Consider the following 55,839-nt stretch of genomic DNA (forward strand, 5'->3'; position numbering starts at 1 on the left):
ACAGGGATTTGTCGGTCATGATCAGGCTCAGCGAAATGGACACCGGCAGCTTGCGGTGGCTGCCGGCAATGAGGTTGCCGACCAGCAGCTCTGCTTCGATCTGACTGCGCGAGCGCTTGTCCCCCTTGCGCTTGGCTTGGAACGATCCCTGGCGCAGGTGTTCGCGCAGCGGGACGCCCAAGGGTGTTGGCAGGGCGCCGCTGAAGCGGATCATGTCCCCGTCGCGGTAGAAGCGCAAGTGCTGCTTGTCAGCGGCTTTCTGGAGTTTGGTGCATTCCTTGTCGGCAATGTGCTGGAGGGTGAATTCCCTGACGGCTTCACGCGCCTTACGCGGGCCCTTGCCTTCAAACAAATCCGGATGCTGTGCAAAGCGCTGGTCGAACTCGCTGCGGTGTTTGGCACTGACGGTCCCTAGTTCGCTGAGCACCGCGTCCATCTGCTCCTCGGTGACCGCGCCCATGGAATAGGCGCCGGCCAGATGCGGAGTATCTTCGAAGAGGATCCGGTACCCGTTCAGTTTTGCGCTGAAGCCGCGCGGGGACTGTTTGCGGGCCAGGGCGATGGTGCTTGCCGCTCCCTTGGTGGGGTTGAACATGTACACGCCGCGTTCTTCATGGTCGCGGTAGACCTCTTTCTCCAGCTGGTAGGAGAGCGCCGCCTGCAGGTAGTGGTAGGCGGCGATGGCACCTTCAAGTTCTTCAATGGCCTGCGCGCAATCGGATTGGCCGCCCTGGTCGATGGTCCCGGTCAGCTCCTGCACGACCTCATCGACCAGGTGCGCCAGCTTCTGGTGCACAGTGGTCTGATTCTCGCGATGCCGCCACGCCATTGTTTCGGACATATTTATATTATACACCCATTTATCGAAAATGTATTCGAATATTTAGGAAAAGAACAACCCGGCAGATGCTGCCGGGTTGCTCTCAGGAGTCTAGGCGTTCCACAGGCCGTAGGAGTCCGCCAGGTCGGCGATCTTCTGGGCGCGGGCCAGACGCGGCAGGTAGGAGCCGTCGCCCACCGATGCGCCGGCGGCGTGTGCCTCCAGCAGTTCCATGGCCCAGGACAGCTCGTCCTCGCTCGGGGCCAGGCCTGCATTGATGCCGTCAACATGGTCGCGGGAAAGCACAAGCTTGCCGGTCATGCCCATGGAGGCGGTGATGCGGGTTTCCTCGGTGACCGCGGCGGCGTCGGAGCCAGCAGGCGGCGGGCCGTCGATGGCGCCAGGCAGCTTGCCCACGCGGGAGGCGACGACGAGCTTGCCGCGGGCGTAGGCCAGGGCCAGGGGGTCGTCGGACACGCCGGTGTCCTTGCGGAAGTCGTTCACGCCGAAGGCCAGACGGAAGGTGCCGGGTGCCGAGGCGATCGCGGTAGCGTTCTCAATACCGGCGGCGGACTCGATCAGCGCGAGCACCGGGGTGCCGGCGCGCAGTCGCATCGCGGTGTAGGTGACCTGCTCGGGCTTCTCGGTCATGGCGAGCATGACGCCGCGAAGTCCGGGGGCAGCGGAGAGCGCAGCCAGATCGTCGGCCCAGTACTCGGTGTCGATGCCGTTCACGCGCACCCAAGCGGTCATGCCATTGGACAGGGCGTTGACGACGGCGTCGCGAGCTTGGGCTTTCTTCTCATCCGGAACGGAGGCTTCCATGTCAAATATGACGGAGTCTGCCTCGCAAGCTAGGGCCGGCGCGAAATCTTCTTCTTTTGCCGCATTGACCAGGAGCCAGGAACGAGACAACTTTGCTGGGAGAGCCGCAGCGCGACGATTTCGAAATGCCATGCCTCTAGACTACTCATCTTGTGCCCCCTGCCCCTAATACGGCGGTGCTTTGTGAATGAAAGCGCGCGGCGGCAAAAAATGCCTAGCCCATTGTGATGCCAATTACAAGATAGGCAGGCTATTGCTGTAATGTGTCTCACTGGGTTCGGCAGAGCCCAGCACTGGAACGACGACCTCATCGCGCAAGCGAGTACGAAAGGGGCACCACGTGGCATCACAGACCACGGAGAATCCCAACGCCAACGAGCCTGAGCTCGAACGCGCACTATCCAACCGCCATATCCAGCTGATCGCCATCGGCGGCGCCATCGGCACCGGCCTGTTCATGGGCTCCGGCAAGACCATTTCGGTGGCCGGCCCCTCGGTGATCCTGGTCTACATGGTCATCGGCTTCATGCTGTACTTCGTCATGCGCGCCATGGGCGAGCTGCTGCTCAGCCGCACCAACTACCGCAACTTCTCCGACTTCGCCGGAGACATCCTGGGCCCCTGGGCCGCGTTCTTCACCGGCTGGACCTACTGGTTCTGCTGGATTGTGACCGGCGTGGCCGACGTGATCGTGATCGCCTCGGTCTATGTGGCCTACTGGACCCCAACGTCCTGGCCGCTGTGGATTACCGCCATTGCGGTGATCGTCATCTTGATTCTGCTGAACCTGCCATCGGTGAAGGGCTTCGGCGAGACCGAGTTCTGGTTCGCCATGGTCAAAATCGTCGCCATCATCGCGCTGATCATCGTCGGCATCGTGCTGATCGTCACCGGCTTCACCCACGACTACGAGCACGGCACCGGCACCGCATCGCTGATGAACCTGTTCAACCAGAACGGCGGCTTCTTCGGCGGCGGCTTCATGGGCTTCATCATGGGCTTCCAGATCGCAGTGTTCGCCTTCGTCGGCATCGAGCTGGTGGGCACCGCCGCGGCCGAAACCAAGAACCCGGAGCACAACCTGCCCAAGGCGGTCAACGCCATTCCAGTTCGCATCCTGCTCTTCTACGTCGGCTCGCTGGTCGTGCTGATGTCAGTGGTTCCTTGGCAGAACTTCAGCAAGGACGAGTCCCCGTTCGTCATGCTCTTCCAGCTCGCAGGCCTGGGCGCAGCCGCCCACCTGGTGAACCTGGTGGTGCTGACCTCCGCGATGTCCTCGGCGAACTCGGGCATCTACTCGACCTCCCGCATGGTCTACGGCCTGGCCACCGAGGGCGACGCGCCGCGCATCTTCGCCAAGCTGTCGCTGCGCAAGGTGCCGAAGAACGCGCTGTACCTCTCCGGCGTCTGCCTGCTCTCCTCGATCGTGCTGCTGGTCTTCGGCCTGGACAAGTCCACCGGCTTCTCCATCGTGACCACGATTTCCTCGCTGTGCTTCATGTTCGTGTGGACCATCATCCTGGTCTCCTACCTGGTGTACCGCAAGCTGCGCCCGCAGGCCCACGACGAGTCGAAGTTCAAGATGCCGCTGGGCAGCTTCATGCCGTATGTGGTGATGGCGTTCTTCGTCTTCCTGCTCTGGGCCTTCACCAAGGATCCGGATACCCTGGCAGGTCTGATCGCCACCCCGATCTGGTTTGCGCTGCTGGCCATCGGCTACCTGTCGCTGCGCCGCAACCCGGCCCATGCCAAGGCCCGCGCTGACCACGAGGCGCGCATCGCCGAGGAAAAGCGCGAAGCCGCCGAGTACCTGGCCGGCAAGGCCCGCGTCTAGCGCTGTAAACGCCAAGAAAGTCCGCTGCATCCGCAGCGGACTTTCTTGGTTTAATTCAGCTTGAAGTTCGTGACGCGCAGCCACTGCTTGAAGCTGGACAGGCCCGGAATCAGCCGGGCCGATTCCAGCAGGTCCGCCCGGTAGGACGGGGCGGTTGAGAAGTAGCGGAACATCTGCTGCATGTCATAGGCGCCGTCGAAGACCTCCAGCGGCAGCGGCTCATAGCGGGCAGGCAGGCCGAAGTGCTCTCCCACTGCCTGGGCCATCTGCTCCCCGGTCAGCTCGTCGCCGGCAAATTCCATGAAGTGCTCCGGCAGGCGTTCGGGATGCACGATGGCCAGCGCGGTCATCGCGCCGATGTCCTTCACGCCGATCATCTGCAGCGGCACTCCGGCAGGGATGGCCAGGCGGACGACCAGCTCGCCGCCCTCGCGGTCGATGCCGAAGTTCTGGAAGTTGTCCATGAAGTACACCGGGTGGATGAAGTAGGAGTCCAGGCCCAGGGACCTGATGTAGCGTTCCACCTCGCCCTTGGACTCGAAGTGCGGCACTGCGGTGGGGCGCTCGGAGGCGGCTCCGGCGTTGTAGATGTAGCGCTTGACTCCGGCGACGCGGGCGGCGTCCACCAGCGCCTTGCCTTGTTCGGCCTCGCTGCCCACCCCGGCGCCGTCCATGCTGGTCATGAACACGAAGGTGTGGATGCCCTCAAGCGCGGCGGTGACGCTGGCTGGATCGGTGATGTCTGCGGCGACGACCTGCGCGCCGAGCTCGCGCAGCTGCTGCGCACGGGCGCTGTGCGGGTCGCGGGCCAGTGCGCGCACCGGCAGTCCGCGCTCGCGCAGGGCTTGAACTACCGAGCCGCCCTGCTGGCCGGTGGCGCCGAAAACTGCAATGGATTCGCTCAAGAGGTGTTCCTTCGTTCGAAAAAGTGAGAGTCACTGTCAGTTTGATTGTAGCTATCATTATTCTTGAGGGAAATATCCAATTGATCACAGGCGGGGCAATGACACAGACCATGGGCTTGCGCGAGCGGCGGAAAATCGAACTGGTCTCCCGGGTCCACCAGGTCGCGGCGGATCTGGTCGCCGAACACGGTTATGACGGAACTACCGCCGCGCTGATCGCCAGCCACGCAGGAATCTCCCAGAGCACCTTTTTCCGCCATTTCGAGACCAAAGCGGATGCAGTGTTCTGGCCCTTGGACGGTTTCGTCGACGCGGTCGAAACCTTTGAGCCGCCCGCGACGCCGGCCGAACTGCGCCCAGCGCTCAACGCGTTATATTCAGCCCACTTCGCTTCCCAAGACGATGCGAATACCAGGTTTCTCATCTGGGTACACGCGCTGACCACCAGCGACGTGCCGCTGCGCAATGCCCTGGCTGCCCGAGAACGCTGCATCCAGGACGTGCTGCACAGCCGGTTGAAGGCGGCGGGGCTTCCGGCCACGCTGGAGACGATCTTAAGCATCGAATACTGCGCGGCGCTCAGCGCCACAGCGATCAGGCACCTGGCCTGCAACGTACCGCTGGACCAAGCCACCACCAAGCAGCTGGTGCAGGTCCACCACCAGGTGGCGGCCCTGCCGTTGCCCTAGGAACGCTCCAGGTTCACCGAAAACTCAATCATGCCCTGCGGCTGACCGTCGACCGCGACTGGCCCTTTGCCTCTGAACTTCTGCCTGCAGAAAGCAACACGGCGGCCTGCCGGAACGAATGCTCCGACTGGCCGCCGCGCTGACATCGACAGGTGCTGCCTACTTGCCTGCAGGCTCAGCGTGGTCGGTCGGGGTGTGGATGATGTCCACGTACTCGCCCTTGTTGTCCTCGGAAGGCACGCGGTAGGTGAACTCGTCGCGGGTCAGCTTGGTGATTTCCGAGTCGCGCTCGAACAAGGTCTTGCCGGCCTCGTCCTTGGCGACGATGTGGCGGGTCTTGCCGTCTTCGGACACGGTCCAGTCGCCCTGCATCTTCGGTGCGTCGTCCAGGGTGTACATCTGGAAGTCGCCGCCGTCGTTGAAGTAGGCGAAGCCGACGTAGTTCTTGGCTGCATCGTCGGTCAGCGCGACGTCCTTGCCATCCTGGTCCACGGCGCCGGTAGTCTCCCACGCGGTGGAAGACAGCACCTGCGACGGGGTCAGCTTGGCTGGCTCGGCGTGGTCGGTCGGGGTGTGGATGATGTCCACATAGACGTCCTTGTTGCCCTCTTCAGGGTAGGTGCGGTAGGTGAACTTCTCGCCGGTCAGCTCGGTGATTTCAGAGTCGCGCTCGAACAGGGTCTTGCCGGCATCGTCCTTGGCGACGATGTGGCGGGTCTTGCCGTCCTCGGACACGGTCCAGTCGCCCTGCATCTTTGGGGCGTCGTCCAGGGTGAACATGGTGAAGCTGCCGCCGTCCTTGAAGTAGGCGAAGCCCACGTAGTTCTTGGCGGCGTCGTCGGTCAGCTCGACGTCCTTGCCGTCCTGGTCCACGGCGCCGGTGGTCTCCCACGCGGTGGAGGACAGCACCTGTGAGCCGGTCTGCGCTGCGGACTCGGCGGCAGGGCTGCTGGAGGCAGGAGCCTCGGCGCCGGTGGTGGAGCACGCGGCCAGCAGGCTCATGGCGAGGACTGCCGAACCCAGGGCGGTGATGGTCTTGGCTGGCTTGGAGGTGAAGTTCACGGTGGTTCCTTCGCTCGGTGGTTTTCCTGTTATCTCCATCCTGCTGTGTTTAAAAGTGCACGACATCCGGCGCACAGCCAGGAAGAAATAGCCGAACGGACGATAGCCGGGGCTGGCGGCCGCCGTAGAATACTTGGCTATGGACATAGTCGAGGAGATGGGCGAGCCCGCGAGGCGCCGCGGCATTCTGGGCCAGATGCAGCGCCTGGACCGCTGGCTGGATGTCATCTTTGTCATCCTGCTGATCTCCAGTGCGCTGCGCTACCACGAACGCCACGACCTGTTTGCCGACGGGCTGCCGGTGCTGCTGGGCAGCACCGGGCTGGTCATCGGCTACGCGCTGCGGCCGCTGGCCAACCGGCGCGGCTGGGGCATCGCCTGGTCGCTGGCGGCGGTGGTGCTGTGGGGCCTGCTCACGCTCCTGGCCCCGAGCTTTGCCTGGTGTTCGGTGCCGCTGGCCTTCGCGGTGCTGCAGATGCTGCCGTTTCGGTGGGCCGCTGTGGTGGTCGCGGCGATGATGCTCACGATCACGATCGGCTGGCTACGGGTGGGCACCGCCATCGACCCGACGCTGATTGCCGGCCCGATCGGCATCGGGCTGGTGACGGTCTTCGCCTACCGCGCGCTGGAGCGCGAATCCACCGCGCGGGCCAAGGCGGTCGAAGAGCTGCTGCAGGCCCAGGAGGACCTTGCCAGCCAACAGCGGCGCACCGGCGCGATCGCCGAAAGGGCTCGGCTCTCGCGCGACATCCACGATTCGATCGGCCAGGACCTGTCGAGCATCAACCTGTTTCTGCAGGCGGCCGAACAGTCTTGGGGCTCGGAAGCCGCCCGCGACCGGGTGCATACCGCCGCGCAGACCTCGCGCAGCGCCCTTGACACGGTGCGCCGGGTGGTGCGGGATCTTGCTGAGGAGTCGCTGAGCGCGGTGTCCCCCGGCGCCCTGCGCAGCCAGCTGGAGGCCATCATCGCCCAGCCCTGCGCCGGCACCGAGCTGGGGCTGCGCTTCGAGGGCGAGGCTCGGGCGCTGCCCGCCGATTTGGCCGAGGCGGTGATCTTCACGGTGCGCGGTGCGCTGGCCAATGTGCGCGACCATGCGCAGGCGCAGCGGGCCATGGTCACCCTGACCTTCGAGCAGGAGGCGCTACTGGTGGATATCCGCGACGACGGCCGCGGCTTCAACACCGGCGCCAAGTCCGTGCCCTCGCTGCGCGGGCACGGACTGCCCGGGCTGCGCCGGAGGGTGCGCGGACTGGGTGGTAGTTTTGCCGTTGAGAGTTCACCCGGCGAGGGCACCTCGCTGTCAGTTGTTTTTCCCTGGGAGGAATCATGATCCGCATTGCCCTGATCGACGACCATCCGGTGGTGCGCGCCGGGATTGTCGCGCTGCTGGACACCGCGGCGGACATCGAAGTGGTGGGCCAGGGGCACGACGCCGATTCGGCGCTGGAACTGGTCAGGCGCGAGGCGCCCGATGTGGTGCTGATGGACCTGCATCTGGGCGCAGGGCCCGGCGGCATCGAGGCGACCCGCGCGCTGCGCGCCCTGCCCAACCCGCCACAGGTGCTCGTGCTGACCACCTATGACACCGAAAGCGACATCCTCAAGTCGCTGGATGCCGGGGCGCTGGGCTACCTGCTCAAGGACACTCCCCCGGCGCAGCTGTTCGAGGCGGTGCGCTCGGTGGCGCGCGGCGAAACGGTGCTCGCCCCGGTGGTGGCGGCGACGCTTGTCAAGCGCAGCTCGAACCCGATGCCGCAGATCACCGCCCGCGAGGTGGATGTCCTGGAGCTGCTCGCCCAGGGCAAGAGCAACAAGGAGATCGCCAAGGCCCTGTTCGTCTCCGAGGGCACCGTGAAATCCCACCTGGCGCACATCTACACGAAGCTGAATACTGACACCCGCGCCGGAGCAGTGGCGGAGGCCATCGCCCGACGCATTATCCGCCGCGCCTAGAGCGCCGCCGTCACGGCGCAGTGAGGTTCCGGTGATATTCGTTGCCTGCACGCTGCCCAAGAATGCTGCGACGGCCGCGAAATCCTCCGGCTTCCCGTAGTCGCCGCTGGGAATCATTGCCGCTGTCGCGGCATGGGCGTCCTGCACAGATAGGCCGCGCTTGGCCGCAGTGACCTGGTCGATCTGTGCAGCGCGAAAAGTGGCCACGCGCCCTGAAAGCAGCGAGTTGGCGGAGATGACCGCGGCTGCGACCTCAGCGGCCAGCGTTCTGAGGTAGCCGGCCAATGAGATGCGACCCAGATTGGACAACGCGAGGTTTTCGATCGGCGTCTGCTGGTGCAACCGCGGTCGTGTCCTTGGCGAAACCGGGTTCCGGGCGGGGGCCGTTAAGTACTAGGATGTCGGCTGCGTTGACCGCTGCCACTGCTTGCTCGCAGAGTTCTGCACCGGGCATCTCGGCGGCAATTTACTGCGCCGCGGCCTTGCCCAGGCCCGAAGTTGATCCGGAGACTTACGCAGTTTTCCAAAGATGCCAAGATCCACCGTTGCGCTAAGTTGCTGACTTCTGAGCATGGCAGTTCTCGGTATTTTCGTAACTTTGAGAACTTGCTCTGGGTGTATCCGGTAAATCTTCCCTAACTGTGATCTGCCGTGAAATCAGCCGATAAGTGATGCCGTTCACCGTTCAAAGCACTCCGCTCACCGATAAGTCTGCCTTGTTTTTCCGCGTAATGAAATTTCTTTTTCACTGTGCGATTCGTCATGCTCATAATGTAACTCGGAAACACACCAGCAAATCACTTCGACGGCTGCCGCTGTGTACCCAACGGTTGCGTACATGCCCACACGAATTATCACGACAGATCCCACTGCAGGGACCTGTCGTTCAGTTTTTCGTTCAACCGAAGGAAGAGATATGGAAGCTTCTAGCATTCAAAGCGTTGCACGTAACCTGCGCCTGGCCACCCGCAGCGGTGCTCCGGTGTCCACCGTTGGAACCGAAACCATTGACATGGATCTAGCCTCGATCATTGCCGCGCACGGCCGCGAAATCGCCGAATCCGAGGGCGAACGAGTCATCGGCTACAAGATCGGCCTGACCGCAGAGGCAGTACGCGCTTCCTTCAACGCCGACGCACCGGTTCAGGGCTACCTGCTGGAAAGCACGCTGATTGAAGCAGGAGGCTCCATCGCCACCGAGAACATGAGCAACCCTGCCGTAGAAGCTGAAATCGCGTTCATCATCGGCACCGCCCTGAACAACCCGGAGGCAACCATCGACGATGTCATCGCCGCGACCAAGGCAGTGGCTCCCGCCATTGAAATCGTTGACAGCCGCTGGACCGGCGGACCGGCAAACCTGCCGATGCTGGTCGCCGACAACACCAATGCCGCCGCAGCCGTCGTCGGCGAAGCGGTCGAGCTGCCAGCCGATATCGCGGCAGCCACCAGCCTGCTGACTGTCGGCGACACCGAGCACCCGGGGTCCACCGAAACGGTCATGGGCAATCCACTGGAATCCGTTGCCTGGCTGGCACGATACCTGGCACAAACTGCCGACGGACTCAAGCCTGGAGATATCATTCTCAGCGGCTCGATGAACGTGCCCGCTCCGCTGGCGGGTGCCAAGAGCGCCACCGCCGCAATCGCAGGCATCGGAAGCGTCAGCGCGAATTTCCACTAATACGTCGCGTCAGATGCGCAGCAAGCCCTGTCCATTCGGACAGGGCTTGCTAGGTTTTGATGCGCTACTTCAGGTTCAATCGGCCTGACTTCATAATCCAGTACTCGTTTGAGTGCAAATCACTGCATCACGCAGTTATTAACAATCAGAGTCTCTCAGCCGTCAATACGTTGGATAAGCTTCTACCTTTTGCATATGGAAACTGTTTTCAACCTGCTCACCAAGCTTCGCGAGCCCACAGCCGTTGCAGAGTTTTCCAGCCAGTGGCTAGCCGGTCCTCAATGTTGCAATCGACAAGCTGTCTTGCTTACACACGAGCCATGGCAATGGATGACTTCCGGATTTGAACTGGTGTTGTCAGCAACGCCGCTCTTTGGGCCAATCATTGCCCTCCTGGCCGCAATCTACGCCGTGAGAACATTCAAGCTGAAGGTTCGGGTAGATCACGGGGATCAATGGCTCAAGCGTTTTCAAGAAGGCATGGCAAAAAGCTTGAGTGAAAACGAAGTTGAACAGGAATTCGGCGCAAAGCTGCTGGCCACACTCAACCAACCGGTTCGCCCCTGGTTATTTTTCGATCCTGACAAAAATAGAAGTCAAGGGCAGCGACGAGGCAACCGAGAAATCACTAGCCGTCAGTCCGTACCACCAAGAAAAGACCAATATCGCTTGCAGTCCAAGCCGATTAATAACAGTCAGATCTATGTTCGACATCCAGGCCTCAGACCTCACTGCCAACCAAGCACTTCCATGACAGTCCACCCAATCGAAAGCCCCGATGACTCAGTTCAATTTCCGCTGACTGTTTCAGGCGAGTTCAATCGTGCCGGCAAGCCCATTTTTATCGCACGGCTAAAAGCCTATGCGGCATATCTCAAGTCAAAAATGGTTAGGTGGAATGTCTCCAGTGAGGAAGCTGAAATGCATCGTGCGATCTCAGAGAAACTACAACGAAGAATGCTGTTCGAGTTCGGTGAAGGAGAATGAATACTACTCGGGGAACCAGCAGACAGCTACGATTGCTATTGAAAAGAGGTGAGCGGAATGAATGCTAATCGAATCAATCCCTACACGGGTCTCCCTCCGAAGAGAAACGCGAAATTTACTGTCATTCAGCTCAAGGGGCAGGATGATCGCTACGTAATTATCGATGCCAGTGGAGCACACCAGTCTCGAATTCTTACTAAGCCTCAACTTGATATCGCCACTCAGCACACCATCAATGCAGCTTCCTCTCCAACTAGCGGCGCACTCGATGACCTTGGGCAAGCACTGGTAAATTTCCGGTACGAGCACGGAGCAGCAGGATAAAGTCCCCAACATGAACTAGATGCGCAGCAAGCCCTGTCCTTTGGGGTAGGGCTTGCTGCGTTTTCATGCGCTATTTCAGGTTCAAGCGGCCTGATTTCATCATCCAGTACTCGAATGGCCAGGTAAGGAACGGCAGGCCCGACCCGACGCAGCCGGTGAGCCATACCCAGATCTTCCAGCGGAAGGTGAATGCCGTCAGCGTGGTGATGACGAGGTAGGCAAGCCAGGTCAGACCATGCGCCCAGCCGAAGATCGTCACGCCCATGGCGTTGCCGTTGATGAAGTACTTGAAGACCATGGCGGTCAGCATGCCGATCCACGTGACCACTTCTACGAAGGAAACAATGCGGAACAGCCGCCGGATGCCCTGCTGCCATCTAGCTGAACCCCGCAGTTCAGCTGCCGGCGTCAGCGCAGGGGCGGCCTGATCGGTCATCGTCACGAATTTGCTCCTTCAACGCCAAAAGACAATCCCGCCTAGGCTACCTCACGGGGAAGGTGGAAGGGAAAAGCTCAGCTGTTTCTCGTTTCTTGAAATCGCTGCTGCTGAAAGACGCCACATACTTGTCCATGAAATTCTGCGCCTTGAGCACATAGCTGCTGGTATCGACGGTGACGATTTCCTTGTCTTCGACGATGGTCTTGCCCGCCACGACAACGCGGTTGATATCGCGCCCGTCGCCGTTCATGATCAGCGTGCGGATGGGGTCTACGTGCGGACCCATGTGGGTCGAGGCCAGGTCCACGACGAAGTAGTCGGCCTGGGCTCCGACGCTCAGCCGGCCGATGTCATCACGGCCCAGTGCACGGGCCGGCTCGACGGTGGCGGCGCGGTACAGGTCTTCGGCAAGTGCAGTCGAGCGGTCGGCAGTAATGGTCTTGGTCATCGCCATGGCCAGGTCCAGGCCGTGGATCATGTTCGGCGGGGCCGAATCGGTGCCCATGACAACACGCGTGCCCTTGGCAAGATATTCGTCGAAATTGTCGATGCAGCCGCCGTAGTGGGCGGTGGGGATTGGACAGAAGATCACCGAGGTGCCGTTCTCTCCCAGCAGCTTCACGTCGTCACCCTGCCCGTACTTCTCAGGCATATGCTGGTGACCCGGGACGGTCCAGACGTGCGGGATGAACGTCTTTTCCTTGAGGAACCCGATGTCATGCAGGTACGGGATGGAGCGCTTGCCGGTGCGCTGGAAAATCATCTCGATCTCCCCCAGCCCCTGGGCGGCATGCAGCCTGACAGGGATGTCCAGCTCGTCGGCTGCGGTTCGAGTCATCTTCAAGGTGCGCTCGGTCTGCGTTTCGATGCGGGCTGGCAGCAGCGCGGCGCGGATCCGGCCGTCGGCGCTGCCGTCGTAGTCGTCGGCGAAGCGCAGAGCCTGCTGCAGGCCGTCGATGCCCTTGGCTTCGTCCTCGTGCAGCATGACGCTGCTCCCGTCGGTATACGGAACCAAGGCCCGGTAGCTGGGGCCAAGATAGCCGCGGATGCCCAGGTCCTTCACCGCTCCGGCCAACAGGGCCATATCGTCATAGTCCTCGCACCACGGGAAATAGGTTTCCGCGGCAATGGGCATGATCGTGGTGATGCCGTTGCGCACCAGCTGGCTGATGGCGAATTGGCGGCGGAAGAGCATTTCTTCCTGAGTGAAGACCGCACCGTGGTTGTGCAGGTACTCCTGCGACCACATCAGCCCGAAGCGCCGATCCCCTGACGGCCAGGAATCAAACAGCGCGTGGTCGATGTCCGCCAGCGCATTGGTATCCACAAATCCAGGGGACAAGATGGCGTGCCCTGCGTCGATTTCCTTGTCCACGCGGCCGGTGTATCCGCGACCGACGAAGATGATCTTGTCGTCCTCGTGGACCAGTTCACCCTGCGGCCAGATGCAGTGGTCGTCGTTTTCAAAACCAATCACAAAGGCCGCTTTAACACGGGTGATCTGTCCCATTCAATACTCCTAGTCAATCGGTGCTGTGACTCAGCTTACCCAAAATTCAGGAAACTTGGTATACCGAAAATGCTCAGTTTTCAGGGTGAACTTCAGACTCCACGATGTTGAGATCGTGCTCATGGCGGTCAAGGATCGAACTGACAGAGGCCACAGCACGCTGCGGATCTTCTTCCAAGATGGCACGATAAATCTCATCGTGATCATCACTCTCTGATATGGCCGCCCGCACGACGCCAACCGGCGTTACCCAATCTGCATCAATCGACTCAGTCAAGGTTCGATGAAGCATGATCAGCAATTCATTATGCGTGGCAGCAAAGACTGCCCGGTGAAAGTCATGATCCGCCGAACGGAAATCTTCCAGGTCACCGGCGGCGGCTGCGTTTCGACGCCGCGCAAGCGCCGCTTCCATTGCCTTCAAGTCATCGTCGGTACGGCGTTGCGCAGCCAGTGCAGCCGCGGGGATATCCAGGGCCTGCCTAGTCTCGATCACCTCCCGCTCCGAAGTGTTGGCAATACCTCGCCGCAAAGCAATGGCCCGCTCGTCAATAGCGGTGACAAACGTCCCGTCACCTCGCTTAATGCCCAGTAATCCAGCATGAACCAACGCGCGGACCGCCTCCCTTAATGCGGCACGAGAGAGCCCCAGTTCCGTAGATAGCTCAAGTTCCGACGGTAGCCGCATACCCAAGCTCCACTGTCCAGAGCTGATGCGTTCACGCATCAGATCAATAGCTTCATCCACGACACTGCGTCGAGTGATTACACCCATAGCGCCCCCTCGGTCATCCAATAGTCCGCACGGTTCATTTAACCCTGCACTAATTATTGGGTACTTACTTTTGCGATATTGCCACAAAAACTTTTCGGTTACTAGTCTTACATCAGACATCCGATGTCTGATACAACTGTTCCATGACGCAGATCACACACGGTGGGATCGATTCATCCCCGGTCCCAGAACCAACATCCAAGGCGCAGAATTTTCGCATCGGCGCACAATTTACCCGTTTTCCAACGTTGGCCAACGAAGGCCTGCTGGAGAGCCTCCAGGCAGCCTTACACGCAGGATTCTCAGCTATCACGCTGAACTCGCTGCCTTTGGAAACGCAGAACTCCTCCGAGCAGCAACTTCGCGAAGCCATCGATCAGCTGCTCGAAGCTGATGTCGAGCTAACGCTAGGCCTCGGCTCCGCGGGCCCAGCAGACGCTCCACTTGCGCTGCGCACCGAAACCGCCAAAATGCTGGAGCTCGGGATCGATCTTGGCTGCAGGGATTTCTTCCTCTACACCCGCAGCGTCAGAGATGCCAGCCACCAGCAGCAGCTGCGCCAAATCCTGCACAGCTTGCAGTCCTTGGCATCCATCGCAGCGCAATCCGGAGCCCGCATCAACTTGAAAACCCACGAAGACCTAGCTTCCAACGAAGTGGCTGCTCTAGTCGAGCAGCTTGACCCGGCGGTCTTTTCCATTGGACTCGACGTCGCGAACCTCGTAGTGCGCGGTGAAGATCCACTGGCAGTAGCGGAAAAGCTGAGTAACCGAATCGGCAGCACTCATCTTGAAGATCTGGTGCTTTTCCCCATCAGCAGCGGCTATCGCCGCAGACTTCGCCCCATTGGAGAAGGCGTGCTGGACTACCACCGGCTCATTACCGTGCTCTGGGAAGCCGGTGTTCGAACTTTCACGTTGGAACAGCATCAGGGACGGTTTGATACCGAGGTCAGCAACCCCTCGTGGTTCGCGTCCGAACCGCACATCGACCCGGTACAGCTGGGCGCATTGGCTGGCTATTCCTGGAAAACCTCGCAGCTTGTCCGGTCTGGATCCATCGCAGATCTGGCGCACTGGGATGAGAATCCCAGCGCAGAAACCAAGCTGTCACAGCTGCAATCCTCAGCTGCGCAGCTGGCGAAGATCCTGGACGACGTATCAACCCGCAACGGATCTTTGGAGGAATCATGACCTTAAGCGTTGCTTCCGTCCGAGCCACCCAACAGCGCAGCAACCCCATCGCGGTCTTCCTGAAACGCGATATCCCGCTGAGCATTTTCCTTGGACTTTTTATCCTTCTGGTGGTCGGTCTCTTGATCGGTCCATGGCTTTGGCCACTGAGCTCAGATGCCATCAATCTTTCCAATGTCCTTCAGGCCCCCAGTGCCGCCCATCCAATGGGAACTGATGACACAGGGCGCGACCTATTGGCCCGGTTCCTCGACGGTGGACGGACTTCGGTCTTTGCCGGGCTACTGATTGCAGTGATCGGCGCGGTCCTGGGATGTGCGCTGGCCTTGATGGCGGGTTCCATGCGAGGCTGGGTTGACTCGGTGTTCACTTGGTTGACCAACTCAATCCTGTGTTTTCCCGCCATTCTGCTGGCCATGGCCATCGCGATGGCCATCCGCCCCGGCGTCACTGCGGTGGTCATCGGCCTGTCGCTGCACTCGTTCCCCTGGTATATGCGCACCTTGCGCAGCGAGGTCATGCGCCTCTACGGCCAGGATTTCATCCGCTCCACCGATGCGATTGGAGCACACCCCGTGCGGATCTTGCTCCGCCATGTGCTTCCGCATTTGATACCCACCATGATCCTTCAGATGGCCGCAGTCTTCGGCGCATCGATCCTCTCGCTGGCGGCCTTGGGCTTCCTCGGCTTGGGCGCCCAACCGCCCACCGCTGAATGGGGCGCCATGATCACCGACGGTCAGCAGTTCTTCCTGACCGGACAGTGGTGGATCGCAGGCTTCCCTGGCCTTGGACTACTCGTTGCAGTAACCCTGACCACGCTGATTGCTGACCGCGCCCGCGAGGTGCTTGACCCCCGCTCGGACGCGGTCTAGGAAAGGAAACAGCTGATGCTCTCCACAATTCTGCGCCGCGTCGGTATTTCACTGGCAACTATCTTCGGCGCATCTGTCTTCGCATTCATCCTGCTGCGAGTGGTCCCCGGAGATCCTGCCCGCGCGATCGCCGGGGACATGGCCACCGAAGACGCCGTTGCAGCCCTGCGCGCCGATATGGGATTGGACCAGAACCTCTTCGTCCAGTACTGGCGCTACATGCGTGCTGTCTTTACTGGCGATCTCGGGTTTTCCTACTCCACCGGCGGAACGGTGAACTCTCTGCTCGGCGACCGCCTGCCAGCCACCATTGAATTGGGCGTTCTTGCGGTGATCTTCGCCATCGGTACAGCGGTGCTCTTTGCCTCCCTCGCTGTCTACTCGAATTCGCGCTGGGCCGACAGGTTGCTGCGCACTGCATCATCGCTGGCTATGGGATCTCCTCCATTCTGGATTGCGTTGCTGGCGCTGATGGTCTTCGCAGTGCAGTTCGGAGTCTTCCCCGGCCCGGAAGGACGGCTTAGCCCAGGGCTCGTGCCGCCAGCTGACATCACCGGTCTGTATTCAGTGGATGCGCTGCTGGCTGGAAACATCCCTTTGATGTTCAACGCCCTATGGCATCTGGTCTTGCCGGCGGCAATCATCAGTATCGGTCCCTTTGCATTCCTGTCCCGCCTCTACCGCTCTCAGCTTCGGAGCACCCGCCGCGAAACATTCGTGATGGTAGCCCGCAGCCACGGGCTGACTAAGTTCCCTGTCTTCAACCGACATATCGCACCGCATGGACTGCTATCCATCCTGCCTGCAGGTTCGCTGCTCTTCGCCGACCTGCTCACTGGCAGCCTGCTGGTGGAAAAGGTCTTCGGCTGGCCAGGCATTGGCTCGATGACAGCTGATGCCATTATCCAGAAAGACTTCGCAGTGGTGCAGGCAGTGCTGTTGCTGGCGGCAGTGCTCTACGTTGTTGTCAGCCTGCTGGCCGACGTGATTCTTACAACCGTTGACCCCCGCACTCGAGTAGGAGCCCGCTAATGCCTGTGAACACCGAGGTGCAGCGCGCCGGACAGGAACAATCCACGGCAACGCCTGTACTTGAAATCAACAACTTGTGTACCAACTTCGAGCTGCCGGGGTCTACCGTGCAAGCAGTGCGGGATGTCAGCTTCACCTTGTGCCCCGGCCAGCGTCTGGCCGTTGTCGGCGAATCTGGATCCGGCAAGTCCGCCATGGCTATGTCTCTCGTTGGCTTGATTCCTCCACCTGGAAAAGTAGCTTCGGGCTCGGTGAAGCTCCGCGGCAAGGAGCTGGTGGGCCTGGGCGACAAGGAAATCTCAGCGATCCGCGGCAAGGATATCGGGCTTGTCTTCCAGGACCCGATGGCAGGTCTAGACCCGCTGAAGACCATCGGCAGTCAGTTCGTCGAAACAATTCGAGTTCACCAAAACCTGTCAGTGCGTCAGGCCAAGGAACTTGCCTGTGAGCTGCTGGCCGAAGTCGGCGTCAACGATCCACGTCGACGTATTGAGGACTACCCACATCAGTACTCCGGAGGCATGCGCCAGCGTGTTCTCATCGCTATGGCCATTGCCAACGACCCCGCCGTGGTCATCGCCGATGAGCCAACCACCGCCTTGGACGTCACAACACAAGCCCAGGTGCTGGAGCTGCTGGAACGCATTTGCGATGAACGAGGCAACGCACTGATGATGATCACCCATAATTTGGGAATCGTGCGGCAGCTCTGCGACAGCGTCAACGTCATGTATGCCGGCCGTGTTGTAGAGCAAACCAGCGTCAATGCCTTGTTCAACGAGCCGACGCACCCATATACCAAGGCGCTGCTGGACTGCATGATAGATCCCTACACCACCGTCCGTGGCCAGCTGCCTGCGATCCCCGGCTCCCCTCCAGATCTGGCAGCAGCTCAGCCGGGGTGTGCATTCGCTGAACGCTGCCCGCTGGGTTCTGCAGAAAAAATCTGCCACGAGCAGCGTCCTGAAGCCGTCGTACTAGCTAGCGGTGCCGTCTCGCGTTGTCACTTCGCCCATGAGCTTGAAGGAGCACAGTCATGAGCACAGAAGATTTGCTGGTGATCGAAAACCTCAATAAGTCCTACTCCACAGGATTTGGCGGTCGCAACAAAACCCAAATTCTGCATGATGTCAGCCTGTCGGTCGGGCGCGGTCAGACTTTAGGACTGGTCGGAGAATCCGGATCAGGCAAGTCCACCACCGCTTCCTGCGTCATGGGGCTTACAGCAGTGGACTCCGGTTCCATCAGATTCGATGGGCGAGAGATCACTGGCTTGTCCAAATCCGAACGACGTGCATTGCGCAGCAGTATGCAAATGGTCTTCCAAGACCCCAACGGTTCCTTGGACCCCCGCTTCACTGTGCGTGAACTAGTGGAAGAACCTTTGATCATTCATGGGCACAAGGACCGGTCTGAGCGTGCGCTCAAAGTCGCCAAGACGCTAGATCTGGTGGGCCTGACGGAAAAGCAAGCTGAACGCTATCCCCATGCTTTTTCCGGTGGCCAGCGCCAGCGCATCGCCATCGCCCGAGCCCTAGTGCTCAATCCACAGCTGGTCGTGCTCGATGAACCTGTTTCAGCTTTGGATGTCTCCATCCAAGCCCAAGTGCTGAATCTTCTGGCTCAGCTCCAGGATGAGCTGTCGCTGACCTATCTGTTCATCGTCCACGATCTAGCCGTTGCCAAGTTGATGAGCCATCAGATTGCTGTGATGCATCGGGGCAAAGTCGTCGAGTATGGCACGTCTCAAGAAGTCTTTGAACAGACATCCCACCCCTACACCAAGGCATTGCTTGATGCCGTTCCCGGAACTAAGCAAGGAGTAGGCCATGCGTAAATTATTGATCCGCGCTGCCGCGCTATTCACCGCAGGTGCAATGATGCTCACCGGCTGCGGAACCATTCCCGGGTCCGAGGATTCTCAGCGCCCCTTCACTGTCAACTGGGCAACTTCGCTGACAAATATCGATCCCGCCTTTGTTTGCGGAGGCGATGACAATTCTTTTGCTTCCAATTTCTATGCACGGTTGGTGCAGCTGGATACCGATACTCAAGAGGACGGTACGGTGGTGGCTAGTACCGAGCTCGACCGGGTCAAGCCGGACCTTGCCACAGGTTGGACGGTATCCGAGGACGGCAAGAACTACACCTTCAAGCTGCGCGAAGGTGCAAAATTCGCCAACGGCAACCCGCTGGATGCAGAAGCAGTCCGCTATTCAATCATGCGCAATCTGACTATCGGCGCTTGTGGTGCGTTGGCCCTGCAGATTGGCATCACCGATCCGCCGTTGATCAAGGATGTTGTGGTTGTCGATCCCACCACAGTGCGACTGGAACTGTCCCGCGCCTATCCATCGATCCTGGTCACCATGGCTCAGTCCCGCGGCTCGATCTACGATCCTCAGGAAATCAAGAAGCATGGTGAAGACAAACAAGGTGTGCCAAACCAGTGGCTTGCTTCGCATACCGCCAGCAGTTCGGGCCCCTACGTGCTGGACACCTACGTCCCGAATAACCACGCAATCCTCAAACGCAACCCGAACTACTATGGTCCGGCGCCCCTGGAAGAAACGGTGAGAATCAACTTCATCACTTCGGTGCCGACCCTGATGCTGCAGGCCCGGCGCGGCCAAGCCGATGTCACGCTAGGACTCCCACCCTATGTGGTTGCCCAGCTGGCTGGAGAGGAATGCTGCAAAGTCGCCACTGCTCCGGCCTTGTCGCCGGTCACGGTTTCTATGAACAATGCGGAGGGTGACAGCTCTAATGCGAAGCTGCGTGAAGCACTGACTCGTTCGGTGCCCTACGACCAAATCATCAAAGAAGTTGCCCACGGATATGCCGATAGCTACTATGGTCCCTTCCCTCCAGGAGTCTCTGGCTACAACGAAAAGCTCAGCGCGCCACGACCGATGGACTTGGACAAGGCTCGCAATCTGGTCAAAGAGTCAGGCATCAAGAATCCAACGCTGGATCTAATGATCAATCCGGCCGCACCCAGCGTATCCACGCTGGCTACCATCTTGAAGGCCGCCTGGGAAGAAATCGGAGTAACCGTCAACATTGACTCGCAAACTCCGACGTCTTTCGCGACCCGGTTCAATACCGGCAAATACGAATCAGCCTTGCTTTTTGAAGGTGCCGGCTCTGTTGCCGCCTACGAGTTCCGCAAAAAGATGACTTGCGACTCCAGCTTCAACAATCAGCACATTTGTATCGACGGCACTATGCCACTGCTGGAAAAACTGGGTCAGATTCCTAATCCTAAAGACCAGCAGCCGCTCATCGATGAACTGACCCAAAAATGGGTGGACAACTCATCAACCGTCGTCTTGTATCGGGCACGCTTTACTGCGGTATTGAACAAGGACGTCAATCATTTCAAATACTCATCTTCGCTCCGTGTTTCGGAGTGGGGAAGTTAAGAATTACTCACCACAAAACCCTAAGGAGAAAAGACCATGCGCGTTGGAGTAGACGGAAGCAAGATTCCGCACGAGGCCACCGACACCCCATTCCAGATTCTGGATCGAGCGAAGAACTATGGGTTGGAAGGCGTGTACTTCCGCACAGTTCTCGATGTCTCCCCAACTCTTGACCGAGGTCTTCTAGCCGAAGTCCGCCAACATGCCGACGATTTGGGGCTCTACTTGCAAATGGGCCTGGCCAAGGTAAACCCCTATGCTGCGGCAGAAGCTCCGGCAGTGCGCCGTCTTGGCGACGGCGACTACACCCACGGCATGATCAAGATGATGGAAGCCTCCAGCCAGGCCGCCGGAGTCACCGACCTCTGGGTGGCCTGCGCCAACTACCAAAAGGGGCTGCCCGGCTACTACGTCTTCGACCGGTTCCGCACCGACGCGCCCTGGACCGACCAGCTGGCTGCCATTGAGAAGTTCCTCAAACTGCTGGCACCGGCAGCCCGCGAACACGGCGTCCACATGAACATTGAAACCCATGAGGAAATCACCAGCTACGAAGTGGTGCGCCTGGTCGAAGCCGTGGGTCCTGACGTCACCGGCGTCACCTTCGATACCGCCAATGTGGTGGTACGTGGCGAAGACCCTGTAGCTGCTGCAAAACGAGTGGCGCCCTACACCCGAGCAACCCATTTGCGGGACTTTGTGCTGGGTGAACAGGACGGCGTCTTTGGCCGTGTATTTGCCACTATCGGTCAGGGTGTCATTGACTGGGACGCAGTACTCAAGATCTTGCACGATGCCAATCCCGACTTGCCACTATCCATCGAAAATGCCGGGCCAACCCTGCATCTGCCCATCGGACTGGACGATCCCACATGGACTGCATTGCATCCAGATCTGAACAGCGCTGAGGTCGCGGAAATCCGACGACTGGCAGCTGACTACGCACAAAAAGTCGACCGTGGGGAACTTCCCAGCCTTCAAGAAATGCGAGAAGCCGGTTACGACGGGGAGAAAATGGTTCTTGAATCAGCAGTGCACCTGCGTGGCGCACTGGAACGATTGGGAATAGCCTCGGTTGGGTCCGCTCTCTAGCGGGCGGACATCTGGTCACCGACGTGGCCATCTTGCAGGTGCCTTGACAATCCAAGCCCGGCGAAGACTCACGTTATCCAGATAGTGAAGGGTATGGCTTTGAGGCCATACCCTTCACTATCTTGTCCAAAGATCTACCGGCACATCATTCACCATTGCTTGTGACGCTCATAGTTCGCGGAGCAGCTGGACGAACCGAACCAATTCAGTCGTTCTTCGTACTGATTTCTACCAGCTTCGTCGCATCATAGGCCCAGAACGAGGGCTGCCAGCGCATCAGCCAGGCTGCGATCAATACGCAGAGCAGGCCCCCGGCGATCAGCGTCCACGATTCCCCGATAAATGCAGAACCGGCGCCGGCCAGCAGCCCGCCGATATGCGGGCCTCCGGCTACGACGACAATGAACACTCCCTGCAGGCGCCCGCGCATGTGATCCGGCGCCGCGGACTGCAAAATGGTGGTGCGGAAAATCGAGGAAACGGTATCCGCGACGCCGCCGATGAGCATGGCAAGCAGTGCCAATCCCAGCCACAGCCAGGATTCCTGCTGTGCTCCTCCGTGGCGCAGCGCGGCATAGGACGCCAGGCCAAGCCCGGCCATGGACAGTCCCCAGAAGCATACGCCGATAAACACCGCCCGGCCCTGGTGCCGGATGCCGTTGAGCATTCCGGAGAAGAGCCCCACCACCGTGGCGCCGACAGCCACTGCGGCCATCAGCAGCCCGACGGTCGTCTCGCCGCCGCCCAAGGCCACCGCCGCCAGCGCGGGCAGCAGCACGCGCGGGGCGGCAGAAATCATCGCCACCAGGTCGATGATGAAGGTCATCCGGATATCGGGCTGGGTGCCCAGGTAGGCGAAGCCCTCCTTCACAGATTTCAGTCCGCGCACCGCTGATTCAAGCTGCGAGGGCATGGAGGGCAGCCGGTACACCGACCAGACGCTGGCGGCAAAGGTCACCGCGTCGATCGTGTAGGTCCAGCGGTAGCCGTAGTTGGCCACCAGCAGGCCGCCGAGTACCGGGCCGAGCATCATCGCAATGCTGAAGGTCAGCATGTTCAGCGAATTGGCCGAGGGCAGCAGCTTGAGCCCAACAAGGTTCGGGATGATCGCGCCGCGGGTGGGCTGGTTGATGCCCGAGGCCCCCGAATGCACCGCCATGAGGATGTACAGCCACCACACGTTGCTGATTCCCGCCCAGGCTCCGATGGCAAGCATCAAGGACACGGCCCAGAGCACCAGGGCCGAGTACAGGGCCACCTTGCGCCGGTCGTGGGCGTCGGCGATGGCGCCGCCGTACAAGCCGGCAATCACCAGGGGAACGACAGTGAAAAGGCCCAGCAGGCCGACGGAGAAGCTGGAGGATGTCTCTGCGTACACCTGCAGGCTGACAGTCATGATCGTCATTTGCGTGCCGATGGCTGACAGCGAATTGCCCAGCCACAGACGGCGGAAGGCCGGCGATGCTTTTAGCGGAGTGACATCAAGAAAGATCTTGGACACCCCAAGAGTTTAGCCGGTGCGCTGCTTGAATGATCAGTGCGTGACACTCGATCTTCTGGCGGCATACTCGATGATCCTGAAGGCTGAACGATCAACTGCTGCAGCCGCCGATGAAATCCAGCTACTTATCTAATCGACCCAGCCGCTGTGGAGCGCAGCGCAGGCACCGTGAAGAGGATCCGGCTCGACGCACTAGTGCATCTCACCTAGGCCAAACGCTAGAAATACCACGCAGCTGCGTCCAGGGCCGGACTTCTACAGCGAAGTCCCGCCCTTGGGGGTGTACAGTATTTGCGTCGCGGCAATCCCGGCATGGGACGAACCTAGAAAGTGCATGTGCAATGCTTGTCATCAACATCGTCAGCGCGGTCATCGGCACCGCCGCCGTCGGCTACCTGATTGCGGCGCTGCTGAAGCCCGAACGCATCTGATGCCCTGGCTGAATGCGGCCGGCAACCTGCTGCTGGTGGCGGCCGCCATCGCGGTGCTCTACCGCCCGCTGGGCGACTACATGGCCTGGGTGTACACCGCGAGCGGCCACCTGCGCACCGAACGCTGGATCTACCGGCTGATCAGCGCCAAGCCAGAACAGCAGCACTCCTGGCGCGGCTATCTGGGCGCTGTCTTCTCCTTCAGCCTGGCCGGCTTCATCCTGCTCTACGCGGTGCTGGCCTTCGACGGCATGGGCCCTGATCTGGCGTTCAACACGGCCGTGTCATTCGTCGCGAATACGAACTGGCAGTCCTATGTGCCGGAGCAGTCGATCAGCTACGTTGCCCAGATGGCAGGGCTGAGCGTGCAGAACTTCGTCTCCGCCGCGGTGAGCATGTGCGTGGCAGTGGCCCTGATCCGCGCCATCGCCGCACACCGGGCGGCGGCGCTGGGCAACTTCTGGGTGGATCTGGTGCGCACGAACCTGCGCATCCTGCTGCCGCTGTCAATTGTTTTTGCGGTGCTGCTGCTGGCCTGCGGGGTGGTGCAGAACTTCACCGAGTCCACCGCGCTGCTGCCCGGCGGGCCGGTCGCATCGCAGGAGTCCATCAAAATGCTGGGCACCAACGGCGGCGGTTTCTACAACGCCAACTCGGCGCACCCCTTTGAAAACCCGACGCCGATCAGCAACCTCATGCAGGTGCTGATGCTGCTGCTGATCCCCTTCACCTTGCTGCGCACCTTCGGCACCATGGTGAGCGACCAGCGGGCAGGCTATGCGCTGCTGCTGACCATGTCGGTGCTGTTCCTGCTGGTCTACCTTCCGCTGACCTATTTCGAGCTGCACGGGTCCGGGACCGCGCCGCAGCTGGCGGGGGCTGCCATGGAGGGCAAGGAGCAGCGCTTCGGCATCATCGGCTCCACCCTGTTTGCCACCGCCACCACCGGGACCACCGGCGGCGCCGTGAATTCCATGCACGGCTCCTATACGGCGCTGGGCGGGCTGATGCTCATGGTGGACATGGTGCTGGGCGAGGTGGCTCCCGGCGGGGCTGGCTCGGGGCTGTATGCGGTGCTGGTGCTGGTGGTCATCGCCGTGTTCGTCACCGCCCTGCTGCTGGGGCGCACCCCGGTGTACCTGGGCAAGCAGCTGGGCACCCGGGAGCTGAAGCTGGTGAGCATCGCCATCCTCATCATGCCGGTGCTCTCCCTGGGCGGCATGGCGCTGGCTTCCGCGCTGCCCTATACCCGGGCGGAGATCATCGCAGGCATGGGCAATCCGGGATCCCACGGATTTTCCGAGGTGCTCTACGCGTTCATCTCCGCGGCGATCAACAACGGCTCGGCCTTCGCCGGGTTCAGCGCCAACACCCCGGGGCTCAATACCCTGCTGGGCCTGATCATCCTGGCCGGCCGCTTTGCGCCGATCAGCATCGTGCTGGCCTTGGCCGGCGCCCTGGCAACCGCGGAGCGCGCCAGCTCGCGCTCGGCGGAGCTGCCGCTGCACCGCCCGCAGTTCGTGGGCTTCCTGGTCAGCCTGATCATGTTCATCGCCGTGCCGACCTTCATTCCGCTGTTCCTGGTGGGGCCGCTGGCCGAGGGGCTGATGCCGTGAACCTGCGCTCCGCCGCATCGGTGTGCCTGGACGCACTGGTGAAATTCGACCCCCGCTACCTCTGGCACAACCCGGTGCTGCTGCTGACCGAGGCCGGCGCGGTGCTGTGCACCTTCATCGCCGTATCCGAAGCCCTGGTCCACGGGCCCAGCACCTCCGGAGGCACCACCCTGCCCGCCGGCTTCACCTGGCTGCTGTGCTTCGGGCTGTGGGCCACGCTGTTCGTCGCAACCCTGGCCGAATCCATCGCCGAGGGCCACGGGCGGCGCCAAAGCAGCCACCTGCACACCGCGGACGAGGACGTGCCGGCCACCTTGGTGCTGGACTACGACCAGCTCAAGGACGCGGCGGCGCGCACCGCACGCACCGAGCAGACCACCGCGGGCGAGCTGAAGCCCGGGGACGTGGTCCTGGTGGAGGCGGGCATGCAGATCCCCGCCGACGGTGAGGTCATCTGGGGCCGGGCCAGCGTGGACGAGTCCGAGCTGACCGGAGGGGTCGGCGAGGCGATCCGCCAGGCAGGCACCGACCGCACCGCCGTCACCGGCGGCACCACGGTCTCCAGCGACCGGCTGGTGGTCAAGATCCAGGTGGGCCGCCAGGACAGCGTGCTCTCCCAGACCCTGAAGCTGGCCCGCGGCGCCCAGCGCCAGAAGTCCCCCATCGAAATGGCGCTGAACACGCTGCTGGCCTCCTTCTGCCTGGCCTTCATGCTGCTGGCCCTGAGCCTGAACCTCGCGGTCTCCGAGGTGGCGGCCCCGATCTCCATCCCGGTGCTGATCGCCGTGGTGGTGTGCCTGATCCCCACCGAGATCGCGGCGCTGATGAGCGTGACGGGCATCGCCAGCATGTACAAGCTGCTGCAGCGCGGCGTGCTGGTGGCCTCCGCCAAGGCGCTGGAAACCGCCGGCGGCATCACCACCGTGATCCTTGACAAGACCGGCACCATCACCCGCGGCAACCGCACCGCCGTGGAATTCATCGTGCTGGGCGGCACCGCGCCCGACACCCTGCTGTCTGCCGCGGCGCTGGCCAGCGCCCAGGATCCCACCCCGGAGGGGCGCAGCATCATCGAGCTGGCGAACCAGCTGGCCGACGGCACCCCCAGCGAAGGGCAGATCCGGCAGTGGGACCAGGAAGGCGGCACCCCGGTAGCCTTCAGCGCCTCCACCCGCATGTCCGGGCACGACCTGGCCGACGGCACGAAGATCCGCAAGGGCTCGCAGTCGGCGATCCTCGCCTGGCTCAAGGCCCAAGGCACCGCCCCGCGGCGCGAAATCGTCGCCCAAATGCGCGCCGAGGCGCTGGGGATCGCCCGCAACGGCGGCACCCCGCTGGTGGTGGCGGTCAAGGAGCCCGGCGCCCCGGGCCGCGCGCTGGGGCTGGTGGACCTGCGCGATGTCATCAAGGAGGGCGTCTCCGAGCGCATCACCCGCTTCCGCGAACTAGGCGTGCGCACCCTGATGGTCACCGGCGACGACCGGGTGGCCGCCGCAACCATCGCCGCCGCGGCGCAGATCGACGAGGTGGTGGGAGACGCGACCCCGCAGGACAAGCTGGCGCTGATCGGCCAGGAGCAGGCGGCGGGGCACTTCGTGGCGATGAGCGGGGACGGCATCAACGACGCCCCGGCGCTGGCGCAGGCGGACATCGGCGTGGCGATGAACTCCGCCGCGGCGGCCGCGAAGCAGGCGGCGAATATGGTGATCCTGGATGACAACCCCACCCACCTGGTGGACATTGTGGAGATCGGGCGCCGGCAGATGGCCACCCGCGGGGCGCTGATCACCTTCAACTTCGCCAATGACGTCATCCGCTATTTCACCCTCTTCCCTGCCCTGTTCGTCGGGGCGTTCCCGGGCCTTGCGGTGCTGAACATCCTGCAGCTGCATTCTCCTGCCTCCGCGATCATCTCCACGGTGATGTTCTCCGTGGTGGTCATGGGCATCCTGCTGCCGCTGGCGATTTGGGGCGTCCCCTACAAGGCGGCGAACCTGCAGTCAGCCCTGAGCCGCAACCTGCTGTACTGCGGGGTGCCGGGGCTGCTGGTTCCAGCCATCGGCATCAAGATCATCGACCTGTTCATCAGCATGATTCCGGGGTTCTAGGATGCGCCAAAAACTTGTCTCCGCACTCAGCTCGCTGGGCACCGCCGCCCGGCTGATGCTGGTCTTCACCCTGTTGCTCGGGGTGCTCTACCCGCTGTCCATCACCGCCGCCGGCCAATGGCTCTTCCCTGCCCAGGCCAATGGCTCGTTGCTGCGCAACGGCCAGGGCCAGGTGCTCGGCTCGGCGCTGATCGCCAAAAGCTACACCGATCCCGCCGGTGATGCGCTGCCGCAGTATTTCCAGCCGCGGCCTTCTGCAAACGACTATGACGCACTGGCATCCGGTGGCTCGAACCTGGGGCCTGAAAACCCCGAGCTGGTCAAGCAGATTCTGCTGCGCAAGACCCAGCTGGCCAAGTTCAACCAGGTGCCCGAGGACCAGATCCCGCCCGACGCGCTCACCGCCTCAGGCTCCGGGCTGGATCCGGAGATCAGCCCGGCCAACGCCCAGATGCAAAGCTCCCGGGTGGCCCGGGCCCGCGGGCTGTCTGCGCAGCAGGTGCAGCAGCTGGTGCGCGAACACACCACCGGGCCGACCCTTGGGTTTGTGGGCCAGGAACGGGTGAATGTGGTGGAGCTGAATGCCGCCCTGGATGAGCTGGGCTGACGAAATCAGGCTGACGAAGAGAGCTGACAGCCAAAACACAGATATTTGGTATACCATTATTGGCAAGTGTTCCCTGCGCCCAGGAAAGGCAGCCATGTCCCAGCCATTGATCGTCCCCGGATTCGTCAACGCCCACGTCCACCCGGACAAGACCTCCTTTGGCAGCACCTGGCTGCACCGCAAGCCGGCGCACAGCCTCAAGGACCTGATCTCCAACGACCTTGAAACCCAGCTGGCCTACGCCGACAGCGTCGAAACCCGCATGGGCGCCCTGGTTCAAGATGCCATCGCCTCCGGCGTCACCGCCATGCGCGCCCACGTGGACTTCGGGCCGCAGATCGGCTTGAAGAACATCCACGGCGCGGCCGCGGTGGCGGAAAAATACAAAGAGATGATCGACATCCAGATCGTCGCCTTCCCGCAGTTCGGCCTGCTGAGCAACCCCGGCGCGGTGGACCTGCTGGAGGCGGCGCTGGGCGAGGGTGCGCAGCTGGTCGGCGGCATCGACCCCGAGGGGCTGGAACAGGATCTGCACGGACACCTGGACGTGGTGTTTGGGCTGGCCGAAAAGTACGGCCGCCGCGCGGATATCCACGTGCATGACACCGGCGAGGTGGGCTACCGCGAAATCCAGGAGATCGCCCGCCGCACCCAGGCGCTGGGCATGAACGGCCAGGTCACCATCGGCCACGCCTTCGCCCTGGCCGACGCCCCGAGCGCCGAGCTGGAACGCACCTTGGATGCGGTGGCCGAGGCCGGCATCTGGATCGCCACCTGCGCCCTGGGCTCGGACCCGGTGCCTGACCTTGACCTGCTGGCCAAGCACGGGGTCAACGTGGACCTGGGCACCGACGGCGTGCGCGATGCCTGGTCGCCCTTCGGCACCGCCTCTATGATGGACCGCGCCCACCTGCTGGCCTACCGCACCAACGCCATCACCGATGAGCAGCTCGAACGCTGCCTCGACATCGCCACCATCGAGGGAGCGAAGATGATGGGCATCGACCGCGTGCTGAACCCAGTGCAGGGCGACGGCGCCTACTTCGAGGCCGAGCACCGCGCCCAGCTGGTGGTGGACCGTCCGGCCGCCTACCAGGTGGTGCGGGGCGGTGTGCAGATCGCCGCGAACGGTCGCCTAAGCTAGGTCCATGTCGACTTCCCTGTACTACACTGCCACCCGCGCGGCGGCGCTGACCGATCTCGAACACCACCAGCTGATGAGCGTCGCCAGGGCGTACAACGACGAGTTCGAATTCGACTACGAGACGCTGTATTTCTATCCGACCCAGCGCGCGGACGAGGTGCTCAACGGCTCCACGAAGATCTCCATGGAGCCGGCGGAAATGGCGCCTTCGCTGCTGCACTGGCTTGCGGCGCTGACGCAGCTGCGCCACACGCTGCCCGATGCCCATTGGGAGGTCTCGTTGGACGAGGTCGACGTGGACTGGGACGAAGAACGCGGCTACAGCCTGCCGGGCCTAGAAGACATGGCGGCGATGCTCGAAGAGTTCTAGTACACCGTGCCCATCGTCGCACGCACCTGCTCCAAGGTGGCTTCAGCTTGCTCGTTGGCCGTGAGCGCGCCGCGGGCCAGAACCTCGGAGGCGAGGCCGGGCTGGGCGGCCAACTGCGCCCGCCGGGCGCGGTGTCCTGCCAGAAAATCATTGACAGCATCAGTGGCAAGCTTCTTCAGCGCACCGCTGCCGGCATCGCCCAGCTGCTCTGCCAAGGTCTGCTCGTCGCTGCCCAGGCACAGCGCCGCGGTGGTCAGCAGGGCGGAAACGCCGGGCCGATTCTCCGGGGCGAAGCTGATCCGGCGGTCGGAATCGGTCTGCGCGCCGCGGATGAGCTTGGCCGTCTGGTCGGCGCTCATGCCCAGGGCAATGGCGTTGGAATAGCTCTTGGACATCTTCCTGCCGTCGAGGCCCGGAATCTGCGGCGACTGCGTGATCAACGCCTGCGGCTCCTCGAAGACTTGCCCATAGCGTTCATTGAAGCGCCGCGCGATGAGCCGCGTCATTTCCACGTGCGGCAGGTTGTCTTTGCCGACGGGAACCACATTGCCCCTGCAGAACAGGATGTCTGCCGCCTGGTGCACCGGGTAGGTCAGCAGCAAGCCTGACAGCGCCCTTCCGCTGGCTTCAAGCTCGGATTTGACCGTTGGGTTGCGGTGCAGCTCCGCCTCGGAGACCAGCGAAAGGAAGGGCAACATCAACTGGTTCAGCGCCGGCACCATGGAGTGGGCAAAGATCGTCGTGCTCTGCGGGTCGAGCCCGGCGGCCAGGTAGTCGAGCACTGCCGAATGCACGTGGTCACGCACCTGGCCCATGGCATCACGGTCGGTGATCACCTGATAGTCGGCAATCACGATGAAAGTCTCCACGCCCGCCTGCTGCAGCTTCACCCGCTCGATGATGCTGCCGAAGAAGTGCCCCAAATGCAGGGCGCCGGTCGGGCGCTCTCCGGTGAGCACGCGGTAGTTGTGCGGAGCCGAGGCAATTGCGTCGGCCAGCTGCGTCGAGCGCTGTTGGGTGGAAAGAAAAGCCTGCATGTAAATTCCCGTTGAATATGTGGAGCGCCACGGCTCGCCACAAGGGAAAAGGCAGATGAAAATCTCAAGAACCCACGAGCCGAAAACAGCTCGTGGACATGAAAGAACCCGGCTGCGCTACTGCAGCCACCACCAGTTCTGGATTGGGTTCATGGCAAGATCATATTCCTGGATGCGGCAGATCCTCAAACCGCTTCCGTTCGGCTAATCCTCCACAGCACGAATGCTGTACTGGCGCTCAATGCCTGCCGTGGCACTCCCCCACACACTGGATTGCACCCTGCTCTGGTGCGCGTCGAAGGCTTCCTGCCCGCTGAAAAGCTCGCTGACTTCCCATATCAAAGGATCAGATGTCGGGCGGACGAAGAATTCAATGCACCCCTCTTCGGCCCGAGACAGTTCGGTGTGAAGGGCCAGATGCTCGGCCACGGCATCCGTCTGACTGCTCGTGGAACATATCAAGCGGCCGCTGAGCTCAATCTTCGTCACTTCGGGTCATGTCCTTACGCGTTGCATCTCCACTTGTGCTCCACTTTATCCACTATTCGTATAGTGAAAGGCACTTCGAAGTGCGAAGTAGATCCGGTGCTCTGTTGGGGCCACTTTACGGGCGCCGCGTTAAGTTCGCCTATCCACAGTACGACGTAGTCCACGCTAAACGATCTGACTTTCACCTAGGATCTGATTGTATGAGCCCAGATAAAAGACAGCGCCGAAGCGCTGGCAAGGGGCCACGAGAAAAAGCCCCAAGTCCAGCTATCAAGATCATGTCTTCAAGCGACGATGAACATTTGATCGTTTATTTCAAACGAAACATGAACGAAGATCCTTCCGAGTCCATACCTGGCAGGGATTTTCTCAACTCATGTCCACCTTCAGTCCGAGCTAAAATGCGTGCGGTGCTTGTTGCGGTTGCTTCGGCCCCACCCAAAAAATTCTCAGGCGGTGGATATTTGGAAGCCATGCATGACGAGATGGTCGGCTGGTTCGAGATTCGCGTCGACGGACCGGGCAGGCGCCACTATCGTCTTTTCTGCAGACTCGACTACGATGCCCTGGAAATGACGAAGCCGCTTCTCGTAGTTATTGACGGTCGCAGCAAACCTTTTAGAACAGTTTTGTCAGAGAGTGAGTACTCCCAGATCCGCAAACTGGGCGATGAGTATTTCGCGAATAATCCCCGCCACATCACATAAATCAGAAATTACGCTGCAGTTGACGAAGTTTGACCAAACGCATCCAAACATTCGCCTAATTCTTTAGCATTTGCAGCATGTCCATCAATCAATGGACGAGAAATCCATTCACGCTGGGAGTTCGATAATGGCTCAAGAGTAACTTTCATTCCCAACGCGGCGGCAACTTCAGAAAGAGTTCCTAGTGTTGGATTGGAGGCGGTCCCGGAAAAAAGCCTGCGCACGGTGGCGGGATTCGCATTGATAGCCCGTGCAAGGTCCGCTTTGCTCAGACCAGCCGCTACACGAGCACCATCCAGTTCATTCACGATGCTGTCAATAGTCGCAATTCGGACTGATTCCACAATGTATTCCCTGAGGAACTCAGGGTCTTCAAGATCCTTGCGCAAGTCTTCCCAGAATGTGTTTGGTGATTCCATTGCCACTCCCAAAATCAGCTAAGTGCGTAACATAAATGTTACACACTTAGCTGATTTTGGGCAAGGAATGCCGAAGCCATAAAAATAAACGGCCGCCGGGGACTCGCATACCCGGCGGCCGTTGGCCTTGATTCGCTACTTCTAGTAGCTGTTCTCCACAGAGAGAACCTTCAGCCCGTCGGCGACAACGCGGCCGTCGTGGATGACGGTGCGGTCTCTGCCGCGGTCCATGATGGTTGAAACAACCGTTTCGCCGTCAACCAGCACCAGGTCGGCGCGGTCGCCCACGGCAATGCCTGGACGATCGGCCACCGAAGCCAGACGCGGCACGTCCGGGCTCATGATCGACGCGCCGCCGATGGTGGCAACAGCCAGGCAGTGCTCGATCAGCTCGTCCTTGCGGAAGCCGTTGACGAAGGCCAGCTGCCAGGTGCGGTCCAGCAGATCGCAGTTGCCATAGGGGCTCCAGTAGTCGCGCTGGCCGTCTTCGCCCAGGCCGAAGCGCACGCCGGCTTCGGTCAGCGCGGCCAGGGACAGGTGGTTGGAGGTGCTCGGAGCCACCGAGGTCATCGCGATGTCCAGCTCGGCAAAGGTGTCGATCAGGCGGCGGCTGGTGGCCTCGTTGACGCTGCCCAGCTCGTAGGCGTGGGAGATGGTGACCTTGCCCTGCATGCCCAGCGCGCGGGTGCGCTCGGCAATCAGGTCAGCGGAGAAGACGCCCTGGGTGCCGTGCTCGTGCAGGTGGATGTCGATCTCGGTCTGGTACTTTTCGGCCAGACCGAACACCACGTCGAGGTGGCGGACCGGGTCGCGGTCCAGCTCGCAGGGGTCGATGCCGCCCATGACATCGGCGCCGGCCTTCAGCGCGTCTTCCAGGTACTTTTCGGTGCCCGGCTCCAGCAGGATGCCTGCCTGCGGGAAGACCATGATCTGGACTTCAGCCTCGTTGGCGAACTTCTCCTTGGCGGCGGCCACTGCCTCGTACTTCTCCAGCTTGCAGTCCACGTCCACTTGGGCGTAGGAGCGCACGCGGGTGGTACCGCGGGCGATCATGCGCTCCAGGGTGCCGGCAACGCGCTCGTTCAGTCCGATCTCTGCATTGCGCCAGTTCTCGCGGTCGTTGCTCATCATGCCCCAGACGCCCGGGCGGCCGGTGTGCTCGCGGAACGGCAGGCCGATGCGGGTGGAGTCCAGGTGCACGTGCACGTCGGAGAAGGATGGGATCAGGATGCGGCCGCGGCCGTCCACGTCGCCGGCTTCCAGTTGGCGCGATGGGTCGTGGGCGGTGATGGCGGTGATCTTCTCGCCCTCAATGGTGATGTCGCTGGCGTTGCCGCCCCAGGGGCGGGCGTTGCTGATCAGCACTGTGTGTTTCCTTCCATAGCGGATGCGGTATTGGTATACAGAATAGTCCTAGGCGCCGACGGTTGCTGCCAGCGGCGCGTTGGGGAAGTGGCAGGCCATGGCCCCGGCCGGGACCTCGGTGGAACAGCGCTGCTTTCCTGCCTCGTCCAGAAGTTCGTAGGCGGGGCAGCGGGTGCGGAAGACGCAGCCCGAGGGCGGATTGCTCGGGGACGGCAGGTCGCCGCCCAGGCGGATGCGCTCGGTCAGCGCCGCGTCCAGATCCACGCTCGGCACCGCCGAAAGCAGGGCCCGGGTATACGGGTGGCGGGGGTTCTCAAAGAGCTCGCGCTTGTTGGCCTGCTCCATGATCTTGCCCAGGTACATCACCGCGACGTCGTCGGCCATGTGCTTGACCACCGCCAAGTCGTGGGCGATGAAGATGTACGAGACCCCGGTGTCTGCCTGGATGTCCTTGAGCAGGTTCACCACCTGGGCCTGCACCGACACGTCAAGCGCGGAGACCGGCTCGTCGCAGATCACCACATCCGGGTCCAGGGCCAGCGCCCGGGCAATGCCGATGCGCTGGCGCTGACCGCCGGAGAATTCGTGCGGGAAGCGGTTTGCATGCTCCGGGCGCAGGCCCACGCGGTCCATCAGGTCGGCCACCTTGGCCTTGATGCCGCCGGGGACCTTGATGCGCTGCTCCACCAGCGGCGAGGCGATGGCCGCGCCGATGGACTGGCGCGGGTTCAGCGAGGAGGCAGGATTTTGGAAGACCATCTGCACGCGGCGGCGGAAGCCGTCCAGCTGCTTGCCTTTGAGCCCGGTGATGTCCTCCCCGTCGAGCTTGATGCTTCCAGAGGTCGGGTCCAGCAGGCGCATGAGCACCTTGCCGGTGGTGGACTTGCCGCAGCCTGATTCGCCCACCAGGCCCAGGGTAGTGCCCTTTTCAAGGGTGAAGCTGACCCCGTCGACAGCCTTGACGGCTCCCACGGTGCGGCCCATCGAGCCCTTGATCGGGAAGTGCTTGGTCAGGTTCGTGACCTCTAAGAGTGGCGCGCTCATGAGCCGGCTCCGATCAGGCTTGTCTCGTCAATCAATTTCAGTTCGTGCCCGTGGCAGCGCACCGCGTGGTCGTCTTCCACGATCAGCTCCGGTCGCATGTTCAGGCAGCGGCCGTCGGGCACGATCTTCGCGAACTCGCAGCGGTCGGCGAAGATGCAGCCCTTGGGCAGGGCCAGCAGCGCCGGCGGCGAGCCGGGAATCGGGGTGAGGCGGTCGGTGTCCCCTGCCAGATGCGGCATGGAGGCCATGAGCCCTCGGGTGTAGGGGTGGGAGGGGCGCTGGAAGATCTGGCGGACGCTTGCCTGCTCCACGCACTGCCCGCCGTACATGACCACCACGCGCTTGCACAGCTGGGCCACCACGCCCAGGTCGTGGGTCACGAAGATGACAGCTGAATTCGTTTCGGCCTGCAGGTCGGAGATCAAATCCAGGATCTGCGCCTGCACGGTGACATCCAGTGCGGTGGTCGGCTCGTCGGCGATCAGCAGCTCCGGTTCGCAGACCAGTGCCATGGCGATCATGGCGCGCTGGCGCATGCCGCCGGAGAATTCGTGCGGGTAGTTGTCCACCCGGCGCTTGGGATCCGGGATGCCTACACGCCCGAGCATGTCGATGGCCACCTGGCGGGCGGCCTTCTTGGAGACCTTGTTGTGTACCTGGTAGGCCTCGGCGATCTGCGCGCCCACGGTGTAGAAGGGGTGCATTGCAGAGAGCGGATCCTGGAAGATCATGCCGATCTTCTTGCCGCGGTAGGGGCGCATGGCGTCTTCGCTCAGCGCCAGCAGGTCGGTGCCCTCGAAGGTGATCTCGCCGTCGATGACCGCGCGGGATTCCTTGAACAGGCCCATGATCGCCTGGCTGGTCACCGACTTGCCGGAGCCGGATTCGCCGACCAGGCCCACGGTCTCGCCGCGGTTCAGGGTCAGGTCCATGCCGTTCAGGGCGGCGACCATTCCGTCGTCGGTGGGGAACTTTACGGTCAGGTTCTTGACCGACAGCATCGGTTCCATTTAGTTCACCTTGACTCTCGGATCGATGAAGGCGTAGGCAATGTCTACCAGGACGTTGAAGAAGATGATGAAGAAGGCAGCCAGCATGGTGATCGCCATGGTCACCGGCAGGTCGCCGCTGGTGGCGGCCTTCACTGCGGTGAAGCCCAAACCCGGCACCGAGAAGATCTGCTCGGTGAGCACCGCGCCGCCCAGCAGGGCGCCGAGGTCAAGGCCCAGCATGGTGATGATCGGGGTGATGCCGGCGCGCACGCCGTGCTTGAAGACGATCTTGCGGCGGGACAGGCCCTTGGCCCGTGCGGTGCGCATGAAGTCCTCGGAGAAGGTCTCGATCATGTTGTTGCGGGTGATGCGCACATACTGTGCGGAGAACAGCACCGCCAGCGCGACCCAGGCCAGGAAGTAGTTGGTCACCCACGCCCCGAATCCTGCCTCACCGAAGGGAGAGACGATCTGGTTGGTGGTGAAGGGGAACCAGCCCAGGGTGCCGACGAAGACCAGCAGCAGCACCAGGCCGGTCACCGGGATCGGCAGCGAGACGCCGATGGAGGATGCTCCGACGATGAAGCGGTCGGTCAGCTTCCCCTTCCGCATGGCAGCCAGCAAGCCAAAACCTACGCCCACGATGGTCCACATGAGCACCGCGCCGATGGCCAGCGAGAGGGTGTACGGCAGCGCGTTGGCGATCATGTCCGTGACGTTCTCGTTGGTCTGGAAGCTCTTGCCGAGGCAAGGCCAGGCGCACATCTGCTCTGCGCCCGGGGCTCCGAGCATGCGCGGGCCGACCAGGCCCGACAGGAAGGCGAAGTACTGGACGAAGAACGGCTTGTCCAAGCCCAGTGCCACGCGGGCCTGCTCGACGCGGTCCGGGGTGCATTCCTGTCCACAGGCGGCCGAGGCGGGGTCTGCCGGACCGAAGTGGAAGAGGGTGAAGGTAATGAAGCTGACGACGAGAAGCAACAGGAGCATCGCGCCGAATCTGCGGAAGAGGAAACTAACCATGAGTGTTTTCCTTACTTGGCGACGCCGACCGTGCTCAGGTCGATAGCGCCGAAGAAGTAACCAACCTGGGCGTTGCGGATGTTGGATCCGACCACCGAGTTGGTGTAGCTGTGCATAGTCGGCACCAGTGGGTAGGTTGCCATGACTTCGTTGTAGATCTCGGACCACTTGGCGCCGAGCTCTTCAGGGGTGCCGTTGGCGCCGCGCAGCTCGTACATCTTCTTGGACAGGTCCTTGTCGTAGAAGCGTGGGATGTTGCTGAATCCGTAGGTCTTGCCATCCAGCGATGGGCCGAGGTTCGGATCAACGGTCATGCGTGCCGAGGAGGAGTCGGCGCCGCCGCACCAGCCGGAGCGGGCGATGTCAGGCATTTCCTTGCCGGCCAGGGTGGAGTAGTAGTTCGCTGCAGGAATCGGGCGCAGTTCCAGCTCGATGCCCAGTTCCTTCAGGTTCTGCTGCAGCACGGTGCCCACGTTCTTGTAGCGCTCGGTGGAGTTCGCGTAGCCGTAGACCAGATTCTTCGGGACGTCCTTGCCTTCCAGCAGCGCCTTGGCTTCTTCCAGCTTTGGCTTGCCGTCGGCCGACAGGTCGGTCTTCTGCTCGGTGACTCCCACCATCTGCGGGGTCAACTGGCTGGTGACCAGCTGGCCGAAGCGGGCTCCGCCGTACTGCACCTGGATGGCTTCGCGGTCCATCGCCAGGGCGATGGCCTTGCGAACATCCGGGTCCTTGATGGTTTCGGTGTTCAAGTCAATCACGTCGATGCAGCCCAGGAAGCCACTGGCGGTGCGGGCTTTGACCTTCGCATCGTTCAGGCTGGCGGTATCCGATGCCTGCATCGCGCCGTTGGAATCCAGGGTGATGGCGTTCGGATCGGCGTCAGAGATCAGCTTCTGCGAAATGGTCGCCTGCGAGCTGGAGAGGCTGAAGGTGAAGGTGTCAGGCAGGGCCGAACGGTTAGGATCGGTGGCCGGGTCCCAGTTCTCGTTGCGTTCGAGGACCAGTTCGCGTCCGCGGTCGTAGCTCTTGACCTTGTACGGGCCGGAGGACACCGGGTGGTTGGTGTAGTCCAGCTTGGTGTCCTTCTTCTCCGGCACCGGTGCGGTGTTGGAGCGGGAAACCAGTGCAGGGAATTCAGCGAAAGGCTGCTTGAGGTGGAAGACAATGGTCTTGTCGTCCGGGGTCTCGATGGCTTCCAGATCATCATCCGAGTACGGGCCCTTGTAGCCGTCGTCGGTCAGTGCCGAGTTCAGCTCCTGCGGTGCCTGGGTGTAGACGTCGCGGGCATAGGTGCGCTCCACGCCGTACTTGATGTCCTTGGAGGTGATCGGGGTGCCGTCCTCGAACTTCAGCCCGTCCTTCAGGGTGTAGGTCCAGGTCTTGCCGTCCTTGGAGACCTTGCCGGTGTCGGTGGCCAGATCCGGAACGATCTTAGGAGGCTGGCCGGCAGTTTCCTTGGCCATGGTCAGGGTGCGGTAGTACAGCTGGCCGACGTTGGCGGTCTGCACGTAGTTCGAGTTGCCTGGATCCAGGGTCGCGAAGTCGGCCGACATCAGTACGTTGACGTTGCCGCCCTTCTCGGCGAAGCCGGACTGCACGATCACTGGAGCATATGGATCGGCCTGTGCGCCGTCCTGCCCACCCTGTGGTGCCTTGGAACCGCCGGCGCAGCCGGTGAGTGCCAGGGCTGCGACTGCTGCAACGGACAGCAGTTTTGTAGCTCGCGAATTCATGAGTCCTCCTAAGGATCTTCTACTGCGAGTGGTGAAAGGAAAAAGCTTGAGACTAGCGCGAGGACTTGGGATCCAACGCGTCTCGCAGGGCGTCGCCCAGCAAGTTGAAGGCCAGCACCGTCAGGATCAGCGCGATGCTCGGCACCGCCAGGAACCATGGATCCTGCAGGTACCAGTTGCCTGCCTGCGCTGCGTTGAGCATCTGTCCCCAGGAAGGGGTTGGATCCTTGACACCGACGCCCAGGAAGGACAGCGCCGCTTCGGCGGTGATATTGGTTGGGATCATCATCGTCGCGTACACCAGCACCACGCCGGTGACGTTCGGGATGACCTGCTTGATGATCATCGACCAGTTCTTCGTGCCGAAGGACTTGGCCGCATCGATGTATTCCTGCTCGCGGATCGAAAGCACCTGGCCTCGAACCACGCGGGCCAGATAGGCCCAGCCGAAGAATCCAAGCACGATCACCAGCGAGGCGATCGGGACGAAGGAGCCTCGGGCCAATGCGGTGCCCGAGAGTCGGGACTGCAGGATCGGTGCGATGGACAACACCAGCAGCAGGTGCGGGAAGGCCAGGAACAAGTCCATGATGCGGCTGATGACCATGTCGATCTTGCCGCCGAAGTAGCCTGCAGCGGCCCCGAGCACGGTGCCAAGGACGACGGAGACCAGGGTGGAGAGCAGCGCAATGATCAGCGACACCTGGGCGCCATAGGCGAGGCGTGCGAACAGGTCGCGGCCCAGGCCAGGCTCGACGCCCAGCCAGTGCTCTGCGCTGGGGTACATGTAGTACGGAAGCGGCAGGCCAGGGGTGTAGAAGTTATCCAGCACCTCGGGCGAGGTGTTGGTGGTGTTCGGGTCTTGTCCTTCAATCCCTACCAAGACCGGGGCGAGGATCGCGAAGAGCACCATGCCCACCACGATGGCCAAGCTGACCATTGCCACAGGACTTTTGCGGATGCGCATCCATGCCGTGGCCAGCAGTGAGCGCCCGGTGGCTACGGGCTTCGCCTTAGCCTGTTCCGAAGGTTTCGAGGCCGTTGCGGTCATTGGCCGGTCCCCCTAGTGCTAGTGAGTGATCTAAGTAACAGAAGAAACCGTATACCAAAAAGCGCCATCTTGGAATACCAAAAATAGAAGAGTTGGCAAGAATCTTAAAATATTCAGATCAAATCGCGAGATCAAGCGATTAACTAAAGCAAAATTTCGGATACCAAACAATTGCTTCATATTCACATTAGGGATGAAAGTCAGACTTGCGGTATCCCGCGAGTGCGGGCAAGAGAAAAGACCCGCCCCTCGCCGCCTGAGAGGCGGGCACAGGGGCAGGTCTTGCTCCGAGAAAAATTCCGAGCGACGCTAGTGTGCGCCAACGGCCACTTTGGCCTGCCGGGCGTTGGCGCTGGCGCGACTAGTTTCCAGGTGCTCGGGAATCAATTCGTCCATGGCCGCCGCATCACGGGCGGCGATTGCCTCATAGAGGCGCTCGTGTTCCAGAGCCATCTGCATGAGGTCGTCATGCTGGGCCATCAGCCATCGCATGCGCCCTCCCAGCGACCTGTGCAGCTCGCAGAGTAGTTCATTGCCCGCCATAGAATTGACCAGATCGTGGAATCTCGCCCCCGCACGACGCGAGACTACTGCATCGCCGCTGCGTGCGCTGTCGATTTCCTCATCCAGCACTTCTCTCAAGTCGCTCAGCGACTGGCGCGTGTACCGCTGGGCCGCGAGCTTGAATGTCATCAGCTCCAAGGCCACGCGCACCTCAATCACATCGGCGATGTCAGCAGCCTTAAACTCCCTGACCGTCGCGCAGCTGCGCGGACGCTGTAGCACTAGCCCCTCGGAGATCAGCACCTTGAGCGCCTCGCGCACAGGAAGTCGGCTCACACCCAGCTCTGCAGCTACTTCACGCTCGATCAACTTCGACCCAGGAAGCTTCAGGCCGTCAATAATGGCAGAACGCAGCTGCTCTGCAACCCGAACCGCCTCCGGTTCAAAATCTTGCTTTTCGGACACCTTAAAACCTCCTGCTGAATTTGAGAATGCGATGGGCGGCAGAATTCGCCGCAATAAGAATTGATAAACATCCGCTACCGCCAGGACGCCCGTCCTGATGCTTTGCCAGCCTCGGTGAGCGTGGCGACCGTATGCGGCAGGCTCCCAGGAGCTGCAACAGTTCAGCACATCAGGGCGGAACCGCGGGATGTCCTCACACCCTATCCTTTTTGGTATTCCAAAGATAGGTATTTTTGAAAGTTGATCGAGTATTACTTCAACCGCCAATACTCGCTGTCATTCAATCGCATTCTCAAGACCATTAAGGGCCTGTAGTAGAGGTTTTCCACGGGAGCCTTGTTTATCAAACCCAACTCATTACACGAGTTAGAGGCGAGGAATCCTCCCACGGAACAACTTCGGTATACCTTTGCATCCCATAGTGCCGTAATTCTCAGCGCTAGCCAAGCAGAAGCACGCCCGCCGCGAGAAGCCCCAGCAGAACTAGGCAGGTGCAGTGAAGCCCCCGACGGGCCGAGGCAGGTAGAAAATCATAGGTCTGCGCAACGTCCGCGCAGGCCGGACGTTCGCACAGCGTCGGCTCAGTCATCACCGCACTCCTCGCAGCCTGGGAATCTTGTTCACTCCCCCAGTCTTATGGGTAGGCGCCGCAGGAATCCACGCCATAGGACATATGCCGATATACGGCGGCGCGATCAGCGTTGTTTCGACGCAGAAGTTCATAAATGCCTGCCATCCCGGATCCAGTGCCGCTTGCAGCGTCATGCTGGGACTTATTACGCTGCACCGCTGGCGGCTAGTTTCGCCAGGCGTTCAGGATCTCCATGGGACATTGCGAGTCGGGATCATTGCCCACGAAGTTGATTTCAAGTACGCGCGTCCTGCCCGAGTAGCGATCGAAGGCATCGCGCACTATCGCATCAAGCCGGCCGGACAGCACGCTGAAAAATAGCAGCCGGCCGTCTTTCCACCGCGAGGTGTGGCCTTGTCCGAAACGCTCGTGGCCCACCAGCACGCTGTCGGCAAATCCGTTGAGCATCTGGCAGGTGTCCTTGAAATCCAGCCCTCGAACCAGGAATTCTGGATGGCCGGCCTTGGTCAATCCCACGGTGTAGCCATAGGACTGGGTACGAGGCCCCGGTTCCACAAACACCACCGCGCGCCCATATTTCTTGATCCACCCGTCGGTCCGTTCCTGCACTTCTTTTCGGCTCATGCCATTGCATTGGTCGCACATGTCCTACCGCCCTAATAGATGTGGGCTAGGAGCATGCGCGTGCCTCGCGGGTAGAGCGCGTCCAACACTTCATCCCCGGTGACAGGATCGATCTCCTCGTCGAAGTACACCGGGTCATCAGCCACGCCGTAGCAGGGCTCCTCGTCAAAGCGGCAGCCTTCGGCGACCAGATCCACAGCATCCGACAGCACCTCGCCTGCCACCTCATCGCCATGCGAGATGATCGCCAGCTCGGGATGGTCGTAATGCCCCATCCCGTAGGTGCAGGCGACGCTGCCTTCGCCGTCGTCCGCTTCATATCTCAGGATGACGACCACTACCGCGGCAGGCTCGGCTTCGGGCTCGACTTCCGGTTGTTGTTGTGAGCTCATGGGAACTACTCCATTTCTCTTGGGGTAGTTCAAGTGTTCGTTCAAGGCCAGCTGCGTGGAGCGCAGAGGCTGCAGGTTGTGGACAACCGGCAAAATTCCCTGCAGAACAGCACAGGGCGCCGCACCGGATCGTTTGATCCGGCACGACGCCCTGTGCGCCCGGGGAGCTCTCCAACTACACCCGGAAGATCCTTCTCTGTGCGAGAAGAACTTTCAGTGACTTACTCAGCCGAAGCTGCGGCCACAGCTGCCGCCACGGCTGGCATGACGCGCTCGTCGATAGCCGAAGGGATGATGTAGTCAGCTGCCAGGTCATCGCCCACCAGGTCGGCGATGGCGTGGGCGGCTGCAACCTTCATTGCCTCGGTGATCTTCTTGGCGCCCGCATCCAGCGCACCGCGGAAGATGCCTGGGAATGCCAGAACGTTGTTGATCTGGTTAGGGAAGTCGCTGCGGCCGGTAGCTACAACTGCAGCGTACTTGGCGGCGACATCCGGCATGATCTCCGGGGTTGGGTTCGACAGAGCGAAGATGATCGCGTTGTCGTTCATCTTGGCAACTGCTTCCTCAGGGAACTGCGAGGAGGACAGGCCGACGACGACGTCTGCGCCTTCCAGTGCCTCGGCCAGGCCGCCGATGACGTCATCGCGGTTGGTGCGGGAAGCCAGTTCTGCCTTGATCTCGTTCAGGTCGTCGCGCTGGCGGTTGATGGTGCCGCGGGAGTCAAGAACGATTACGTCGGCAACGCCTGCCGAGAGCAGCAGGTTGGTCACTGCAACGCCTGCGGAGCCGGCGCCGGAGACGACGACCTTCAGCGAGCTGATGTCGCGCTTGGTCTGGCGGGCTGCGCCGATCAGGGCTGCCAGGGTCACCACTGCGGTGCCGTGCTGGTCATCGTGCATGACCGGCATGTCCAGTGCTTCGATGAGGCGGCGCTCGATCTCGAAGCAGCGTGGTGCGGAGATGTCTTCCAGGTTCACTGCGCCGAAGCTTGGGCTCAGGCGGACGATGGTCTCAACGATCTCGTCGACATCGGTGGTGTTCAGAACCAGCGGGATGGAGTTCAGGTCGGCGTACTGCTTGAACAGCGCGGCCTTGCCTTCCATGACCGGCAGGGAGGCGGCTGGGCCGATGTTGCCCAGGCCCAGGACTGCGGTGCCGTCGGAGACGACTGCAACCAGGCGGCCGGTCCAGGTGTGGGTTTCGTGCTTGGCTGGATCGTCGGCGATTGCCTGCGAAACCTTGGCAACACCCGGAGTGTAGGCGATGGACAGATCGCGCTTGGTGGACAGCGGCATCTTCGAGCCGATGGTCAGCTTGCCACCCAGGTGGGCGTTGAAGATCTCTTCATCGGTGATGGTTGACAGGTCATTGGTGGATTCAACGGACATTGAATAACTCTTCTTTCAAGAAAGTTCTATATGACGAATAACGAGTACCCACGAAACTTGTGGCATAGCGAAGGGACAGGCAATAAGACCATTCATCCGACCGCAATAGAGCTTGGTCCCGCGCACTTAAGGCAGGCCAAGGCATCCATGTGCACAATTCCTCGCGGGTTCCGCCTGGTAAGGCCGAGCAGCCCGACATGGTGTGCCGGAAGATGGCGTGGTCAATACTTTCTTTAGACCCTTGAATTTCCACGATACGATAAATAATGATCATTAGGCAAGAACTTTTTGTCGCAATCTCGTCATATTCGACAATTGGCGGCTCATCGTGCGAGCCGTCAGGTTCTGAGGCAGAATGAGTTCTATGGCTTCTGGAACCTCTGCGCTGGGTAATCTGCGAACCTTTGAAGCGCTCGATGAGAAAACCACAGCACGCCTGCGTCGTGCCTTGGAAGATTCAAGTGACACTACAGTATTTGTCAACGGAACGGCACTACAACTGCCTGTTAACGCGCATGAAGCCCTGATAGAGGTCCTCAATCGCTTCGCCGCCGGAGAGTCGGTGAGCATCGGAACCCCGGAGCTGCTGCTGAACACCTCGCAGGCGGCGCAGATGGCAGGAATTTCCAACACCTACCTGCGCAAACTCGCCGATGCAGGGATCATCCAGGTCGAGTACCGCGGCACCCACCGACGCATCAAGCCAAGCTCCATCCAGGCATGGCTGGATTCGCGCGCCGCCTCCCACCCGGTGCCTTCAGCCGACCAGGAATGAGGCCGCGGACCGTCCCCTGGTGGGACCGTTTGCTCATCCGCATGCCCGCCTACTTGTTGCTGGCCTGGATGGGCTGCTACGGCATGTTCCAGAACGGCTGGGTTCCGTTCTCCAGCTTGGTCCTAATCTTCTTCGCCGCCGCGCTGCCCCTGCTGGCAGGATGGCAGCTGCTTCGAGTGTTCCTGGAACACCGAGCCAGGCGCGTCTGGGAGGCAGAGCATGCGACGACCCCCAACCAGCTGGGCCTGCCAGATCCGGCCGAGGTCGCCGCCCAGCTGGCGGCCATCAATGCCAGCTATCCGCGGGTGCTGCCCATGGCGCCGCCCAAGCACGGCGTGCCACTGGCCCTGCTGGCAGCTGTGGGGATCATCGGCGCCGGGGCCGGCGCCGCATGGCTTGCCTGGTGGCTGGGGGCCGGAAGATTCACCGCGCCAGTCGCCATCGCTGTAGTTTTGGCCCTACTGGCGCCGTGGCCGAACAACATCATCCGGCGTCGCATCATCCGAAATTACGGCGGCCTGCAGCTGCAGGCCCAGAAAATACAGCTGCGGGTCAACGAGCAGCGCTACGCCCCCAGCGGCTCGCGGGACACTGGCGCCGCGGACTCTGCCCTGCAGTTGGCGGCCCAGGCCAACCGCGCCATGGAATCCTTCGCCGCCGCCGATCGCCACGATGCGGCAGCGGCGAGCTTGGATGTGCTGGCAGACATCTCCCGCCGCTGCTTCGCGGCAGACAGCAGGCTAGCCAAGACTATTGCCGGCGCGCAGCGCAGGTGCCATGCAGCCCAAGCTGAGCTGATGCAAAAGCCCTCGCTGCTCGCCTGACTCTTGCCATTCCGTGTTCTTCCTGCTGGAATACAAAAGTAGATTATTAGTAAACTTTCAGGCCGCTGCGGCAGCCCGTCCAAGGAGTACACATGACAGCAGAGCAGGCAAAGACGCACGAGGCGCTTTTCTCCGAACGGGCCGCGGGAATCAAGCAGTCGGCGGTGCGCGACGTGTTCGAGCTGTCGCTGGATCCTTCGCTGGTGTCCTTGGCCGGCGGCAACCCCTACCTGCAGCTGCTGCCGCTGGAAAAGATCGGCCAGATCGCCCAGCGCATCATCGTGGAGCAGGGCCCGGTGGCGCTGCAGTACGGTTCGGGACTGGGCACCGAAGAGCTGCGCGCACAGATCCTGGAGGTCATGGCCGCCGAGGGCATCACGAACGTCGGCTTTGACGATGTGGTGGTCACCAACGGCTCGCAGTCGGCCCAGGACATGGCCTGTAAGGTATTCTGCGACCCGGGCGACACCGTATTGTGCGAAGACCCCACCTATGTGGGCGCGCTGAACACCTTCGAGGCCTACCAGGTCACCGCCCGCCCGGTGGGCACCGACGAGAACGGCCTGATCCCCGCTGCGCTGCGCGAGCGCATCGCCGAGCTGCGCGCTGCCGGCGAGCGCATCAAGTTCCTCTACACCATCCCGAACTTCAACAACCCCTCGGGCATCACCCTGGCCGCCGAGCGCCGCCAGGAGATCGTAGACATCTGCCGCGAGGAAGGCATCCTGATCCTCGAGGACAACCCCTATGGCATGCTGCGCTACGAGGGCGAGGCCGCCCCGACCCTGCGCAGCCTTGACGCAGAAAACGTCATCTACATGGGCTCCTTCTCCAAGATCTTCGCCCCTGGCCTGCGCATTGGCTGGGCCGCGGTGCCCACCCACCTGTTCCGCCGCTTCTACCTGGCAGGCGAGGCGGTGGCGCTGTGCCCGCCGACCCTGAACCAGATGATCATCAGCAGCTACCTCGAAGAGCACGACTGGAAGGGGCAGGTCGCCAAATACAACGAGCTCTACCGCTCGCGCCGTGACGCAATGCTGGCAGCGCTGGCCAAATACCTGCCAGCGGGCATCACCCACACCCACCCGGCCGGCGGCTTTTTCATCTGGCTGACCCTGCCGGAGGGCATCGACACCTATGAGCTGCTGCAGGAAGGCGTGAAGGCGGGAGTGATCTTCATTCCGGGAGCAGCCTTCAGCCCGAGCGGCGAGGCGAGCAACAAGCTGCGCCTGGCGTTCTGCTCGGTGGACGAGGACACCATCACCGAGGGCGTGCGCCGCCTGTCACTGCTTTTGCAGCAGGCCCTCGCGTCCTGACAGCTCGCTGCGGCGCTGCGCGATCTGCATGATCGCCGCGGCGCCTAGGATCAGCGCCACCCCTGCCAGCGCGGCGGCATCGAAGTCTTCGCCCAGGAAGACGATGCCGATCCCCATGGCGAACACCGGCGGAATGTAGCTGGCGGTGGAGGCGGTCACCGCGCCCAGCGAGGCGACGATGATGTAGTAGAGCACGAACACCACGCCGGTGCCCATGACGCCCAGGCCCAGCACCACCGAGGCCAGGGCGCCCGGGTCCCGGGCGATGTTGGTGATGCCCTCCAGATCGGTGAACAGCGCCAGACCGATGGCTGCGAGCACCGTCTGGTAGGAGGCCGCGGCCGCCGCCGGGATGCCCAGCGGCGTGATGAACCGCCTGGCATAGCCATAGGACAGCCCCAGGCTGGCCGAGCCGAGCAGCATCCACAGCACCCCGGCGGCATCGATGCTCGCAGCGTTCCACGGCTGCGCGATGACCACCACGCCCGCCGCGCCGAGCAGCAGGCCGGCCGTCTTGGGCGCCGTCAGCTTCTCGGTGCGGAAGACCAGCACCGCGCCGATGGCGGCGAACAGCGGGATCGAGCCGCTCAGCGCCCCGGCGATTCCGCTGTCCAGCATGAAGGTGCCGGTGGCATAGGCGAAGTAGTACAGCCCTGCGCCCAGGATCGCCTGTGGAATGAAGCGGTGGGCAAAACGCAGGTGCCGCACGGAGAAGGAACCGGTGGCTGCGGCGAAGATGATGATCGGCACGGCCCCGAACACCAGCCGCAGCAGCGCGGTCTGCCCCGCACTGATGTACGGGGCGGCCGCCTGCATGAACAGGAAGTTGGTTCCCCAGATGGCGCTGAGCAGCCCGTAGGCGGCCAGTGCGCCGCGCCGGTTCACCGAAGAAAAACGCATGGGTTAAACGCTACCTGCTGGACTCACAGCGTCCGAAGGATGTCTTCCACCCGCTCTTTTGCGTCGCCGAAGAGCATCTGCGAATTCTCCCTGAAGAACAGCGGGTTCTGCACCCCGGCATAGCCGCTGGCCATGGAGCGCTTAAAGACCACCACGTTCTTCGCCTCCCACACCCGCAGCACCGGCATGCCGGCGATCGGGCTGCCCGGATCCTCGGCCGCGGCCGGGTTCACCGTGTCATTCGCGCCGATCACCAGCACCACCGTGGTCTCGGACAGCTCGTCGTTGACCTCGTCCATTTCGAAGACGATGTCATAGGGCACCTTGGCCTCGGCCAGCAGCACGTTCATGTGCCCGGGCAGGCGCCCTGCCACCGGGTGGATGCCGAAGCGCACCTTGACCCCCTTGGCCGCCAACCTTCCGGCAAGCTCGGCCACCGGGTACTGCGCCTGGGCCACCGCCATGCCGTAGCCCGGGGTGATCACCACGCTGTCCGCTTCCGAGAGCAGCTGCGCGGTCTGCTCCGCGGAGATCTCACGGTGCTCGCCGTAGTCTTCATCGCTCTTCGAGGCCGCCTCGATGCCGAAGCCTCCGGCGATCACGGAGAAGAACGAGCGGTTCATCGCCTTGCACATGATGTATGACAGGTAGGCGCCGGAGGAGCCCACCAGCGCGCCGGTGATGATCAGCAGGTCGTTGTTCAGCAGGAAGCCGGCCGCGGCGGCCGCCCAGCCGGAGTAGCTGTTGAGCATCGAGACGACCACCGGCATGTCTCCGCCGCCGATGGATGCCACCAGATGCCAGCCCAGGGCGAAGGACAGCCCCGTGGCCGCCGCCAGCATCCACAGTTCGGTGGTGTTCACGTAGAGCACCGTGAGCACCGCGAAGAGCGCGATGGCCCCCAGGTTGATGGCATTCTTCCCGGGCAGCACCAGCGCCTTGGACTTGATCCGCCCGGAGAGCTTCAGGAAGGCGACGATCGAGCCGGTGAAGGTCACCCCGCCGATGAAGATGCCGATGAACACCTCCGCCCGGTGGATCGTTTCCAGCTGTCCCGACAGGACGGGGTGCTCCAGATGCCCGTTCCAGCCCACCAGCACGGCGGCTAGTCCCACGAAACTGTGCAGCAGGGCGATCAGCTCGGGCATGCCGGTCATCTCCACCACGCGGGCGCGCCACAGGCCGACGGCCCCGCCGATCAGCACCGCGAGCACCAGCAGGATCATGCCGGTGCGCAGCTGCGGACCGGGCTGGGCCCCGCTGAAGCTGAGCACGATCGTGGCGCCCAAGGACAGCGCCATGCCGGCGATGCCGTAGGCGACGCCGCGCTTAGCGGTTTCGTGCCGGCTCAGCCCGGCGAGGCTGAGGATGAAGAGCAGCCCGGCGGTGATGTAGGCGGCGCCGGTGATGGATTCAGGACTCACAGGTGGGCTCCCTTGGGAAGATCGAAAGAAAATGGCGTGCGCTGGGTCATCAGGAGCCGCTCCCGCGGGAGAACATTGCCAGCATGCGGCGGGTGACGGCGAAGCCGCCGAAGATATTGACTGCCGCCAGCAGCACCGCACCTGCGGCCAGCAGCTGCACTGCCAGGCTGCCGGAGGTGATCTGCACGATCGCGCCGACCACAATGATGCCGGAGATCGCGTTGGTCACCGACATCAGCGGCGTATGCAGCGCATGCTTGACCTTGCCGATCACGTAGAAGCCGATGACCACCGACAAGATCAGCACGGTGAAGTGCTGGGACAGCGGGGCCGGGGCGGCGGCGTTGACCAGGAACAGCAGCGCCATGCCAGCGATGAAAGCCAGCACCTTGGCACCGGCTCCGAATTTCTTCGGCTCCTGGGTTGTTTCTGCCGGCGCGGCCGGCTGCGCCTCCTTGGCGGCCGGGGCCGAGACCTGCACGGGTGGCGGCGGCCAGGTCAGTTCCCCGCGCCTAACCACGGTGACCGAACGCTGCACCACGTCCTCGAAGTCGAGGCTCAGCACCCCGTCCTTGTTCGGCGTCAGCAGCTTGAGCAGGTTGAGGATGTTCGTGCCGTACAGCTGCGATGCCTGGGCCGGCAGCCTGCCCGGCAGGTCGGTGTAGCCGAGGATGACCACACCGTTCTCGGTGACAATGCGCTCGCCGGCCACCGATCCTTCGACATTGCCTCCCTGTCCGGCGGCCATGTCGACAATGACGCTGCCGGCCTTCATCAGCGCGATGTCTGCTGCGGTGATCAGCCGGGGCGCAGTGCGCCCTGGAATCAGCGCGGTGGTGATGATGATGTCCACCTCGGCGGCCTGCTCCGTGTAGATTTCGGCGGCGCGCTGGTTGTAGGCCTCGCTGGTGGCCTTGGCATAGCCGTCCGAGGAGTTCATGGCTTCCTCGACCTCGACCTTGAGGTATTCCCCGCCGATGGACTTCACCTGGTCGGCGACCTCGGGCCGCGGGTCGGTGGCCCTGACTACCGCGCCGAGGCTGCTGGCCGCGCCGATGGCTGCCAGGCCCGCCACGCCGGCGCCCGCAACAAGGACCTTGGCCGGGGGCACCTTGCCGGCGGCGGTGACCTGTCCGGTGAAGAAGCGGCCGAACTCGTGGGCGGCTTCAATCACTGCGCGGTAGCCGGCGATATTTGCCATGGAGCTGAGCACGTCCATCGACTGGGCGCGCGAAATGCGCGGCACCGCGTCCAGCGCCAGGGCGGTGATGGGCTTGTGGGCGAGCTTATCCACCAGCTCGGGGTGCAGTGCCGGGCCCAGCTGGGCGATCAGCGTGGCGTCGGGCGCCAGCAGCTCGATCTCTGCGTCGGTGGGTTCATTGATTTTCAGCACCACGTCGCTGGCCCAGGTTCTGCGTGTGCCGCCCAGCTGCGCACCGGCTTGGGCGTAGGCTTCATCAGAGAAGGCCGAAGCGCTCCCTGCACCGGATTCCACGAGAACTTCATAGCCCAGGGCTGTCAGCTGCCGCACGGTAGCTGGAGTTGCGGCCACGCGCGTCTCCGGCTGCTGTTCCGCCACGATTCCAATTCGAGTCAAGTCGGCTCGCTTTCAGTCATTGCACCAAGCTCAGTGCTGTGCAGTCCATGCTCCATTTTGGCTGATATGCCATTGATATATGAGAAGCACTATAACCAAAGCGCGGGGATTCATCTAGGGATCAGCAAGAAATTTGCCAGACAATTCCACCCTGTGGACGCGGGGGAAAATTCTGCAGGAAATCTCTTGCGCGACGGCACGAGCGCATGTCACCATCATTGGTATATCAGTTGAACATCAGGAAGTTCTCTTGATATCTGCCAATTATTCCGGCCCGCAACTGGCCGCCTTATCCACTCAATGAGGAGGGGAAATGCGTAATTTAATTGACGATTTGACCACTTGGAACTCCAACGGAATGAAGGGATTCTCATCCCCCGCGGAGTCCTTGAACGCTGGCGCCCAGGACTCGGCGGCGTGGCCGTGGTTCGGGTCAGCCGACGCCTATGAAGCGGCAGCAGGCTAAGCGCCGGCCGCAGCAAGCAACCAAGACATGCCCGTGGACTTCACCTAGTCCGCGGGCATGTCCCGTCCTAGGCCAGCCTGCCGCCGAAGTCGTCGGCGATGTCTCGGGCCGCCTGCTGCAGGCGCGGCAGCAGCACCTCGGAGATGTTCTGCGCATCGGCCCGTTCGCGCTGCACCGAGATGTTCAGCGCACCGAGCAGCTGGTCCCCGCGGTAGACCGGGACCGCCAGCCCGCGCAGCCCCTCGTCCAGCTCCTGGTTGACCAGACACCAGCCCTGGTCGGCGACCTTCTGCAGTTCGGCCTTCAGCGCCGGCAGATCAGCCAGGGTGTGCTCGGTGTATTGACGCAGGTCCGAGTCCTGCAGGAAGTCTTCCTGCTCTTGGGGGCTCAGCGCGGCGATGAGCACCCGGCCCATGGAGGTCACCCAGGCCGGCAGCCGGTTGCCGATGGCCACGTTCATCGAGTGCAGCCGCGGCGAGGACACCCGCTCCACATAGAGAATGTCCTGGCCTTCCAGCACGCACAGCGCGGCGGTCTCCCCCAGCTCGCGGGCCAGCGATTCCAGATGCACGGTGGCGGCCTTGGGCAGGGTCAGCCCTGAGAGGTAGGAGGCTCCCAAATCCAGCACCCGGGCGGTGAGCCGGAAGTTGCCGCCGTTGGCTTCCAAGTAGCCCAGGTCGGTGAGCGTGAGCAGGAAGCGGCGGGCCGAGGCGCGGGTCTGGTCGGTGGCCGCCGCCACCTGGGAGACCGTCATTTCTGGGTTGCCACCGTTGAACGCGAGCAGCACGTCGAGGGTCTTTGCCGTGGATTTAACAAAGTAGTCGGCCCGCTCGGTCACGCTGCGTTCTCCTTGGGTCCCTAGTGTGAATTCCAGCGGCTGCGCTCGAACTGCGCCGCCAGCCGGATGGGGGCGTTCGGAGCCCCGTAACCATCGTAGCCAGTGCGGCGTTCAACCACTTCAAAAAACATGTTTCCTACGCGCTGGGTGTAAAAATGCAGGAATTCGCCACGGCCGTCGCGGTCATAGAGCAGGTTCAGCTCCTGCAGCGCAGTCAGCAGTGCCGGGTCCAGGTCGAAGCGCGCGGCCAGGTCCTCATAATAGTTCGCCGGGATGGGCAGGAATTCCATGCCGGCGGCCAGCGCGCGGCGCGCCAGCGCAATGATGTCATCGGTGCCCACGGCAATGTGCTCGGGGTACTCGTGCTGCCGGTCAAGCAGCGTGGCAAGGCCCGCCGGGACGATGTTCAGCGCAAGGCGCACGCCAGCGTCATCGGTGGCCAGCACCTGGGAGCGGACCAGCCCCCTGGGGCTTGGCACCTCGGTGCCTGGCAGCGCGTGCAGGTTCAGCACGCTGGTGTAGAAGAGCACCGACTCGTCGAAGGACTGCCAGGGCTGGGCCAGGTTGATGTGGTCGATGCCGGTGACGGCTCCCGGCTCCCGTTCCGCGGCGGCGAGCGGCTCGCCGCCGAATTCCAGGTCCCAGCCGGACTTATCGGCGCTGAAGAAGATTTCGGTGTCATCCGGTGCCCTGAACCCCGGCAGGTCAGCCTCGCTGTCAAGGTGCAGCCGCGGAACCTCGGGCGCCAGCAGCGCCTGGGCGCGCTCGGCCGCTTCGCCGGCCTGGGGCATGCGCACGCCGAACCCGCAGACCTCTGCTTCGATGCCGGAGCTGCGCTGGGAGTTGAGCACAATGCGGGCGTCGTTGCTGCGGAAGAGCTGCACCGGCTTGCGGCGGTGCTGGCCGCAGAATTCAAAGCCCAGCTGGACCAGCAGGCGGGCCACCGGTTCGGGGTCCTCGGTGCGAATTTCGGTGAAGTCGAAGCCCGCCGCCTGTTGGCGCCCGGGCAGCGCATGCAGCTCAAGGTGGCTGCTGATTCCCTCCGCTTCAAGCAGCGCCGCGGTCTGTGACTGCAGCCAGATCAGCGAGCGCAGGCCATCCACCGCGGTGCGCTGCACATTTGACTGGCGGAACACGTCGTTGAAGATTTCCAGGGAGATGATCCCCGCATAGCCGCTGCGCGCCAGGCAGCCCAGGAACTCGTCGAGCTTGAAGCCTCCCTGGCCGGGGAACACCCGGTAGTGCCGGGACCAGGAGAGCACGTCCATGCTCAGCACCGGGGCGTCGGCCAGCTGGACGAAGAAGATTTTCTCCCCCGGGATCTGCGCAATCTGCGCCGGGTCGTCCCCGCGCGAGAGGATGTGGAAGCTGTCGATGCAGATGCCAACATTTGGCCGGTCCACTGCCTGGGCGATCTTCCAGGAGTGCTGGTAGGTGTTCACGTATTTGCCCCAGGCCAGCGCTTCGTAGGCGATGCGCACTTCGTACTTCGCCGCGAGGTCTGCCAGCTGGCGGATCTGGGCGGCGAACAGCTCGTCGTCGTTGATCGTGGCGGTGGCGACATTGGAACACAGCAGGATCAGGTCCATGCCCAGTCGCTGCATGAGCTGGAACTTGGCCTCGGCCCTGCGCAGGTTTTCCTTCAGGGTGTCCTCGTCCACGCCTTCGAAGTCGCGGAAGGGCTGGAACAAATCAAGGCTCAGGCCCAGCCGGGCCGCCAGCGCCCTGACTTCCTCGGGAGACATCTGGCTGACCAGCAGGTCCTGTTCGAAGATCTCGATGCCGTCGAATCCCGCCCTGGCGCAGGCGTACATTTTTTCTTCAAGGCTGCCCGAGAGGCAGACGGTGGCGATGGAGGTGCGCATGGCCTACAGCCCCTTCTCAAGCATTTCCAGCAGGTGGGCGCGCATACGCGCCGCATCCGGCTTGATCCCGGTGAAGATTTCAAAGGCGTCCACCGCCTGGCCCACCGCCATATGTCCGCCGTCCAGCACCCGGCAGCCGCGCTGTCGGGCCGCGATGATCAGCTCGGTGTCCACCGGGCGGTAGATGCAGTCCGAAACCCAGTGGCGGGCTTCGAGCAGGGAGGTGTCGAAGGGGGTGCCCGGGTGATTGAACATGCCGATCGGCGTCGCGTTGAGCACCCCGTCCACCTGGGGCAGCAGCTGCGGCACCTGGTCCGGGCTGGCCGCGATGACCTGCGCCTGGGCGAAGAGCCTCTGCAATTCGGCGGCGCGGGCCGCGGCGCGTTCGGCGTCCGGGTCCACCAGGTAGAGCGTGGTGGTTCCGGAGTTCAACAGGGCGTAGGCCACTGCCGATCCGGCGCCGCCGGCGCCCAGCTGCAGCACCGTGTCCTGCTTGGCGCCGGGCAGGCCCTGGGCGAAGCCGCGGGCAAAGCCGGAGGCGTCGGTGTTATAGCCGTGGAACTTCCCGTCCTTGATCACCACGGTGTTCACCGCGCCGATATCGCGGGCGTTGGGCGAGATCTCGTCTAGGTGTTCAATGACCAGCTGCTTGCAGGGATGGGTGATGTTGAATGCGTTGAAGCCGAGATCCGCCCCGGCGCGCAGCAGCTCGCCGACGTCTTCTGCCCTGCGCCCGAGCACCGTGAGGTCGATGGGCCGGTAAAGGTAGCGCAGGTTCTGCGCGTCGGCTTCCTGCTCATGCATGGGCGGTGTGAGCGAGACGGTGATGCCGTCTCCGATGAGTCCCACCAGGAAGGACTGCGCTGTTGTACTCATGATTTTTTCCCCGCATTCTGTCATCACCGGCACATTGGGTATTGCCCTCAATGTGATTTAGATCTACTGTAAACCCATGAACACATTCCGAACAAGTGGTCGCATAGCGAACATTTAGGAATTCGACCCAAGGTCTTCGCCTCATCTTCAAGGAGCAATCCGATGCAAACCACTCGAAAGTCAGCGGCATCCGCAGCAGGGCAGGCGGGGAAGCGCACGCCGGTCAAGGCGGCGCTTGCCAGCTTCATGGGCAGCGCCGTTGAATACTACGATTTCTTCATCTTCGGCTCCGCCGCGGCGCTGATCTTCCCCCACATTTTCTTCCCCGACGCCAGCACCAACGCGGCGGTGATGTCCCTGGCAACCTTCGGCTTCGCCTATGTCGCCCGGCCCATCGGCGCGATCATCCTGGGGCACTTCGGCGACAAGATCGGCCGGCAGAAGGTGCTGATGTTCACCCTGGTGGTCATGGGCGCTTCCACCTTCGCCATCGGCTGCCTGCCCACCTTCGAGCAGGTCGGATGGCTCTCCCCCGCGCTGCTGGTGTTCGCCCGCCTGCTGCAGGGCCTCTCGGCGGCCGGCGAGCAGGCAGGCGCCTCCTCACTCTCGCTGGAGCATGCGCCGGATCACCGCCGCAGCTTCTTCACCTCCTGGACCTTGACCGGCACCCAGGGCGGGCAGATCCTGGCCGCGATGATCTTCATCCCGGTGGTGGCGCTACCGGATGAGATCAAGTACTCCATCGGCTGGCGCATCCCATTCTGGCTTTCGGCAGCGGTAGTGGTCGTCACCTTCTTCATCCGCCGCTCGCTGCACGAAACCCCTGAATTCGAGGAAGCCAAGAAGAACAACGAGATCGCCAAGCTCCCGCTGGCAGTGCTGCTGCGCTTCCACTGGAAGGACGTGCTGCGCGTGGTGCTGTGCGCCTTCATCGCCGCGGTGTCCACCGTGTACGGCACCCTGGCAATCTCCTATGGCAAGACCATCGGCAACATGGACGAATCGATCACCCTGTGGCTGGTCGTGGCAGGCAATATCGGCGCGCTGTTCACCCAGCCGCTGTTCGGCATGCTGGCTGACAAGATCGGACGCAAGCCGGTCTTCATCTACGGCGCGCTGGCTTCCGCGGCCATCATGCCCTTCTACCTTCGCTCCATGGAGACTGACAATACGCTGGCCCAGTTCGGGCTCTCGCTGCTGGTCTTCTCCTGCGCCTACGCAGCGGCCAACGCCGTGTGGCCGAGCTTCTATGCGGAGATGTTCTCCTCCCAGGTGCGCTTCTCCGGCCTTGCCATCGGCACCCAGCTGGGCTTTTTGATGGCAGGCTTCGCCCCGTCCATCGTGGCAGCCATCGGCGGCCTGGAGCCGGGCGGATGGGTGCAGATCAGCCTGTTCACCGCGGGCATCGCAGTGGTCGCGGCAGTCTCCGCGATGACAGCCCGCGAGACCTTCCGGGTGCCCACCGCGCAGCTGGGGCATCAGGTCACCAAGGCCGCCTAGATCCCGGCCACCGCGATCTCCCGCAGTTCCTGCTCCGCCAGCGAGGGAACGTGGCTGGCGGACCAGATGATGCGCAGTTCGCGCACCAGCGCAGGCCCGTCGAAGGGGATCTCCACAATGGTGCCGAGCTTCAGCTGGGACTGCACCGCCAGCTGGCTGAGCACCGCGGGCCCCATGCCGGCCGCCACGCACTGGCAGATCGTCGAGTTCGAATTGAACTCGGCGATCGGCTTGGGCCGCTCGGCATGGGCGATGTAGTCCAGGAAGGCTCGGGTGCCCGAGCCGTCCTCGCGCTCGATCAGCGCGGTGGTGGCAAGCTCGTGCACCGGCAACGGCGTGGTGCGCTGGGCCCAGGGGTGGCCAGGATCGGTGACGATGAGCATTTCATCGGAGAACACCCGCTGGGATTTCAGTCCGATGGGGATGTGC

Annotated in this window: 55 protein-coding genes and 1 pseudogene (2 of these 56 cut by a window edge); 26 read left to right on the forward strand and 30 right to left on the reverse strand. The window is 62.3% G+C overall.

Annotated elements, in window-relative coordinates; genetic code table 11:
- Nucleotides 1-841, reverse strand: partial view of an HNH endonuclease gene (locus AUR04nite_RS07190; protein WP_141363418.1) — the 5' portion only. The gene continues 590 nt to the left of window position 1, outside the view; 841 of the gene's 1,431 nt are visible here — the first part of the coding sequence; it begins with the start codon at nucleotides 839-841; its stop codon lies beyond the left edge, outside the window.
- A gap of 90 nt (nucleotides 842-931) precedes the next feature.
- Complete coding sequence (locus tag AUR04nite_RS07195) at nucleotides 932-1,777, reverse strand: HpcH/HpaI aldolase/citrate lyase family protein (protein ID WP_141363420.1); 846 nt, start codon at nucleotides 1,775-1,777, stop codon at nucleotides 932-934.
- Between the two features lie 208 nt (nucleotides 1,778-1,985).
- On the opposite strand from AUR04nite_RS07195, the gene AUR04nite_RS07200 reads away from it, so the two are divergent.
- Nucleotides 1,986-3,479: an amino acid permease gene (locus AUR04nite_RS07200; RefSeq protein ID WP_141363422.1), complete on the forward strand. Its 1,494-nt coding sequence runs from the start codon at nucleotides 1,986-1,988 to the stop codon at nucleotides 3,477-3,479.
- A 50-nt stretch (nucleotides 3,480-3,529) separates the two neighbouring features.
- On the opposite strand, the gene AUR04nite_RS07205 is transcribed toward AUR04nite_RS07200, so the two are convergent.
- On the reverse strand, nucleotides 3,530-4,384 hold the full coding sequence (locus AUR04nite_RS07205) for an NmrA/HSCARG family protein (protein WP_141363424.1): 855 nt from the start codon (nucleotides 4,382-4,384) through the stop codon (nucleotides 3,530-3,532).
- A gap of 98 nt (nucleotides 4,385-4,482) precedes the next feature.
- Between AUR04nite_RS07205 and AUR04nite_RS07210 the strand changes: the two genes are divergently transcribed.
- Entirely contained in the window at nucleotides 4,483-5,073 is a 591-nt protein-coding gene (locus AUR04nite_RS07210) for a TetR/AcrR family transcriptional regulator (RefSeq protein WP_141363426.1), read from the forward strand.
- A gap of 159 nt (nucleotides 5,074-5,232) precedes the next feature.
- Here AUR04nite_RS07210 and AUR04nite_RS18125 read toward each other — a convergent pair whose 3' ends face one another.
- The gene (locus AUR04nite_RS18125; protein ID WP_218024650.1) at nucleotides 5,233-6,135 is read right to left on the reverse strand and encodes a DUF4822 domain-containing protein; all 903 of its coding nucleotides are present in this window, start codon (nucleotides 6,133-6,135) and stop codon (nucleotides 5,233-5,235) included.
- Between the two features lie 139 nt (nucleotides 6,136-6,274).
- Here AUR04nite_RS18125 and AUR04nite_RS07220 point away from each other — a divergent pair, with 139 nt between their 5' ends.
- Nucleotides 6,275-7,468, forward strand: coding sequence for a sensor histidine kinase (locus tag AUR04nite_RS07220; RefSeq protein ID WP_246055431.1), 1,194 nt, complete (start codon nucleotides 6,275-6,277; stop codon nucleotides 7,466-7,468).
- Nucleotides 7,465-8,091: a response regulator gene (locus AUR04nite_RS07225; protein ID WP_141363428.1), complete on the forward strand. Its 627-nt coding sequence runs from the start codon at nucleotides 7,465-7,467 to the stop codon at nucleotides 8,089-8,091. The genes AUR04nite_RS07220 and AUR04nite_RS07225 overlap by 4 nt, the downstream gene beginning before the upstream one ends.
- A gap of 15 nt (nucleotides 8,092-8,106) precedes the next feature.
- On the opposite strand, the pseudogene AUR04nite_RS18525 reads toward AUR04nite_RS07225, so the two are convergent.
- A pseudogene (locus AUR04nite_RS18525) lies at nucleotides 8,107-8,433 on the reverse strand (SDR family oxidoreductase); the annotation flags it as partial.
- Between the two features lie 574 nt (nucleotides 8,434-9,007).
- Here AUR04nite_RS18525 and AUR04nite_RS07235 point away from each other — a divergent pair.
- From AUR04nite_RS07235 to AUR04nite_RS07245, 3 genes are all read left to right on the forward strand, one after another.
- Nucleotides 9,008-9,775: a 2-keto-4-pentenoate hydratase gene (locus AUR04nite_RS07235; RefSeq protein WP_170184128.1), complete on the forward strand. Its 768-nt coding sequence runs from the start codon at nucleotides 9,008-9,010 to the stop codon at nucleotides 9,773-9,775.
- Nucleotides 9,776-9,970: 195 nt separating this feature from the next.
- Nucleotides 9,971-10,762: a hypothetical protein gene (locus AUR04nite_RS07240; protein WP_141363432.1), complete on the forward strand. Its 792-nt coding sequence runs from the start codon at nucleotides 9,971-9,973 to the stop codon at nucleotides 10,760-10,762.
- 57 nt (nucleotides 10,763-10,819) lie between these two features.
- Nucleotides 10,820-11,086 carry a hypothetical protein gene (locus AUR04nite_RS07245; protein WP_141363434.1) on the forward strand — a complete coding sequence of 89 codons (267 nt, stop codon included), beginning with the start codon at nucleotides 10,820-10,822 and terminating at the stop codon, nucleotides 11,084-11,086.
- Between the two features lie 70 nt (nucleotides 11,087-11,156).
- Here AUR04nite_RS07245 and AUR04nite_RS07250 read toward each other — a convergent pair whose 3' ends face one another.
- From AUR04nite_RS07250 to AUR04nite_RS07260, 3 genes are all read right to left on the reverse strand, one after another.
- A complete protein-coding gene (locus tag AUR04nite_RS07250) occupies nucleotides 11,157-11,522 on the reverse strand; it encodes a DUF3817 domain-containing protein (protein WP_246055433.1) in 366 nt (121 codons plus the stop codon).
- Nucleotides 11,523-11,568: 46 nt separating this feature from the next.
- Nucleotides 11,569-13,035 (reverse strand): chlorohydrolase family protein, encoded by a 1,467-nt coding sequence (locus AUR04nite_RS07255; RefSeq protein ID WP_141363438.1) that lies wholly within the window; start codon nucleotides 13,033-13,035, stop codon nucleotides 11,569-11,571.
- 73 nt (nucleotides 13,036-13,108) lie between these two features.
- Nucleotides 13,109-13,810, reverse strand: a complete 702-nt coding sequence (locus AUR04nite_RS07260) for a FadR/GntR family transcriptional regulator (RefSeq protein ID WP_170184129.1) — start codon at nucleotides 13,808-13,810, stop codon at nucleotides 13,109-13,111.
- Between the two features lie 143 nt (nucleotides 13,811-13,953).
- On the opposite strand from AUR04nite_RS07260, the gene AUR04nite_RS07265 reads away from it, so the two are divergent.
- Genes AUR04nite_RS07265 through AUR04nite_RS07295 form a run of 7 tightly spaced genes read left to right on the forward strand, consistent with a single transcriptional unit; the run spans nucleotide 13,954 to nucleotide 21,427 of the window.
- A complete protein-coding gene (locus AUR04nite_RS07265; protein ID WP_141363442.1) occupies nucleotides 13,954-15,003 on the forward strand; it encodes a sugar phosphate isomerase/epimerase family protein in 1,050 nt (349 codons plus the stop codon).
- On the forward strand, nucleotides 15,000-15,878 hold the full coding sequence (locus tag AUR04nite_RS07270) for an ABC transporter permease (RefSeq protein ID WP_141363444.1): 879 nt from the start codon (nucleotides 15,000-15,002) through the stop codon (nucleotides 15,876-15,878). Before AUR04nite_RS07265 ends, AUR04nite_RS07270 begins: the two co-directional genes overlap by 4 nt.
- Nucleotides 15,879-15,893: 15 nt before the next feature.
- Nucleotides 15,894-16,910 carry an ABC transporter permease gene (locus AUR04nite_RS07275; protein WP_141363446.1) on the forward strand — a complete coding sequence of 339 codons (1,017 nt, stop codon included), beginning with the start codon at nucleotides 15,894-15,896 and terminating at the stop codon, nucleotides 16,908-16,910.
- Nucleotides 16,910-17,950 carry an ABC transporter ATP-binding protein gene (locus AUR04nite_RS07280; RefSeq protein WP_141363448.1) on the forward strand — a complete coding sequence of 347 codons (1,041 nt, stop codon included), beginning with the start codon at nucleotides 16,910-16,912 and terminating at the stop codon, nucleotides 17,948-17,950. Before AUR04nite_RS07275 ends, AUR04nite_RS07280 begins: the two co-directional genes overlap by 1 nt.
- Complete coding sequence (locus tag AUR04nite_RS07285) at nucleotides 17,947-18,747, forward strand: ATP-binding cassette domain-containing protein (RefSeq protein ID WP_141363450.1); 801 nt, start codon at nucleotides 17,947-17,949, stop codon at nucleotides 18,745-18,747. Before AUR04nite_RS07280 ends, AUR04nite_RS07285 begins: the two co-directional genes overlap by 4 nt.
- Complete coding sequence (locus AUR04nite_RS07290) at nucleotides 18,740-20,335, forward strand: ABC transporter substrate-binding protein (protein ID WP_141363452.1); 1,596 nt, start codon at nucleotides 18,740-18,742, stop codon at nucleotides 20,333-20,335. The genes AUR04nite_RS07285 and AUR04nite_RS07290 overlap by 8 nt, the downstream gene beginning before the upstream one ends.
- Before the next feature lie 36 nt (nucleotides 20,336-20,371).
- Complete coding sequence (locus AUR04nite_RS07295) at nucleotides 20,372-21,427, forward strand: sugar phosphate isomerase/epimerase family protein (protein ID WP_141363454.1); 1,056 nt, start codon at nucleotides 20,372-20,374, stop codon at nucleotides 21,425-21,427.
- Nucleotides 21,428-21,632: 205 nt separating this feature from the next.
- On the opposite strand, the gene AUR04nite_RS07300 is transcribed toward AUR04nite_RS07295, so the two are convergent.
- Nucleotides 21,633-22,928 (reverse strand): MFS transporter, encoded by a 1,296-nt coding sequence (locus AUR04nite_RS07300; RefSeq protein WP_141363456.1) that lies wholly within the window; start codon nucleotides 22,926-22,928, stop codon nucleotides 21,633-21,635.
- A 341-nt stretch (nucleotides 22,929-23,269) separates the two neighbouring features.
- On the opposite strand from AUR04nite_RS07300, the gene kdpF reads away from it, so the two are divergent.
- From kdpF to AUR04nite_RS07330, 6 genes are all read left to right on the forward strand, one after another.
- Nucleotides 23,270-23,359 (forward strand): K(+)-transporting ATPase subunit F, encoded by a 90-nt coding sequence (gene kdpF, locus AUR04nite_RS07305; RefSeq protein ID WP_141363458.1) that lies wholly within the window; start codon nucleotides 23,270-23,272, stop codon nucleotides 23,357-23,359.
- A gap of 8 nt (nucleotides 23,360-23,367) precedes the next feature.
- On the forward strand, nucleotides 23,368-24,975 hold the full coding sequence (gene kdpA, locus AUR04nite_RS07310; protein ID WP_407646674.1) for a potassium-transporting ATPase subunit KdpA: 1,608 nt from the start codon (nucleotides 23,368-23,370) through the stop codon (nucleotides 24,973-24,975).
- A complete protein-coding gene (kdpB, locus tag AUR04nite_RS07315) occupies nucleotides 24,972-27,083 on the forward strand; it encodes a potassium-transporting ATPase subunit KdpB (protein WP_141363462.1) in 2,112 nt (703 codons plus the stop codon). Before kdpA ends, kdpB begins: the two co-directional genes overlap by 4 nt.
- Before the next feature lies 1 nt (nucleotide 27,084).
- Nucleotides 27,085-27,690, forward strand: a complete 606-nt coding sequence (kdpC, locus tag AUR04nite_RS07320) for a potassium-transporting ATPase subunit KdpC (RefSeq protein ID WP_141363464.1) — start codon at nucleotides 27,085-27,087, stop codon at nucleotides 27,688-27,690.
- A 94-nt stretch (nucleotides 27,691-27,784) separates the two neighbouring features.
- Nucleotides 27,785-28,834, forward strand: coding sequence for an amidohydrolase family protein (locus AUR04nite_RS07325; protein ID WP_141363466.1), 1,050 nt, complete (start codon nucleotides 27,785-27,787; stop codon nucleotides 28,832-28,834).
- Between the two features lie 4 nt (nucleotides 28,835-28,838).
- A complete protein-coding gene (locus AUR04nite_RS07330) occupies nucleotides 28,839-29,204 on the forward strand; it encodes a hypothetical protein (protein ID WP_141363468.1) in 366 nt (121 codons plus the stop codon).
- On the opposite strand, the gene trpS is transcribed toward AUR04nite_RS07330, so the two are convergent.
- On the reverse strand, nucleotides 29,201-30,241 hold the full coding sequence (trpS, locus tag AUR04nite_RS07335; RefSeq protein ID WP_141363470.1) for a tryptophan--tRNA ligase: 1,041 nt from the start codon (nucleotides 30,239-30,241) through the stop codon (nucleotides 29,201-29,203). The two genes, AUR04nite_RS07330 and trpS, sit on opposite strands and share 4 nt — an antisense overlap.
- 204 nt (nucleotides 30,242-30,445) lie before the next feature.
- On the reverse strand, nucleotides 30,446-30,730 hold the full coding sequence (locus AUR04nite_RS07340) for a putative quinol monooxygenase (RefSeq protein ID WP_141363472.1): 285 nt from the start codon (nucleotides 30,728-30,730) through the stop codon (nucleotides 30,446-30,448).
- Nucleotides 30,731-30,930: 200 nt separating this feature from the next.
- Here AUR04nite_RS07340 and AUR04nite_RS07345 point away from each other — a divergent pair, with 200 nt between their 5' ends.
- On the forward strand, nucleotides 30,931-31,437 hold the full coding sequence (locus tag AUR04nite_RS07345) for a hypothetical protein (RefSeq protein ID WP_218024651.1): 507 nt from the start codon (nucleotides 30,931-30,933) through the stop codon (nucleotides 31,435-31,437).
- Nucleotides 31,438-31,445: 8 nt separating this feature from the next.
- On the opposite strand, the gene AUR04nite_RS07350 is transcribed toward AUR04nite_RS07345, so the two are convergent.
- The 12 genes from AUR04nite_RS07350 to AUR04nite_RS07400 form a co-directional block, all read right to left on the reverse strand.
- On the reverse strand, nucleotides 31,446-31,856 hold the full coding sequence (locus AUR04nite_RS07350) for a helix-turn-helix domain-containing protein (RefSeq protein ID WP_141363474.1): 411 nt from the start codon (nucleotides 31,854-31,856) through the stop codon (nucleotides 31,446-31,448).
- A gap of 141 nt (nucleotides 31,857-31,997) precedes the next feature.
- Nucleotides 31,998-33,221 carry an amidohydrolase family protein gene (locus tag AUR04nite_RS07355; protein ID WP_141363476.1) on the reverse strand — a complete coding sequence of 408 codons (1,224 nt, stop codon included), beginning with the start codon at nucleotides 33,219-33,221 and terminating at the stop codon, nucleotides 31,998-32,000.
- A 48-nt stretch (nucleotides 33,222-33,269) separates the two neighbouring features.
- The gene (locus AUR04nite_RS07360; protein ID WP_141363478.1) at nucleotides 33,270-34,265 is read right to left on the reverse strand and encodes an ABC transporter ATP-binding protein; all 996 of its coding nucleotides are present in this window, start codon (nucleotides 34,263-34,265) and stop codon (nucleotides 33,270-33,272) included.
- A complete protein-coding gene (locus AUR04nite_RS07365) occupies nucleotides 34,262-35,275 on the reverse strand; it encodes an ABC transporter ATP-binding protein (RefSeq protein WP_141363480.1) in 1,014 nt (337 codons plus the stop codon). The genes AUR04nite_RS07360 and AUR04nite_RS07365 overlap by 4 nt, the downstream gene beginning before the upstream one ends.
- Nucleotides 35,276-36,277 (reverse strand): ABC transporter permease, encoded by a 1,002-nt coding sequence (locus AUR04nite_RS07370; RefSeq protein ID WP_141363482.1) that lies wholly within the window; start codon nucleotides 36,275-36,277, stop codon nucleotides 35,276-35,278.
- An 11-nt stretch (nucleotides 36,278-36,288) separates the two neighbouring features.
- The gene (locus AUR04nite_RS07375) at nucleotides 36,289-38,010 is read right to left on the reverse strand and encodes an ABC transporter substrate-binding protein (RefSeq protein WP_141363484.1); all 1,722 of its coding nucleotides are present in this window, start codon (nucleotides 38,008-38,010) and stop codon (nucleotides 36,289-36,291) included.
- Nucleotides 38,011-38,062: 52 nt separating this feature from the next.
- Nucleotides 38,063-39,061, reverse strand: coding sequence for an ABC transporter permease (locus tag AUR04nite_RS07380; RefSeq protein ID WP_141363486.1), 999 nt, complete (start codon nucleotides 39,059-39,061; stop codon nucleotides 38,063-38,065).
- A gap of 309 nt (nucleotides 39,062-39,370) precedes the next feature.
- Entirely contained in the window at nucleotides 39,371-40,030 is a 660-nt protein-coding gene (locus tag AUR04nite_RS07385) for a GntR family transcriptional regulator (RefSeq protein WP_141363488.1), read from the reverse strand.
- 439 nt (nucleotides 40,031-40,469) lie between these two features.
- Nucleotides 40,470-40,619 (reverse strand): hypothetical protein, encoded by a 150-nt coding sequence (locus tag AUR04nite_RS17880; RefSeq protein ID WP_170184130.1) that lies wholly within the window; start codon nucleotides 40,617-40,619, stop codon nucleotides 40,470-40,472.
- A 207-nt stretch (nucleotides 40,620-40,826) separates the two neighbouring features.
- Nucleotides 40,827-41,246, reverse strand: a complete 420-nt coding sequence (locus AUR04nite_RS07390) for a DUF4262 domain-containing protein (RefSeq protein WP_170184131.1) — start codon at nucleotides 41,244-41,246, stop codon at nucleotides 40,827-40,829.
- A gap of 32 nt (nucleotides 41,247-41,278) precedes the next feature.
- On the reverse strand, nucleotides 41,279-41,638 hold the full coding sequence (locus tag AUR04nite_RS07395; protein WP_141363492.1) for a DUF4262 domain-containing protein: 360 nt from the start codon (nucleotides 41,636-41,638) through the stop codon (nucleotides 41,279-41,281).
- Between the two features lie 221 nt (nucleotides 41,639-41,859).
- Entirely contained in the window at nucleotides 41,860-43,029 is a 1,170-nt protein-coding gene (locus AUR04nite_RS07400) for an NAD(P)-dependent malic enzyme (RefSeq protein WP_141363494.1), read from the reverse strand.
- 364 nt (nucleotides 43,030-43,393) lie between these two features.
- Between AUR04nite_RS07400 and AUR04nite_RS07405 the strand changes: the two genes are divergently transcribed.
- The 3 genes from AUR04nite_RS07405 (at nucleotide 43,394) to AUR04nite_RS07415 (ending at nucleotide 45,944) form a co-directional block, all read left to right on the forward strand.
- Nucleotides 43,394-43,804, forward strand: coding sequence for a helix-turn-helix domain-containing protein (locus tag AUR04nite_RS07405; RefSeq protein WP_141363496.1), 411 nt, complete (start codon nucleotides 43,394-43,396; stop codon nucleotides 43,802-43,804).
- A 41-nt stretch (nucleotides 43,805-43,845) separates the two neighbouring features.
- On the forward strand, nucleotides 43,846-44,628 hold the full coding sequence (locus AUR04nite_RS07410; protein WP_141363498.1) for a hypothetical protein: 783 nt from the start codon (nucleotides 43,846-43,848) through the stop codon (nucleotides 44,626-44,628).
- 92 nt (nucleotides 44,629-44,720) lie between these two features.
- Nucleotides 44,721-45,944 carry an aminotransferase-like domain-containing protein gene (locus AUR04nite_RS07415; protein ID WP_141363500.1) on the forward strand — a complete coding sequence of 408 codons (1,224 nt, stop codon included), beginning with the start codon at nucleotides 44,721-44,723 and terminating at the stop codon, nucleotides 45,942-45,944.
- Here the strand turns inward: AUR04nite_RS07415 and AUR04nite_RS07420 are convergent.
- From AUR04nite_RS07420 to AUR04nite_RS07430, 3 genes are read right to left on the reverse strand one after another with little or no spacing between them, the layout of a single operon-like run.
- A complete protein-coding gene (locus AUR04nite_RS07420) occupies nucleotides 45,912-46,844 on the reverse strand; it encodes a DMT family transporter (protein ID WP_141363502.1) in 933 nt (310 codons plus the stop codon). The genes AUR04nite_RS07415 and AUR04nite_RS07420 overlap by 33 nt on opposite strands.
- A 23-nt stretch (nucleotides 46,845-46,867) precedes the next feature.
- Nucleotides 46,868-48,268 carry a Re/Si-specific NAD(P)(+) transhydrogenase subunit beta gene (gene pntB / locus AUR04nite_RS07425; protein WP_141363504.1) on the reverse strand — a complete coding sequence of 467 codons (1,401 nt, stop codon included), beginning with the start codon at nucleotides 48,266-48,268 and terminating at the stop codon, nucleotides 46,868-46,870.
- Between the two features lie 49 nt (nucleotides 48,269-48,317).
- Entirely contained in the window at nucleotides 48,318-49,865 is a 1,548-nt protein-coding gene (locus AUR04nite_RS07430; protein ID WP_141363506.1) for a Re/Si-specific NAD(P)(+) transhydrogenase subunit alpha, read from the reverse strand.
- 313 nt (nucleotides 49,866-50,178) lie between these two features.
- On the opposite strand from AUR04nite_RS07430, the gene AUR04nite_RS17885 reads away from it, so the two are divergent.
- The gene (locus tag AUR04nite_RS17885; protein ID WP_170184132.1) at nucleotides 50,179-50,331 is read left to right on the forward strand and encodes a hypothetical protein; all 153 of its coding nucleotides are present in this window, start codon (nucleotides 50,179-50,181) and stop codon (nucleotides 50,329-50,331) included.
- A gap of 67 nt (nucleotides 50,332-50,398) precedes the next feature.
- Here the strand turns inward: AUR04nite_RS17885 and AUR04nite_RS07435 are convergent, their stop codons facing one another.
- Genes AUR04nite_RS07435 through AUR04nite_RS07445 form a run of 3 tightly spaced genes read right to left on the reverse strand, consistent with a single transcriptional unit; the run spans nucleotide 50,399 to nucleotide 53,910 of the window.
- Nucleotides 50,399-51,169: an IclR family transcriptional regulator domain-containing protein gene (locus tag AUR04nite_RS07435; protein WP_141363508.1), complete on the reverse strand. Its 771-nt coding sequence runs from the start codon at nucleotides 51,167-51,169 to the stop codon at nucleotides 50,399-50,401.
- Nucleotides 51,170-51,189: 20 nt separating this feature from the next.
- Entirely contained in the window at nucleotides 51,190-53,034 is a 1,845-nt protein-coding gene (locus AUR04nite_RS07440) for a bifunctional sugar phosphate isomerase/epimerase/4-hydroxyphenylpyruvate dioxygenase family protein (RefSeq protein ID WP_141363510.1), read from the reverse strand.
- 3 nt (nucleotides 53,035-53,037) lie between these two features.
- Complete coding sequence (locus tag AUR04nite_RS07445) at nucleotides 53,038-53,910, reverse strand: shikimate dehydrogenase (RefSeq protein WP_141363512.1); 873 nt, start codon at nucleotides 53,908-53,910, stop codon at nucleotides 53,038-53,040.
- 162 nt (nucleotides 53,911-54,072) lie between these two features.
- On the opposite strand from AUR04nite_RS07445, the gene AUR04nite_RS07450 reads away from it, so the two are divergent.
- Nucleotides 54,073-55,410 carry an MFS transporter gene (locus tag AUR04nite_RS07450; RefSeq protein ID WP_141363514.1) on the forward strand — a complete coding sequence of 446 codons (1,338 nt, stop codon included), beginning with the start codon at nucleotides 54,073-54,075 and terminating at the stop codon, nucleotides 55,408-55,410.
- On the opposite strand, the gene AUR04nite_RS07455 is transcribed toward AUR04nite_RS07450, so the two are convergent.
- Nucleotides 55,407-55,839: the final stretch of a LysR substrate-binding domain-containing protein gene (locus tag AUR04nite_RS07455; RefSeq protein WP_141363516.1), read on the reverse strand. The gene runs 488 nt beyond the window's last position; only the last 433 of its 921 coding nucleotides appear in the window; the start codon falls outside the window, past its right edge; the stop codon is at nucleotides 55,407-55,409. The genes AUR04nite_RS07450 and AUR04nite_RS07455 overlap by 4 nt on opposite strands.

The organism is Glutamicibacter uratoxydans, assembly GCF_006539925.1.
GTDB classification, from domain to species: domain Bacteria; phylum Actinomycetota; class Actinomycetes; order Actinomycetales; family Micrococcaceae; genus Glutamicibacter; species Glutamicibacter uratoxydans.

Coding starts and splice junctions, on each gene's coding strand:
- AUR04nite_RS07195 (WP_141363420.1), bottom strand. CDS start 1,777: ATGGCATTTCGAAATCGTCGCGCTGCGGCTCTCCCAGCAAAGTTGTCT.
- AUR04nite_RS07210 (WP_141363426.1), top strand. CDS start 4,483: ATGACACAGACCATGGGCTTGCGCGAGCGGCGGAAAATCGAACTGGTC.
- AUR04nite_RS07220 (WP_246055431.1), top strand. CDS start 6,275: ATGGACATAGTCGAGGAGATGGGCGAGCCCGCGAGGCGCCGCGGCATT.
- AUR04nite_RS07225 (WP_141363428.1), top strand. CDS start 7,465: ATGATCCGCATTGCCCTGATCGACGACCATCCGGTGGTGCGCGCCGGG.
- AUR04nite_RS07235 (WP_170184128.1), top strand. CDS start 9,008: ATGGAAGCTTCTAGCATTCAAAGCGTTGCACGTAACCTGCGCCTGGCC.
- AUR04nite_RS07240 (WP_141363432.1), top strand. CDS start 9,971: ATGGAAACTGTTTTCAACCTGCTCACCAAGCTTCGCGAGCCCACAGCC.
- AUR04nite_RS07245 (WP_141363434.1), top strand. CDS start 10,820: ATGAATGCTAATCGAATCAATCCCTACACGGGTCTCCCTCCGAAGAGA.
- AUR04nite_RS07250 (WP_246055433.1), bottom strand. CDS start 11,522: ATGACCGATCAGGCCGCCCCTGCGCTGACGCCGGCAGCTGAACTGCGG.
- AUR04nite_RS07255 (WP_141363438.1), bottom strand. CDS start 13,035: ATGGGACAGATCACCCGTGTTAAAGCGGCCTTTGTGATTGGTTTTGAA.
- AUR04nite_RS07260 (WP_170184129.1), bottom strand. CDS start 13,810: ATGGGTGTAATCACTCGACGCAGTGTCGTGGATGAAGCTATTGATCTG.
- AUR04nite_RS07265 (WP_141363442.1), top strand. CDS start 13,954: ATGACGCAGATCACACACGGTGGGATCGATTCATCCCCGGTCCCAGAA.
- AUR04nite_RS07270 (WP_141363444.1), top strand. CDS start 15,000: ATGACCTTAAGCGTTGCTTCCGTCCGAGCCACCCAACAGCGCAGCAAC.
- AUR04nite_RS07275 (WP_141363446.1), top strand. CDS start 15,894: ATGCTCTCCACAATTCTGCGCCGCGTCGGTATTTCACTGGCAACTATC.
- AUR04nite_RS07280 (WP_141363448.1), top strand. CDS start 16,910: ATGCCTGTGAACACCGAGGTGCAGCGCGCCGGACAGGAACAATCCACG.
- AUR04nite_RS07285 (WP_141363450.1), top strand. CDS start 17,947: ATGAGCACAGAAGATTTGCTGGTGATCGAAAACCTCAATAAGTCCTAC.
- AUR04nite_RS07290 (WP_141363452.1), top strand. CDS start 18,740: ATGCGTAAATTATTGATCCGCGCTGCCGCGCTATTCACCGCAGGTGCA.
- AUR04nite_RS07295 (WP_141363454.1), top strand. CDS start 20,372: ATGCGCGTTGGAGTAGACGGAAGCAAGATTCCGCACGAGGCCACCGAC.
- kdpF (WP_141363458.1), top strand. CDS start 23,270: ATGCTTGTCATCAACATCGTCAGCGCGGTCATCGGCACCGCCGCCGTC.
- kdpC (WP_141363464.1), top strand. CDS start 27,085: ATGCGCCAAAAACTTGTCTCCGCACTCAGCTCGCTGGGCACCGCCGCC.
- AUR04nite_RS07325 (WP_141363466.1), top strand. CDS start 27,785: ATGTCCCAGCCATTGATCGTCCCCGGATTCGTCAACGCCCACGTCCAC.
- AUR04nite_RS07330 (WP_141363468.1), top strand. CDS start 28,839: ATGTCGACTTCCCTGTACTACACTGCCACCCGCGCGGCGGCGCTGACC.
- trpS (WP_141363470.1), bottom strand. CDS start 30,241: ATGCAGGCTTTTCTTTCCACCCAACAGCGCTCGACGCAGCTGGCCGAC.
- AUR04nite_RS07345 (WP_218024651.1), top strand. CDS start 30,931: ATGAGCCCAGATAAAAGACAGCGCCGAAGCGCTGGCAAGGGGCCACGA.
- AUR04nite_RS07350 (WP_141363474.1), bottom strand. CDS start 31,856: ATGGAATCACCAAACACATTCTGGGAAGACTTGCGCAAGGATCTTGAA.
- AUR04nite_RS07360 (WP_141363478.1), bottom strand. CDS start 34,265: ATGAGCGCGCCACTCTTAGAGGTCACGAACCTGACCAAGCACTTCCCG.
- AUR04nite_RS07365 (WP_141363480.1), bottom strand. CDS start 35,275: ATGGAACCGATGCTGTCGGTCAAGAACCTGACCGTAAAGTTCCCCACC.
- AUR04nite_RS07370 (WP_141363482.1), bottom strand. CDS start 36,277: ATGGTTAGTTTCCTCTTCCGCAGATTCGGCGCGATGCTCCTGTTGCTT.
- AUR04nite_RS07375 (WP_141363484.1), bottom strand. CDS start 38,010: ATGAATTCGCGAGCTACAAAACTGCTGTCCGTTGCAGCAGTCGCAGCC.
- AUR04nite_RS07380 (WP_141363486.1), bottom strand. CDS start 39,061: ATGACCGCAACGGCCTCGAAACCTTCGGAACAGGCTAAGGCGAAGCCC.
- AUR04nite_RS17880 (WP_170184130.1), bottom strand. CDS start 40,619: ATGACTGAGCCGACGCTGTGCGAACGTCCGGCCTGCGCGGACGTTGCG.
- AUR04nite_RS07390 (WP_170184131.1), bottom strand. CDS start 41,246: ATGAGCCGAAAAGAAGTGCAGGAACGGACCGACGGGTGGATCAAGAAA.
- AUR04nite_RS07395 (WP_141363492.1), bottom strand. CDS start 41,638: ATGAGCTCACAACAACAACCGGAAGTCGAGCCCGAAGCCGAGCCTGCC.
- AUR04nite_RS07400 (WP_141363494.1), bottom strand. CDS start 43,029: ATGTCCGTTGAATCCACCAATGACCTGTCAACCATCACCGATGAAGAG.
- AUR04nite_RS07405 (WP_141363496.1), top strand. CDS start 43,394: ATGGCTTCTGGAACCTCTGCGCTGGGTAATCTGCGAACCTTTGAAGCG.
- AUR04nite_RS07410 (WP_141363498.1), top strand. CDS start 43,846: ATGCCCGCCTACTTGTTGCTGGCCTGGATGGGCTGCTACGGCATGTTC.
- AUR04nite_RS07415 (WP_141363500.1), top strand. CDS start 44,721: ATGACAGCAGAGCAGGCAAAGACGCACGAGGCGCTTTTCTCCGAACGG.
- AUR04nite_RS07420 (WP_141363502.1), bottom strand. CDS start 46,844: ATGCGTTTTTCTTCGGTGAACCGGCGCGGCGCACTGGCCGCCTACGGG.
- AUR04nite_RS17885 (WP_170184132.1), top strand. CDS start 50,179: ATGCGTAATTTAATTGACGATTTGACCACTTGGAACTCCAACGGAATG.
- AUR04nite_RS07440 (WP_141363510.1), bottom strand. CDS start 53,034: ATGCGCACCTCCATCGCCACCGTCTGCCTCTCGGGCAGCCTTGAAGAA.
- AUR04nite_RS07445 (WP_141363512.1), bottom strand. CDS start 53,910: ATGAGTACAACAGCGCAGTCCTTCCTGGTGGGACTCATCGGAGACGGC.
- AUR04nite_RS07450 (WP_141363514.1), top strand. CDS start 54,073: ATGCAAACCACTCGAAAGTCAGCGGCATCCGCAGCAGGGCAGGCGGGG.